The sequence below is a fragment of the Bradyrhizobium zhengyangense genome (genome assembly GCF_022012435.1).
GTDB lineage: Bacteria > Pseudomonadota > Alphaproteobacteria > Rhizobiales > Xanthobacteraceae > Bradyrhizobium > Bradyrhizobium zhengyangense.
Map to the genome: position 1 here is coordinate 1 of NZ_JAKLUA010000003.1, position 57671 is coordinate 57671.

At 64.2% G+C, this 57671-nt stretch carries 46 protein-coding genes and 1 pseudogene (1 of these 47 running past the window's edge); 23 read left to right on the top strand and 24 right to left on the bottom strand.

The window, feature by feature from the left end:
- From L6637_RS11505 to L6637_RS11525, 5 genes and pseudogenes are all read left to right on the top strand, one after another.
- Positions 1-103: pseudogene (locus L6637_RS11505) on the top strand (chemotaxis protein CheW); the annotation flags it as partial.
- Positions 104-138: 35 nt separating this feature from the next.
- Positions 139-528, top strand: a complete 390-nt coding sequence (locus L6637_RS11510) for a response regulator (protein ID WP_237864356.1) — start codon at positions 139-141, stop codon at positions 526-528.
- A gap of 34 nt (positions 529-562) precedes the next feature.
- Positions 563-1444 carry a CheR family methyltransferase gene (locus tag L6637_RS11515; protein WP_237864355.1) on the top strand — a complete coding sequence of 294 codons (882 nt, stop codon included), beginning with the start codon at positions 563-565 and terminating at the stop codon, positions 1442-1444.
- Between the two features lie 2 nt (positions 1445-1446).
- A complete protein-coding gene (locus tag L6637_RS11520) occupies positions 1447-1764 on the top strand; it encodes a hypothetical protein (protein ID WP_057748535.1) in 318 nt (105 codons plus the stop codon).
- 142 nt (positions 1765-1906) lie between these two features.
- Positions 1907-2410, top strand: a complete 504-nt coding sequence (locus L6637_RS11525; protein ID WP_128949238.1) for a response regulator — start codon at positions 1907-1909, stop codon at positions 2408-2410.
- 53 nt (positions 2411-2463) lie between these two features.
- Here the strand turns inward: L6637_RS11525 and L6637_RS11530 are convergent, their stop codons facing one another.
- Positions 2464-2766: a hypothetical protein gene (locus tag L6637_RS11530; protein ID WP_237864354.1), complete on the bottom strand. Its 303-nt coding sequence runs from the start codon at positions 2764-2766 to the stop codon at positions 2464-2466.
- Positions 2767-2930: 164 nt separating this feature from the next.
- On the opposite strand from L6637_RS11530, the gene L6637_RS11535 reads away from it, so the two are divergent.
- A complete protein-coding gene (locus tag L6637_RS11535) occupies positions 2931-3566 on the top strand; it encodes a response regulator transcription factor (RefSeq protein WP_057748544.1) in 636 nt (211 codons plus the stop codon).
- 151 nt (positions 3567-3717) lie between these two features.
- Here the strand turns inward: L6637_RS11535 and L6637_RS11540 are convergent, their stop codons facing one another.
- Positions 3718-7224: a PAS domain S-box protein gene (locus L6637_RS11540; RefSeq protein WP_237870727.1), complete on the bottom strand. Its 3507-nt coding sequence runs from the start codon at positions 7222-7224 to the stop codon at positions 3718-3720.
- 67 nt (positions 7225-7291) lie between these two features.
- On the bottom strand, positions 7292-7711 hold the full coding sequence (locus L6637_RS11545) for a response regulator (RefSeq protein WP_237870728.1): 420 nt from the start codon (positions 7709-7711) through the stop codon (positions 7292-7294).
- Between the two features lie 252 nt (positions 7712-7963).
- On the opposite strand from L6637_RS11545, the gene araD reads away from it, so the two are divergent.
- Positions 7964-9703, top strand: coding sequence for an L-arabinonate dehydratase (araD, locus tag L6637_RS11550; protein WP_237870730.1), 1740 nt, complete (start codon positions 7964-7966; stop codon positions 9701-9703).
- A 10-nt stretch (positions 9704-9713) separates the two neighbouring features.
- On the top strand, positions 9714-10433 hold the full coding sequence (locus L6637_RS11555; RefSeq protein ID WP_237864346.1) for a ribonuclease activity regulator RraA: 720 nt from the start codon (positions 9714-9716) through the stop codon (positions 10431-10433).
- A 111-nt stretch (positions 10434-10544) separates the two neighbouring features.
- On the opposite strand, the gene L6637_RS11560 is transcribed toward L6637_RS11555, so the two are convergent.
- Positions 10545-11105 (bottom strand): flavin reductase family protein, encoded by a 561-nt coding sequence (locus L6637_RS11560; protein WP_237870732.1) that lies wholly within the window; start codon positions 11103-11105, stop codon positions 10545-10547.
- 121 nt (positions 11106-11226) lie between these two features.
- A complete protein-coding gene (locus L6637_RS11565; protein ID WP_237870734.1) occupies positions 11227-13326 on the bottom strand; it encodes a S9 family peptidase in 2100 nt (699 codons plus the stop codon).
- A gap of 140 nt (positions 13327-13466) precedes the next feature.
- Here L6637_RS11565 and L6637_RS11570 point away from each other — a divergent pair, with 140 nt between their 5' ends.
- Positions 13467-14903 (top strand): MBOAT family O-acyltransferase, encoded by a 1437-nt coding sequence (locus L6637_RS11570; RefSeq protein ID WP_237870736.1) that lies wholly within the window; start codon positions 13467-13469, stop codon positions 14901-14903.
- The gene (locus L6637_RS11575) at positions 14903-16003 is read left to right on the top strand and encodes a hypothetical protein (RefSeq protein WP_237870738.1); all 1101 of its coding nucleotides are present in this window, start codon (positions 14903-14905) and stop codon (positions 16001-16003) included. The genes L6637_RS11570 and L6637_RS11575 overlap by 1 nt, the downstream gene beginning before the upstream one ends.
- Before the next feature lie 37 nt (positions 16004-16040).
- On the opposite strand, the gene L6637_RS11580 is transcribed toward L6637_RS11575, so the two are convergent.
- From L6637_RS11580 to L6637_RS11590, 3 genes are all read right to left on the bottom strand, one after another.
- A complete protein-coding gene (locus tag L6637_RS11580) occupies positions 16041-17228 on the bottom strand; it encodes a pyridoxal-phosphate-dependent aminotransferase family protein (RefSeq protein WP_237870740.1) in 1188 nt (395 codons plus the stop codon).
- A 186-nt stretch (positions 17229-17414) separates the two neighbouring features.
- The gene (locus L6637_RS11585) at positions 17415-18140 is read right to left on the bottom strand and encodes a thermonuclease family protein (protein ID WP_237870742.1); all 726 of its coding nucleotides are present in this window, start codon (positions 18138-18140) and stop codon (positions 17415-17417) included.
- Between the two features lie 238 nt (positions 18141-18378).
- Positions 18379-20106, bottom strand: coding sequence for a hypothetical protein (locus L6637_RS11590; RefSeq protein ID WP_237870744.1), 1728 nt, complete (start codon positions 20104-20106; stop codon positions 18379-18381).
- 422 nt (positions 20107-20528) lie between these two features.
- On the opposite strand from L6637_RS11590, the gene L6637_RS11595 reads away from it, so the two are divergent.
- Entirely contained in the window at positions 20529-21374 is an 846-nt protein-coding gene (locus tag L6637_RS11595) for a caspase family protein (protein WP_237864338.1), read from the top strand.
- A gap of 203 nt (positions 21375-21577) precedes the next feature.
- Here L6637_RS11595 and L6637_RS11600 read toward each other — a convergent pair whose 3' ends face one another.
- The 3 genes from L6637_RS11600 to L6637_RS11610 all read right to left on the bottom strand — a co-directional run bounded on the left by L6637_RS11600 (position 21578) and on the right by L6637_RS11610 (position 24070).
- Positions 21578-22468 carry an efflux RND transporter periplasmic adaptor subunit gene (locus L6637_RS11600; RefSeq protein WP_237864337.1) on the bottom strand — a complete coding sequence of 297 codons (891 nt, stop codon included), beginning with the start codon at positions 22466-22468 and terminating at the stop codon, positions 21578-21580.
- A gap of 197 nt (positions 22469-22665) precedes the next feature.
- Positions 22666-23808 carry a lactonase family protein gene (locus tag L6637_RS11605; RefSeq protein WP_333909352.1) on the bottom strand — a complete coding sequence of 381 codons (1143 nt, stop codon included), beginning with the start codon at positions 23806-23808 and terminating at the stop codon, positions 22666-22668.
- 124 nt (positions 23809-23932) lie between these two features.
- Complete coding sequence (locus L6637_RS11610) at positions 23933-24070, bottom strand: hypothetical protein (protein WP_237864335.1); 138 nt, start codon at positions 24068-24070, stop codon at positions 23933-23935.
- A gap of 143 nt (positions 24071-24213) precedes the next feature.
- On the opposite strand from L6637_RS11610, the gene L6637_RS11615 reads away from it, so the two are divergent.
- The 3 genes from L6637_RS11615 (at position 24214) to L6637_RS11625 (ending at position 27818) form a co-directional block, all read left to right on the top strand.
- Entirely contained in the window at positions 24214-24396 is a 183-nt protein-coding gene (locus L6637_RS11615; RefSeq protein ID WP_237864334.1) for a hypothetical protein, read from the top strand.
- A gap of 405 nt (positions 24397-24801) precedes the next feature.
- Positions 24802-26901 carry a methyl-accepting chemotaxis protein gene (locus tag L6637_RS11620; RefSeq protein WP_237864333.1) on the top strand — a complete coding sequence of 700 codons (2100 nt, stop codon included), beginning with the start codon at positions 24802-24804 and terminating at the stop codon, positions 26899-26901.
- A 140-nt stretch (positions 26902-27041) separates the two neighbouring features.
- Positions 27042-27818, top strand: coding sequence for a L,D-transpeptidase (locus L6637_RS11625; RefSeq protein WP_237864332.1), 777 nt, complete (start codon positions 27042-27044; stop codon positions 27816-27818).
- A gap of 11 nt (positions 27819-27829) precedes the next feature.
- Here the strand turns inward: L6637_RS11625 and L6637_RS11630 are convergent, their stop codons facing one another.
- From L6637_RS11630 to L6637_RS11645, 4 genes are all read right to left on the bottom strand, one after another.
- The gene (locus L6637_RS11630; protein ID WP_237864331.1) at positions 27830-29527 is read right to left on the bottom strand and encodes a GMC family oxidoreductase; all 1698 of its coding nucleotides are present in this window, start codon (positions 29525-29527) and stop codon (positions 27830-27832) included.
- A gap of 109 nt (positions 29528-29636) precedes the next feature.
- The gene (locus L6637_RS11635) at positions 29637-29897 is read right to left on the bottom strand and encodes a hypothetical protein (RefSeq protein WP_237864330.1); all 261 of its coding nucleotides are present in this window, start codon (positions 29895-29897) and stop codon (positions 29637-29639) included.
- Positions 29898-29949: 52 nt separating this feature from the next.
- Positions 29950-32613, bottom strand: coding sequence for a bifunctional diguanylate cyclase/phosphodiesterase (locus L6637_RS11640; RefSeq protein ID WP_237864329.1), 2664 nt, complete (start codon positions 32611-32613; stop codon positions 29950-29952).
- A 147-nt stretch (positions 32614-32760) separates the two neighbouring features.
- On the bottom strand, positions 32761-33462 hold the full coding sequence (locus L6637_RS11645) for a hypothetical protein (protein ID WP_237870748.1): 702 nt from the start codon (positions 33460-33462) through the stop codon (positions 32761-32763).
- Positions 33463-33640: 178 nt separating this feature from the next.
- Here L6637_RS11645 and L6637_RS11650 point away from each other — a divergent pair, with 178 nt between their 5' ends.
- Both L6637_RS11650 and L6637_RS11655 read left to right on the top strand, forming a co-directional pair.
- Complete coding sequence (locus L6637_RS11650) at positions 33641-34765, top strand: LysM peptidoglycan-binding domain-containing protein (RefSeq protein WP_237864327.1); 1125 nt, start codon at positions 33641-33643, stop codon at positions 34763-34765.
- 279 nt (positions 34766-35044) lie between these two features.
- On the top strand, positions 35045-36313 hold the full coding sequence (locus L6637_RS11655; protein WP_377802861.1) for a Spy/CpxP family protein refolding chaperone: 1269 nt from the start codon (positions 35045-35047) through the stop codon (positions 36311-36313).
- Between the two features lie 149 nt (positions 36314-36462).
- Here the strand turns inward: L6637_RS11655 and L6637_RS11660 are convergent, their stop codons facing one another.
- The 3 genes from L6637_RS11660 to L6637_RS11670 form a co-directional block, all read right to left on the bottom strand.
- Entirely contained in the window at positions 36463-37329 is an 867-nt protein-coding gene (locus L6637_RS11660; protein ID WP_237864325.1) for a hypothetical protein, read from the bottom strand.
- Positions 37330-37633: 304 nt separating this feature from the next.
- On the bottom strand, positions 37634-40081 hold the full coding sequence (locus tag L6637_RS11665) for an adenylate/guanylate cyclase domain-containing protein (RefSeq protein ID WP_237864324.1): 2448 nt from the start codon (positions 40079-40081) through the stop codon (positions 37634-37636).
- Positions 40082-40338: 257 nt separating this feature from the next.
- The gene (locus tag L6637_RS11670; RefSeq protein WP_237864323.1) at positions 40339-42396 is read right to left on the bottom strand and encodes an AsmA family protein; all 2058 of its coding nucleotides are present in this window, start codon (positions 42394-42396) and stop codon (positions 40339-40341) included.
- Between the two features lie 235 nt (positions 42397-42631).
- Between L6637_RS11670 and L6637_RS11675 the strand changes: the two genes are divergently transcribed.
- Positions 42632-43306 (top strand): Crp/Fnr family transcriptional regulator, encoded by a 675-nt coding sequence (locus L6637_RS11675; RefSeq protein ID WP_237864322.1) that lies wholly within the window; start codon positions 42632-42634, stop codon positions 43304-43306.
- Between the two features lie 36 nt (positions 43307-43342).
- On the opposite strand, the gene L6637_RS42795 is transcribed toward L6637_RS11675, so the two are convergent.
- The 5 genes from L6637_RS42795 to L6637_RS11695 all read right to left on the bottom strand — a co-directional run bounded on the left by L6637_RS42795 (position 43343) and on the right by L6637_RS11695 (position 50281).
- Entirely contained in the window at positions 43343-43795 is a 453-nt protein-coding gene (locus tag L6637_RS42795) for a DUF6883 domain-containing protein (RefSeq protein WP_377802786.1), read from the bottom strand.
- Positions 43710-46859 (bottom strand): efflux RND transporter permease subunit, encoded by a 3150-nt coding sequence (locus L6637_RS11680; protein WP_237864321.1) that lies wholly within the window; start codon positions 46857-46859, stop codon positions 43710-43712. The genes L6637_RS42795 and L6637_RS11680 overlap by 86 nt, the downstream gene beginning before the upstream one ends.
- Entirely contained in the window at positions 46859-47788 is a 930-nt protein-coding gene (locus tag L6637_RS11685; RefSeq protein WP_237870750.1) for an RND family efflux transporter, read from the bottom strand. The genes L6637_RS11680 and L6637_RS11685 overlap by 1 nt, the downstream gene beginning before the upstream one ends.
- Before the next feature lie 144 nt (positions 47789-47932).
- On the bottom strand, positions 47933-48604 hold the full coding sequence (locus L6637_RS11690) for an OmpA family protein (RefSeq protein ID WP_237864319.1): 672 nt from the start codon (positions 48602-48604) through the stop codon (positions 47933-47935).
- A gap of 138 nt (positions 48605-48742) precedes the next feature.
- Complete coding sequence (locus L6637_RS11695; RefSeq protein WP_237870752.1) at positions 48743-50281, bottom strand: caspase family protein; 1539 nt, start codon at positions 50279-50281, stop codon at positions 48743-48745.
- 364 nt (positions 50282-50645) lie between these two features.
- Here L6637_RS11695 and L6637_RS11700 point away from each other — a divergent pair, with 364 nt between their 5' ends.
- On the top strand, positions 50646-51464 hold the full coding sequence (locus L6637_RS11700; protein ID WP_237870754.1) for an N-acyl homoserine lactonase family protein: 819 nt from the start codon (positions 50646-50648) through the stop codon (positions 51462-51464).
- Between the two features lie 470 nt (positions 51465-51934).
- On the top strand, positions 51935-52513 hold the full coding sequence (locus L6637_RS11705; RefSeq protein ID WP_237870756.1) for a LabA-like NYN domain-containing protein: 579 nt from the start codon (positions 51935-51937) through the stop codon (positions 52511-52513).
- Between the two features lie 351 nt (positions 52514-52864).
- Here the strand turns inward: L6637_RS11705 and L6637_RS11710 are convergent, their stop codons facing one another.
- On the bottom strand, positions 52865-53407 hold the full coding sequence (locus L6637_RS11710; protein WP_237870758.1) for a MarR family winged helix-turn-helix transcriptional regulator: 543 nt from the start codon (positions 53405-53407) through the stop codon (positions 52865-52867).
- A 110-nt stretch (positions 53408-53517) separates the two neighbouring features.
- Between L6637_RS11710 and L6637_RS11715 the strand changes: the two genes are divergently transcribed.
- The 4 genes in view from L6637_RS11715 to hmgA are tightly spaced (at most 18 nt apart) and all read left to right on the top strand, a layout consistent with a single transcriptional unit that may run on beyond the window.
- Positions 53518-55146, top strand: coding sequence for an FAD-dependent oxidoreductase (locus L6637_RS11715; protein ID WP_237870760.1), 1629 nt, complete (start codon positions 53518-53520; stop codon positions 55144-55146).
- Positions 55147-55154: 8 nt separating this feature from the next.
- Positions 55155-55379 (top strand): DUF2783 domain-containing protein, encoded by a 225-nt coding sequence (locus tag L6637_RS11720; protein ID WP_057743506.1) that lies wholly within the window; start codon positions 55155-55157, stop codon positions 55377-55379.
- An 18-nt stretch (positions 55380-55397) separates the two neighbouring features.
- Complete coding sequence (locus L6637_RS11725) at positions 55398-56354, top strand: MBL fold metallo-hydrolase (protein WP_237870762.1); 957 nt, start codon at positions 55398-55400, stop codon at positions 56352-56354.
- A 2-nt stretch (positions 56355-56356) separates the two neighbouring features.
- Positions 56357-57671: the 5' portion of a homogentisate 1,2-dioxygenase gene (gene hmgA / locus L6637_RS11730; protein ID WP_237870764.1), read on the top strand. Its footprint extends 32 nt past the window's final position; the window shows 1315 of its 1347 coding nt (coding positions 1-1315); it begins with the start codon at positions 56357-56359; the stop codon falls past the right edge of the window.

Here is a 57671-nt window from a genome sequence, read left to right on the forward strand (position 1 = left end):
CAAGCTCGCCGGCGGCGTCCACCGTCTCGACGGCCAGCTCATGGTCGTCCTCGACGTCGACCGCGTGCTCGAGCTCGAAACCAAAGTGCAAATGGCTGCCTGAACTTTCACGAAAGAGATTTTAGCCGGAGATCCAAGATGAAGACGTGTTTGGTGGTTGACGATTCCAGCATCGTTCGCAAGGTCGCGCGCCGCATCGTCGAAGCGCTGGGCTTCCAAGTCATTGAAGCCGAAGACGGCGTCGAAGCGCTGGTCCATTGCAAGAGGGCCATGCCGGAAGCGATCCTGCTGGACTGGAACATGCCCGTCATGGACGGTTTCCAATTCCTGGGCACGCTGCGCCGCATGCCCGGCGGCGACGAGCCCAAGGTGGTGTTCTGCACCACCGAGAACGGCATCGACCACATCACCAAGGCGATGGGTGGCGGTGCCAACGAGTACATCATGAAGCCGTTCGACAAGGAAATCGTATTGGCGAAGTTCCAGGAGGTCGGACTGGTCGCGCGCGAAGAAGAGACGGCGGCCTGAAAACACACCCGTTAGTAGCGTCAAGAGGTATCCTGTGAACTCGCCCGACTACGAGTATCTGCGTAAGTTGCTGAAAGAGCGCTCCGGCCTCGACCTGTCCGCGGACAAGCAATATCTGATCGAAAGCCGCCTGCTGCCGCTGGCGCGCAAGGCCGGGCTGCCCGGTATCCCCGAGCTCGTGCAGAAATTGCAGGGCGGCTCGAGCGTGCTCATCACCAGCGTGGTCGAAGCCATGACCACGAACGAGACCTTCTTCTTTCGCGACAAGGTTCCGTTCGATCATTTCCGCGACACCATCATGCCTGAGGTTCTCAAGGCTCGCGCCGGTCGCCGCAGCGTGCGGATCTGGTGCGCCGCCGGCTCGACCGGGCAGGAGCCCTATTCGCTCGCCATGACGCTGAAGGAAATGGGCGCGGCACTGACCGGCTGGCGTGTCGAGATCATCGCGACGGACCTCTCGCAGGAGGTGCTCGAGAAGGCCAAAGCCGGCGTCTACAGCCAGTTCGAAGTGCAGCGCGGTCTGCCGATCCAGATGCTGATGAAGCATTTCAAGCAGACCGGCGAGACCTGGCAGATCAATCCCGAACTGCGGGCGATGATCCAGCACCGCCAGCTCAATCTGCTGCAGGATTTTTCGCACCTCGGCACGTTCGACGTCATCTTCTGCCGCAACGTCCTGATCTATTTCGATCAGGAAACCAAGATCAACATCTTCAACCGCCTTGCCCGCCAGATCGAGCCCGACGGCTTCCTGGTGCTCGGCGCGGCGGAAACCGTGGTCGGGCTGACTGATACGTTCAGGCCGCTCGCCGATCGCCGCGGCCTCTACAGACCGAACGATCCGCGTGCGGCAGCGGCCAAGCCGGCGGCTGACGGTGTCGCAGCGCCGCGCGTGGCGGCAATGGCAGGACGATAAGCATGGCCGAGGATGGCAAGGGCGTAGAGCGCGTCACATTCAGTCGTGGCTATGATGTCTGCATCATGGCCATCGACGGCACATGGCGGCGCGACTGTACGCTCAATGCGATTTCGGACACCGACGCCATCCTTACGGTCGAGGGTTCGATCCAGGGATTGAACCTGAAGGAGTTCTTCCTGCTGCTGTCCTCCACCGGCCTTGCCTACCGCCGCTGCGAGCTGGTGCGCGTCAACGGCGCGGAGATGGACATCCAGTTCCTGCGCGGCAAGAACCGCAAGAAGCGCGGCGCGGCCAACGGCCATGACGCAGTGGCGTGATCGCCACGCACTCCTTGCTGCCTTTTCCTGACGTGTTGCTTCACATTTTCTGAAAACATCCGAACGAATTCGCCGACCCCGCTTTACGTGGCTTAAGCGCGCGCCGTGTATCATCAGGCGGTCGCAATTTCAGGGTCCGGCCATGCCAAGAAGCTCTCTCTCCCCCATCACGTCAAACCTGCCCGACGTCGCCGAGCGGCGCGCGCTTCAGCTCCTGGTGGTCGATGACGACGCCACGCAGCGCAGCCTGATCACGGTCGCCGCCAAGCAGGCCGGCCATGAAGTGGCCGTTGCGCCGTCGGTTGCGGAAGCCATCGAAAAGCTGCGTGCCGCGCGCTTCGACTGCGTGACGCTCGACCTCGTGCTGGAGGATGGTGACGGCATCGACGTGCTGCGCGAGATGGCGGCGGCTAAATTCACCGGCTCGGTGATCGTGATCAGCGGCATGGACGGCAAGCGCCGCAGCGCCGCTCGCAGCTTCGCCCGCTCGGTCGGGATCGAGCTTCAGAGCCTGCCGAAGCCGCTTGATCTTGCTGCGCTGCGCATCAGCCTCGCCAATCTCGGCAAGACTGCAATGGGACTACCGACTATCCATACCTGGGGCGGCGTTGCGACCGACGCAATCGTGGAACGGCACCGCGCCTGAGGCGCGGAGGTGCCATGCAGTCGGTGCGGCAAATCGGCCGCGCTGATTGCCGCCTAGGCCGGATTGCCAGATTCCGACAGCTTTTTCAGGGCGTGACCGAGCTCCGCCCTGCAGGCATTGAGGGCGGCGCTCGCCGTGGCAAAGCGGGGCGTGATGTCGTCGAGCACGATGATGTCGCTGGAACCTAGATCGGCAGTCAAGACAGCGCTATCGTCATCCGGCTCCATAGCAGCGTCGATCAGACGCATGCTGATCTCGATGCGCGCGATCAGGGAGCGAAGTTCGGCCGCGATCAACTGACGGCTGTCCGTTTCAGCCATTGCGGCAAGCGGGGGTGTGCCGGCGTAATTTAGCATGGATATTCTCCGTCCCCCGCAATAAGGCACCTCAGCGCTACTTGTGCGTTAAGTTCATGTCCCGTACAAATGCGGGTGGGCCGAATCTGCGCCGAAAGCCATAAACATCAGGCGCGGACGCGAGTCCTTGACTGCCGGCGTGGCTTGGCGAATGGACATGGCACATGGTCGAACAAACCTCCCGTGGTGAGATCTTCGTGGTCGATGACGACCCGGCTGTTCGCGACACCTTGTCGATGGTGTTGAAGGCGGCGGGCTATGAGGTGATTTGTTTTGCGGACGGTGCGGCCCTGCTGTCCGTCGCGCGAAACCGCACACCGGCTGCGATCCTGCTCGATGTGCACATTCCCGGGAAGTCGGGCCTCGACATTCTGAAGGAGCTGCACGGCGAGGACTATCCGGCTCCGATCTTCATGATCTCCGGGCAGGGTGACATTGCGATGGCAGTGGGCGCGATCAAGAGCGGCGCGCTGGATTTCATCGAGAAGCCGTTCCGCGGCAGCGAGATCGTGGGCCGGCTGGACGAGGCGATCGGCGCGTATGCACGCAGGCAGGCAGAGAACGCCTCGCCGAAATTCGGCTCGCTGCACTTCCCCGGCCGCGAGCCGCTGACGCGCAGGGAGCGCGAGGTGCTCGAGCAGTTCGCCGCCGGTGCTTCCAACAAGGAAGCGGGCCGCACGCTCGGTATCAGCCCGCGTACCATCGAGGATCACCGCGCCAACATCATGAAGAAGCTCGGCGCCCGCAATGCCGCCGACCTGATCCGCATCGTGATGACCGCAGCCCAGCGCGCGTCGTAAAATGGTCTCGTGCCCCGGACGCAGCGCGTCACGCAGTGATGCGCTGCAGATCCGGGGCCCATCTCTCCAACTCAACGGCTGACAGTTTTGGGTCCCGGCTCTGCGCAGCAGCGTGAGACGCTGCCGCGCGTCCGGGACACGCGGGGCCACGTCAACCGTTCAGCGCCCTGCGGATGATCCGCGCAAGGTCGGATTTGCGATACGGCTTCGCCAGCAGCAGTACGCCTGAATCCAGCCGGCCGTGATGGATGATCGCGTTCTCGGTATAGCCTGACGTGTAGACCACCTTGAGATCGGGCCGCGTCTTCAGCGCCTCGTCGGCGAGCTGCCGTCCGTTCATCTTGCCGGGCATGATCACGTCGGTGAACAGCAGATCGAAATGCTTGCCGCTGGCGACGATCGCGAGTGCCTCCGCGGCGTTGGCGGCCTGCAGGGTCACGTAGCCCAGCGAATGCAATTGGGCCAGCACATAGTCGCGCACCAGCCGGTCGTCCTCGACCACCAGGATGGTCTCGTGCCCGCCTTCGATCGATGCCGGCGTCACGCCATCGGCGACCACCGCGGGTATCTTGCCCGGCGGCAGGTACATCTTGATCGTCGTGCCATGGCTTTCCTCGCTGTAGATCTTGATGTGACCCGCGGACTGCTTGATGAAGCCGTAGACCATGGAGAGGCCGAGGCCGGTGCCCTTGCCCGGCCCCTTCGAGGTGAAGAAGGGATCAAAGACGCGCGCCAGCATGTGGGACGGAATGCCGGTGCCGGTGTCGCTTACCGCGATCAGCACGTAGTGACCGGGCGGGACATCGTTGGCGCTGGCATAGACCTCGTCGAGATAGGCGGCGCCCGTCTCCAGGATCAGCTTGCCGCCGCCGGGCATCGCGTCGCGCGCGTTGAGCGCGAGGTTGAGGATTGCCGTGGTGAGCTGGTTCGGATCGACGACCGCCACGCAGCTCTCGTCCTCGAACACGGATTCGATCTGAATCTGCTCGCCCAGCGTCGGCCGCAACAGCTTCGCGGTGTCGATGATCAGCGAATTGATGTCGATCTCGCGCGGCTGCAGCGGCTGCTTGCGGGCAAAGGCGAGCAGGTGCTGGGTCAGCTCGGCGCCGCGGCCGGCAGCCTCGTCGATCATCTTCGTGATCGCGGCAAGCCCCGGATCCTTGGCCACCGCGTCGGCCAGGATCTCGATCGTCCCGGTGATGACGGTGAGAATGTTGTTGAAATCATGCGCCACGCCGCCGGTGAGCTGGCCGACCGCCTCCATCTTCTCGGCGTGCCGGACCCGCTCCTCGGAGGCGATCTTGTCGGTGAGGTCGCGGTAGAACACGTTGAACAGGATGCCCTCGCGGCGCTTGAGCGCCGTGACGCTCAGCTCCGCCCTGAATTCCTTGCCGTCGCGGTGGCGGACCATCAGCTCGCGGCGGCGGTTGAGCGTCTGCCCCTCTGCCGAATCGAGAAAGCGCGCGAGGCCGGCATTGACCCTCTCGCGCTCGCTCTCGGCGACAATCAGCTCGACCGCATTCTTGCCCAGCGCCTCGTCCCGCCGCCAACCGAACAGCTCCTCGGCCCGCGAGCTCCAGTTCAGGATGGTGCTGCGTTCGTCGGTCTGGACAAAGGCGTCTAGCGCGGTCTCGACGATGTTGCGCGCAAGCTGCTCGCTGTCGCGCAGGGATTCTGCAGCCAGCCTCGCTTCGGTCATGTCGCGTCCGACGAAGAAGAAGCGCTTGGCCTGATCCGACCAGTTGCCGAGCCAGGACAGCCAGACCTCGCGGCCGTCCTTGTGGAAGCAGCGCGTGTCGGCGAGCTTCGGATGTCCGCCGCGCCGAAGCTCGCGCATCTCCTCGCGGGATAGCTCGAGGTGAGCGGGATGGATGAAATCGGCGCCGCTGCGTCCGATCATCTCGTCGGGCGCGTAACCGAGAATAACCTCGCTGCTCGGGCTGATCTGCACGATGTGGCCGCGCGAGTTCATGATCATGATCAGATCCTGCGAGGTGTCGAACAGCTGCCGTCGCTCCTCCAGCTGCTGCTGTAGCGCCCGCTCCGCGCGCCGCGCTTCGGTCAGGCTGCGCGCGGACCCGGAGGCGCCTGTGATCTCGCCCGACGGTCCCCTGATCGGCGACAGGCTGAGTGCGATTTCGACTGGCGTGCCGTCCTTGCGCAGCCGGACCGTCTCGAAGCGTTCGACCGGCTCGCCCTTCGAGATCCGCGCCAAATAGTCCTTGCCCTGCTCGCGGCGGTCGGGCGGGACAATGATCGAGGTGGACTTCCCGATCGCTTCGTTCGCCTGATATCCATAGAGCCGTTCGGCGGCGGGATTCCAACCGGTGATGATGGCATCGAGGGATTGCATCACGATGGCATCGTCGGATGATTCCACAGCGGCGCTGAACAAGAGCTCGCGCGTCGCATGATGGCTTCGTGCCGCCTCGGTGCGGCGATGCTCCTCGACCTCGCGTTCGAGCGCGGCTGCTTTCGCACGCGTTTCTTCGACCATCTGGGCAAAAGCCCGCGCCAGCGCGCCGGTCTCGCCGCTGGCGTCGAGGGGAATGTCGGCCGGCTGTCCGTTGCCGATAGCCTCCACGGCCGTGGTCAGGCGGGTGATCGGGCGCGTCAATGAGCGTGCGAGCAGCACCGCGAGTAAAGCTGCGGCGAAGACCGCAAGCATGCCGACCAGCAAAGACGTTTTTTGAATCGCGGCCGGCACGCGGCCGAAGACGGCCGGAGGAATCGTCTCGATGATTCCAACCCAATCCGCATCCGCGAGCAGTGCCGGCGCTATTGCCGCGCCACTCGGCCGGCCGGACGCATCGGTGATGAGCTGCGTGGACGCATCCCGCGTGCCGGCCAAGGCTGCAAAATAGGGAAAATCATCGCGCCAGTTGGTCGGGTGGCCGCGCAACGAACCGAATTCTCGTGCGCGATCGGGATGAACCAGATAGTCGCCGCGCGCGTTCACGACGAAAATCTCTCCTCCTGAGCTCGTCGTCGAGCGGATGCGGTCGAGTGCCGGACGCATGTCGATATTGGCGATGATGATGCCGAATGGCTTGCCGTCAGGTGTGAACAGTGGCGTCCCGACCCGTAGAGTCGGCGTGTGCAGGACTGTGGTCCCGCCGCGGTGGGTCGCCAGCTCGATTGGCGAAACATAAATCTGGCCCGCCGCGAGCCGGATCGTTTCCTGAAAGTAGGTTCGCTCGCTCTTGCGCTCCAACTCGCTGTTGGGGACGATCCGCGCTGTTCCGTTCGGGCCGGAGCGATCGACGCGGACCAGCTCGCGCTGGTCGTCGTCAAGACCGATGATTCGAAACTGCGCGTAGCTGGGCTTGGCCTCGATTTCGGCTGCGAGCCGCGCCGCGATGCGATCACGCCAGGTTTGCTCGGTCACGCCGTCAAGCGCGTCAATTCCGCCACCGACGTGAGCACGGATCAGACCGTTGATGGCCGCGGCAGAGCGGTAGCCGACAAGATCGCCGCGAACTCCGGCAACGTAGGATTCAAGATTATTGGCCAGCAGGCGCGACTGAGCTTCGACCCGCTCCAGGACGCGCGGAATGACGGCCTGCGAGATGTTGCGGTAGCCCAGCCAACCGACCGCCGCCACCGTAACCGCCACCAGCAGAATCATCGCGACGGCCAGTCGGGTCGCGAGCGTCATGGGAATTCTTGCAGGACTCCCTGGAAGATCGCGCCTGTTCTGGCCTTGAGCTGTGGAGGTGCTCCCCTCATCGGCGGCTGGCATTGACTTCGGACCCCTCCGACTCGCCCGCCTTCAGGCAATTGTCGACCGCCGCCAGCAGCGCGTCGGCCCGGAACGGCTTCTGCAAGCTCGCAACGGCGCCAAGCTTGGTCGCCATCTTCAGGAAATCCGGCTCGGCATAGGAGTCCGGCGTGATCGAGCGGCCGGAAATGACGACGATCGGAATGGCAGGTCTCAGGGCCCGGACGTGGCGCATCGTCTCCAGTCCGTCCATGCCCGGCATGTAGATGTCGAGGAACAGCAGGTCGAACTCGCTGCCCTCGAACAGAGCTAGCCCTTTGCGGCCGTCGCCGGCAACCGTCACGTGGTGACCGGCCCGCTCCAACAGCAGCCGGATTGTCAGCTGAACCGCCGGGTCGTCATCCACGATCAGGATGTTGGCCACGTCAAAAACCTCCGGGTCGGAAGGGAATGCCCGCGACCCAAATTAAAGCTCCAAATGCGAAATTGTTGCGCGGATTGTGTCCGTCCTGCAAGCACTTCGGGCCCCGTCGAGATCGGCCGCCCCAATATTGCGCTGCACCTTGGATCTAAGCACGTTTGCGTGCATACCAGGCAAAAGCCGGCTGTCCCGTGCCTTGCGGGTGGTGGACATCCCATGAGAAGAGCGGGGTGAATTCCCTGACGGAGAAGGCAAGTGAGCACCAAGAAGAAAACACCCGACCAGCTCCGCAGCGCGCGCTGGTTTGCACCAGACGACCTTCGCTCGTTCGGTCACCGTTCCCGCGCCATGCAGATGGGCTACTCCCCGGAGGAGTGGAAGGACCGGCCGTGCATCGCGATCATCAACACCTGGTCGGAAGCACAGCCCTGCCACATGCACTTCAAGTCGCGTGTCGATGACGTCAAGCGCGGCATCCTGATGGCGGGCGGCCTGCCGGTCGAGTTGCCGGCGCTGTCGTTGTCGGAATCACTGCTCAAGCCGACCACCATGCTCTATCGCAATCTGCTGGCGATGGAGGCCGAAGAGCTGCTGCGCAGCCATCCGGTCGATGGCGTGGTGCTGATGGGTGGCTGTGACAAGACCACGCCAGCACTGCTGCTGGGCGCGACCTCGATGAACATTCCTGCGATTTACCTGCCGGCAGGTCCCATGCTGCGCGGCAATTGGAAGGGCAAGACGCTCGGCTCCGGCTCCGACGGCTGGAAGTACTGGGACGAGCGCCGCGCCGGAAAGATCTCCGACAAGGACTGGCTCGACATCGAAGCCGGCATCGCCCGCAGCTACGGCACCTGCATGACCATGGGCACGGCCTCGACCATGACGGCGATTGCCGAAGCGATCGGCATGACGCTGCCGGGCGCCTCCTCGATTCCGGCGGCCGATGCCAATCACATCCGCCTGGCCTCCGAATGCGGCCGCCGCATCGTCGAGATGGTGTGGGAGGATCTGACGCCGAAGGCGATCCAGACCCGCAAGGCGTTCGAGAACGCCATTGCGGTCGCGATGGCGATGGGTTGCTCGACCAACGCGATCATCCATCTGATCGCGCAGGCCCGCCGCGCCGGCCAGGACATCGGCCTCGACGATTTCGAAATCGCGAGCCGCAAGGTGCCTGTGATCGCCAACGTACGCCCAAGCGGCGAGGCCTATCTGATGGAAGACTTCTTCTATGCCGGCGGCCTGCCGGCGTTGATGGGCCAGATCAAGCAGCATCTGCACCTCGATTGCATCACGGTGACAGGGAAGTCGCTGGGCGAGAACATCGATGGCGCCGAGGTGCATAATGCCGACGTGATCCGGTCAGTCGCCAATCCCATCTACAAGGAGGGCGCGCTCGCCGTGCTCAAGGGCAATCTCGCGCCCGACGGCTGCGTCATCAAGCCGAGCGCGTGTGCACCGCGCTTCCTCAAGCACACTGGGCCTGCGCTGGTGTTCGACGATTATCCCTCGATGAAGAAGGCGGTGGATGATCCCAATCTCGACGTCACCGAAGACCACATCCTGATCCTGCGCAATGCGGGGCCGCAGGGTGGGCCGGGCATGCCGGAATGGGGCATGCTCCCGATTCCGACAAAACTCGTGAAGCAGGGCGTGCGTGACATGGTGCGCATCTCGGATGCGCGCATGAGCGGCACCAGCTACGGCGCCTGCATCCTGCACGTCTCGCCCGAGTCCTATATCGGCGGCCCGCTGGCGCTGGTGCAGAACGGCGATCGCATCACGCTCGACGTCGCAGCACGCACCATCAATCTCGATGTCTCAGAAGTCGAGCTCGACAAGCGCCGCGCCGCCTGGAAGCAGCCCGAGCGCCGCTTCGAGCGCGGCTATGGCTGGATGTTCACCAAGCATATCAAGCAGGCCAATGACGGCTGCGACTTCGACTTCCTCGAGACCGATTTCGGCGCGCCGATCGGCGAGCCGTCGATCTACTAGAGAGCAGATCATGTCAAAACTCAGCGAAGCCACCCGCAACAAGCTCAAATCCGTCTCGACCGCCACCGTCGCCACCGCGCTGTTCAAGCGCGGCCTGCGCATCCAGATGATTCAGGACGTGCATCCCGTCGGCCCTGATCAGCCGACCATGGTCGGTGAGGCCTTCACGCTGCGCTACATGCCGGCGCGCGAGGACCTCAACACCATCGAGGTGTTCAGGGATCGCTCCCATCCGCAGCGCAAGGCCGTCGAGGACTGCCCGCCGGGTGCCGTGCTGGTGATGGACAGCCGCAAGGACGCGCGCGCGGCCTCGGCCGGCGCGATCCTGGTGACGCGGCTGATGAAGCGCGGTGTCGCCGGCGTGGTCACGGATGGCGGCTTTCGCGATTCCGCCGAGATCGCCAAGCTCGGCATCCCCGCCTATCACCATCGCCCGTCAGCGCCGACCAATCTGACGCTGCATCAGGCGATCGAGATCAACGTTCCCATCGGCTGCGGCGATGCGCCGGTGTTTCCCGGCGACGTCATCCTCGGCGATGCCGACGGTGTCATCGTGATCCCCGCGCATCTGGCCGACGAGATCGCCAACGAGACCTTCGAGATGACCGCGTTCGAGGATTTCGTCACCGAGGAAGTAAGCCGAGGCCGCGGCATTTTCGGTCTCTATCCCGCGACCGACCCGCAGACGCTGACCGATTTCGCGGAATGGCGAAAGAAGAACGGAAGGTAATGAGGCCAGGGTAAGCCCGTGGCCCGGATGGAGCGCAGCGAAATCCGGGTCATCTCCGCGCTGGGAATCCCGGATTGCGCCGCGCTCCATTCGGGCTACGAGGTTACGAGGTCACAGCATCTCCGGCCGGAACAGCTTGCGAAACTTGCGCGTCTCGACGCCGGACATCATGAACTCGCCGTCGCCGCGATAGTGAATGGTCTTCGGCAGTTTCGGCGACGTGGCCGCATGCGCCTTCACCACCTCGAACACGAACACGTTGTACGTCTTCACCAGCCTCGAATCGACAAGCCGGCATTCGAAATTGGCGTAGCACTCCTCAACCAGCGGCGCGCGGACATGGGTGCCGGGCCTGGGCGTCAGGCCGAACTCGCTGAACTTGTCGACGTCGCGCCCCGAGCAGTTGCCGATCTTGACGACCGTGGCCGCAAGGTCGGCGGTCGGAATGTTGATCACGCACTGGCGGCTCCTGCGGATCAGCTCGAAGCTGTGGTTCTCGCTTGAGATGATGCAGCCGATCAGGGCGGGGGTGAATTCCATCATCATGTGCCAGCCCATCGTCATGATGTTGGTCTCGTCCTTGTGGGCCGAGCTGACCAGCACGATCGGGCCCGGCTCGAGGAAGCGGCGGACGTTTGCGACTGGAAAATCCCGCTTGGTGTAGCGCGGCATGCTCGATCCCTATGACTCCGTTGGTGCCCTGTGGCCCGGATGGAGCGGAGCGCACTCCGGGAACGATGCTGCGGTCCGCACGAATCCCGGATTACGCTTGCGCTCCATCCCGGCTGCGGGTCTATGCCTCCGCCATTCCCGTCGCCCACAGCGCAAACGCGTAGACGATCGCGACTTCATCGAGCCGGTCAAACCGGCCCGAGGCACCGCCATGGCCGGCGCCCATGTTGGTGCGCAGCAGCACCGGACCGCCGCCGCTCATGGTCGCGCGCAGCCGGGCGATCCATTTGGCGGGCTCCCAATAGGTGACGCGCGGGTCGGTCAATCCGCCCATCGCCAGGATCGCCGGATAGTCCTTCGCCGCGACATTGTCGTAGGGCGAGTAGAACAGGATGGTGCGAAAATCCTTCTCGCTCTCGATCGGGTTGCCCCATTCCGGCCATTCCGGCGGCGTCAGCGGCAGCGTGTCGTCGAGCATGGTGTTGAGCACGTCGACGAACGGCACCTCGGCGACGATGCCGGCGAACAATTCGCCGGCGCGGTTGGCGACCGCGCCCATCAGCATGCCGCCGGCCGAGCCGCCATGGCCGACGATGCGCTTTGCGCTGGTGTACTTCGCATCGATCAGCGCACGGGCGCTGGCGGCAAAGTCGTCGAACGAGTTCGTCTTCTTCTCGCGCTTGCCGTCGAGATACCAGCCCCAGCCCTTGTCGGCGCCGCCGCGGATATGGGCGATGGCGTAGACGAAGCCGCGGTCGACCAGCGACAGCCGGTTGGCGCTGAACGAGGCCGGCATCGCCATGCCGTAGGAGCCGTAGCCGTAGAGCAGCAGCGGTGCCGCGCCGTCGAGCTTGAGCCCGCGGCGATGGAGGATCGACACCGGCACCTCGGCCCCATCTTGCGCCTTTGCCATGATGCGCGTGGTGACGTAGTCGGCGGCGTTGTGGCCAGACGGTATCTCCTGGCGCTTGCGAAGCGTGCGCGTCCGCTTGGCCATGTCGTAGTCGTAGATCTCCGATGGCGTCGTCATCGACGAATAGGCAAAGCGCAAATTCGTGGTGTCGAATTCGTAGGAGCCCATCGTGTCGAGCGAATAGGCGGCCTCGTCGAAGGCGATCGCGTGCTCCTCTCCGCCGGCGAGCTCGCGGATCACGATCGCCGGCAGCGCATTGGCGCGCTCCAGCCGCACCAGATGGCCGGCATAGAGATCGAGGTCGATGATGTAGATGCCGGGACGGTAGGGGATCAGGTCGCGCCAGTTCTTGCGCTCGGGTGCGCCTAGCGGCGCGGTGACGATCTTGAAATCGATGGCATCATCCGCATTGGTGAGGATGAAGAGCTCGTCGCCGCGATCGGCGAGCGAATATTGCACGCCCTCTTCGCGCGCCGCGACCAGCCGCGGCGGTGCCTCGGGCTTGGCGAGGTCGATCAGCCGTTGCTCCGACGTCTCGTGGTCGCCGCCGGCGATCACGCAGAAGCGGCCGCTGGTGCTCTCATGCAGATGGGTGAACCAGCCGGCATCCTGCTCTTCATAAACGAGCGTGTCGTCGGCCTGCCTGGTGCCGAGCTTGTGGCGCCACACCTGCATCGGCCGATGATTTTCGTCGAGCTTCACATAAAAGAAGCTCTTGCAATCCGAGGCCCAGACCACGCCGCCGTCTGTCTCCTCGACGAGGTCAGCGAGATCTTGGCCGCTCGCCCAGTCACGAACGCGGATCGTGAAATATTCCGAGCCCTTGGTGTCGGCGCTCCAGGCCTGCAGCTTGTGGTCGTTGGAGTGCCGGCTGCCGCCGAACTTGAAATATTTGTGGTCTTTTGCCAGCGCATCGCCGTCGAGCACGATATGCTCAACGCCGCCATCGCGCGGCATGCGGCCGAACAGCTCGTGCTGCCCGCCTTCGCGAAACCTGCGGAAATAGGCGAAAGGCCCGTCCGGCGACGGCACACTGGAATCGTCCTCCTTGATGCGGGAGCGCATCTCGCGCACCAGCGTCTTCTGCAAGCCAGCGGTGTGGCCGAGCAGGCTCTCGGTGTAGCCGTTCTCCTCATCCAGATATTTGCGGATATCAGGGTCGAGCACTCCGGGGTCGCGCAGCACCTCCTGCCATTTCGCATCCTTCAGCCAGGCATAGTCGTCGGTCACGGTAATGCCATGCCGGGTAAAGGAATGCGGCCGGCGCGGGGCGACGGGGGGCTGGGAGGTTGTCTTGGCCTGGGTCACTCGATCCTCATTGAGAAGTTTGTTCCGTCTTATATTGTCCCGAATTCGCGAATTGCCAGCGCCGGTGCTTCAAGTCGCCCGGTTGTTGATCGGTCCCTTCTATGCTTTAGGGGCGACAATCCAGCCGCCGGTTCAGCCTGATGCTCTTCAACTCCTACCCGTTCATCCTGCTGTTCCTGCCGGTCGTTCTGGCCGGCTATTTCTGGCTGGGGCGACGCAGCAATCTTGCGCCGGTGATCTGGCTGGCGCTGGCCTCGCTCGCCTTCTACGCCATCGGCAACTGGCAGTTCGTGGCCTTGCTGCTGATGTCGATCGCCTTCAATTATGGTATCGGCCATCTCCTCGTCGTGGCGAAGCTCCGCCCCGCGCAACGAAAGGCCGCGCTTGCCCTCGGCGTCGCCGGCGATCTCATCGTGCTCGGCATCTTCAAATATGCCGGTTTCGCCGCCGAGAATTTCAATGCATTGCTCGGCACGCACTTTGCGATCCACATCCTGCTGCCGGTCGGTATCTCCTTCTACACATTCACCCAGATTGCGTTCCTGGTGGATGCGTATCGTGGCCGGGTCGCAGCCTATGCGCTGTCGCATTACGCGCTGTTCGTGACATATTTTCCGCATCTGATCGCGGGGCCGATCCTCCACCACAAGGACATGATCCCGCAATTCGAGCGGAAGGAGTCCAAGCATCCCGACGCGCATCTGATCCTGTGCGGTGTCATCATCTTCGCGATCGGCCTGTTCAAGAAGACCTGCCTTGCCGACGGCATCCAGCCACTGGTCGCGCTCGCCTTCGAGGCGCGCTCGCCGAGCTTTGACCAGGCCTGGCTTGGCGCGCTCGCTTACACGTTCCAGCTCTATTTCGATTTCTCCGGCTATTCCGACATGGCGATCGGCATCTCGCTGATGTTCGGCATCTTCCTGCCGGTGAATTTCAACTCGCCTTACAAGGCCACCAGCATCGTCGAGTTCTGGCGTCGCTGGCACATGACGCTGTCGCAATTCCTGCGCGACTATCTCTACATCCCGCTCGGAGGTAACAGGCGCGGCCGCCTGCTGCGCTACGTCAACCTGATGATCACGATGCTGCTCGGCGGGCTCTGGCACGGCGCGGCCTGGACGTTCGTGGCGTGGGGTGCGCTGCACGGCGCCTATCTCTGCGTCAATCACGCCTTCAATGCGCTGGTGCCGAACATCCCATCGGCGCTTGCGCGGCCGGCCCGCATGGCCGGCGCCGTACTGACGTTCCTTGCCGTCGTTATTGCCTGGGTGTTCTTCCGTGCCGTGAGCATTGACTGGGCGCTGCGGGTGCTCCGCGCCATGGCAGATCCCTCGAATATCGTCTTCGGCCGCGAGGAGATTGCAGCGATGGCGCTGATCGCAATCTATGCCGCGCTGGTCTGGCTGGCGCCGAACACGCAATCCATCATGGGCTATGATCACGGCAATCGCCGGGTGGGCGAAGCGTTGCGGGCAGGGCGCATGCGGCCGCTGGTGCTCTACGGCGCATCGCTGGTGCTCGCGTTTGGCATTCTGGGCATCCAGAGCCACAGCGAATTCATCTATTTCCGGTTCTGATGCAGGGCACTTTCACACATATCAGGCAGCTTCTGCTCGCGAGCATCGCCTGCGTGCTCGGCGCAGCAGTGCTGACTTATGCCGTCGATCCCCTGCAACTGTTTCGCTCCTCGCGCTCCGCCTTCTATTCCGATGACACCCGCGTGCAGAATGCCGGACTGATCCGCAGCCAGTCATTCGATACCGTCTTCATGGGCACCTCGCTCGCGATTCACTTCCGCCAGAGCGACATCGACCGCGTGCTCGGTGTGCACTCGCTCAAGCTGGCGATGACCGGATCGAATTCGCGCCAGCAGAGTTTTGTGATGGAGCAGGCGATCGATCGCGGTGCCAAGCGCGTGATCTGGGAGATGGACGACTTTATCTTCGTCGATGCTGCCGACATCGAGGCCGATCCTTATCTCTCCGTCGATCTCTACCGCAGGACCACGAAAGGCATCGCGTCCTATCTGTTCAGCGCGGCGATGGCGAAGGAATCCCTGTTCGCGCTGTTGCGGTCGATCCCGCCGTTGAAGCAGCCACTGACACAGGCGGCGCCTTATCTGCCCGTTACGTTCGCACTGGCTGATGTCGATGACATCTATGCCCTGCCGCGAAACGTCGACGTCGCGCGTGACTACAATGCGAACAAGGCGCTGGCTTCGTTCGCCTACATCACCGCGCCATCGCGCAGCCGCTTTCTCGGTGAAGGCTATGGTTATGAGGCCATGGTCCGGCATTTCGAGCAGGATGCCGTGGGCCTGATCACGCGTCATCCCGACGTGACGTTCGACATCTACTTCCCGCCATACTCCATCCTGCAATTCGTCGCGATGCGCGATGCATCACCCGAGACGTTGAAGATCGTCCTGGATCTCACGGCTGTCATTGCGCAGCGCCTGACGCAGCTCCCCAATGTGCGTCTGCATGATTTCCGCGCGATCAAGGCGGTGACGCACGATCTCGCCAATTACGGCGACGTCATCCACCATTCGCCGGTGGTGGACGCGAAGGTGCTGTCATGGCTGGCGAGCGGGGAATACCGGGTCGACGCGAGCAATCCGCTCGCGTCGTTGGATGCGCTGAAGGCGCAGGTGGAGGCGTATCGCCTCGAGCGCTGAACTTCCCCTCTCCAACAAGGGGAGAAGGAAGAAGCACCTACACCGCCACCTGCTCGCCGAGATACGACACCGCCGCCTCGAGCCCGCCCTTGCCGTGCGGGATCTTCAGCGCGTTGAGGCCGACCTCGATGACCCCTAACGTACCGAGCAGCATCGGCGCATTGACATGGCCCATATGGGCGATGCGGAAGGCTTGGCCGGACAGATCGCCGATGCCGGTGCCGAGCACGACGCCGCACTTCTCCTTGCAGTAGCGTTGCAGCACCGCGGGATCGTGACCGGTGGCCATGGTCACCGTGGTCACGGTGTTGGAGCGCTCATGCGGCTCGGCGACATTGAAGCCGAGCACCTGGCCTTCGGTCCATGCGCCGACCGCGCGGCGTGTGGCTTCGCCAAGCAAGGCGTGGCGGCGGAACGCGTTTTCCAGCCCTTCCTCATGCAGCATGTCGATCGCCTTGCGCAAGGCGAACAACAGATGCACCGGTGCGGTGCCGGCATATTTGCGGTAATTCTCGGTGCCCTCGCGCTCGCTCCAGCTCCAGTAGGGCGTCGACATGTTCGCCTTCTTGTGGACCTCCTGCGCGCGGGCGTTGGCAGCAACGAAGCCGAGGCCGGGCGGCGTCATCAGGCCTTTCTGCGAGCCGGACATCGCGACGTCGACGCCCCATTTGTCCATCTCGAACGGCATGCAGCCGAGCGAGGCGACGGTGTCGACCATGTACAGCGCGGGATGGCCGGCGGCCTTGATGGCCTTGCCGATCGCCTCGATGTCGTTCTGCACGCCGGAGGCCGTGTCGATCTGGACGACGACGACGGCCTTGATCTTGTGCTCGGTGTCGCGGCGCAGCCGCTCTTCGACCTCATGCGGCCGCACGGCGCGGCGCCAATCGCCCTTGAGCACCTCGACCTCGGCGCCCATCAAGGCTGCCGCATTGCCCCAACCGATCGCGAAGCGTCCGCTCTCCAGCACCAGCACCTTGTCGCCGCGCGACAGCACGTTGCTCAAAGCGGCTTCCCAGGCGCCGTGGCCGTTGGCGATGTAGATGTAGGATTTGCCTTTCGTGGCAAATAGATTCGAGATGTCCCGGAGCAGGCTTTCAGTCAGCTCGAGCATCTCCCTGGAGTAGATGTCGATCGCCGGACGATGCATCGCCTGGAGCACCGCGTCGGGCATCGTGGTGGGTCCGGGGATGGCCAGAAATTCCCGGCCCGCGCGAACGGTCATTGCTATCTTCCTTGTGTCGTGAAGACTGTCTGGTGGGTCGCTGATTTATTCTTTCTACGCGGCGGGGAGGGCCGAGAAAAGCACCGAAAACGCAGGTCTGGGGCGGCTTTTTGTTTTGAGCATGCTCTTGTCGGAAAACCGCGTCACACTTTGCGCTGACGCGGCCCTTCGGGTCCGGACCATGCTCTATCTCTTGGTCTCCCGGCAGCCGGCGGCCTCAGCCTCCTCGACCGAGCAGAACCAGCGGGTGCCCTTGCTGATCTTCATCTTGATCTGGGCGTACCAGCGGCTGGTTGGCCGGTGGTAGATGCACTCGCCGGACGAGTTGACGTTGCCCTTGATGGTGCAATCCGGCGAGGGCGCGACCGGCCCCGAGGCCGAGGCGAGCAGCACCGCATGAGCGCCCTCGGGCGGCTTGGTGGCACCCAGGATCGTGGTCTTCTTGTTGCGCACGCGCCAGTCCCAGGGCGCGATGAAGGCGCCCTGCCACATCCCGGCCTTTGCTTCGCGCGCTGCCGCTTCGTCCGCCTCGTAGTCCTTCGAGAGGCGGACATAGGCCAGCGCCCAGCCGCTGCGCACCAGCCATTTCTGGATGTCTTCGCCGCCGACCTCGCAGCGCGCCACGGTGCGGCCACGCCGGTCGATCGAGCGGGCATGGCAGACCCAGGTCTTGCCCTCGGAGTATTTGGCGAGCTCGTCGCGTGCGGCGACGCCGCAGGTCCAGCGCTCGCTCTTGGTGTTGAGGCAGAGCTGGTCGGCTGAGGGCGCGTCGATGCCGCCGAGCCGGATCCGCGTCGTGCCGATCAGGATGGAATCGCCATCGCGGATCTTCGCCGTGCCGGTGATATCAGCGGCCAGCGCCAGCGATGGCAAGCTGAGCAAAGACAGCGCAATCAGGAATTTTCGCAACATGCCGGTCCGCATTGTCTCAAGAACACCTTGATAAGCCGGGCAATTGTGGTCGGCTTTAGGCCTTGCGGCCAGCATAGGCCGAACAGATAGGCTTTCAATTTCCCGTCATTGCACGGCACAGGTCTCGTAGGGTGGACAAAGCGTAGCGTGCCCACCATCAGAAGTTGGTGGGCACGGCGCGAAGTGCGCGCCTTTGCCCATCCTACGAGACCTGCGCTCGGGGCACGAGAGCCGTGCCTCACCCCCGCGCCATCGCCCGCTTCGCCACCGCAAGCCCCATCAGCACGAAGGCCGACGTCACCTCGGGTCCCCCGACCAGAATCCGCGTCGGGGTCTTCATCTTGTTCCATTCATAGGCGCGGAACGGGCCGCGGCGGCCGCCCTCGCCGATGGCGTTGACGATCACGGTCAGCGCCGGCGCGAAGGCGCGCGGATCGGCGCCGAGATGGCCGAGCGCAATCAGCGCCAGCGCCGCGTCGAATACGTTCATCTCCGCGGCCATCAGCTCGCCCTTGACGTAGGAGAGCACGCGATGGCGGATGAAGTCGAAATCGCCGGCGGGGTCGATTGCGGCCTGGGCTGCCAGCGGCAGCGCCAGGAAGGCCGCATAGCAGCGGCCGAAATAGGCGCTGTAGAGTTCCGGCAGATAATAGATATGCGAGCGCGGATTGGTGAAGGCCCCGCTGGCCGCCAGCCGCTTCTGGAAACCGATGATCCGGTGCACGGTGGCGAGCCGCGTCGGCGTCTCCAGAATCTTCCAGCGTGCCAGATTGCGAAAGCTCACCTCGAGAATGTCGAGATTGAGCGTCGGGTCGAGATCGTTGCCATAGGGCCGCTCGCCTTTGAGGTTGTCGATCCAGGTCGCGACGCCGCCTTCGTAGTCGAGATGATCGTTGAGCGGAACCGTCACGCGCGGCTCGTTGACGCCGGCCTGCACCTGATAGCCCGCGTAGAAGTCGAGCAGTGGCTGGTCGATGATCTCGTCAAGACAGCCGGCCTGCGTTGCGGCCGAGATCGAGCAGGCGGTGGTGTCGCAGTCCGGCACGTAGACGCCGAAGCCGAGGTCCTGCTTGATCTGGGCGAAATAGCGGGAGAAGCGCGGATGCGGCGCCGGCGCGAGCGCCGTGATGACGTTGAAGCGCGCGCCATCTGCGCCCTGTACTTCCTCGCGGCTGATATTGACGCAGAAATCGACCATGTCGGCGATGGCGCGCTCGGCGGCTGTCTTGTCTGTTGGCGAAGCCAGCCCGGTCTCGACATAACTGAGCAGCGCCTCGATGAAGAACGCGTCGTAATAGGCCGAGCGGTGGCGGATCTGCACCGGCTCCCACATCGGCTCGGCGATGCCGGCCCAGGGCGGATTGACCACGGCGCGCGCAGGCGAGCGCGCGATGAAGACGCGGGCGAGGTTGAACAGCAGCGATGAGTTCTTGTAGCCACGCGCGTTCAGGCCCGCGAGCGCCATGATCAGCTCGCGCCCTTTGAAATCGGGATCGCCGATCAGGTTGAATGCGGCATAGGTCGGCAGGAAACCGTTCTTGCGGTAGGAGCCGAGCAGATGCTGCGCGCAGTCGCGGATGACGCCGTCGATCTGCGCCTGCGGGGGAGCCGAGCCGGTGAGCATCGCCGGCGGCGGCTTGGGATGGTCGAGCGCGATGGTGTCGACGAGCTCGGCCACGGGCTGGCCAACTGCGGCCCAGTCGGGCTCGGCATCGTCGCGGGCGCGGACCAAAGCCTCGCGCAGCCGGGCGAGCTTCGCCTCGTCGCGCAGTTCGGGCAGGCCGCCACGGCGCAGCAGCAGGCGCAGCGCGGGATTGCCGAGCGCGGTCTTGTAGAATTTCGCCAGATGCGGATCGCCGCTGGTCTGGCCTGACAATACGGGATCGCAGACGTCGTAAAGCGAAGGGCCGTCCTTCCGCGCGGTCAACGCCCGGCAGGCGGCGCCGGCAAAATAATGAAAGCTCATGAAATACCTGGTCGCGGGGCCTTGGTCGGGGACGGCCGGTGCGCTCCCATCTGCGCACCACCCCTGCAAGTGTTTGAAAAAGCTACCCGGATTCGCAGGAAATACAAATGTGATGGGAGTCACGGAAAAAGTCGGCACGCGGGCTGCATGATCGGAGCCCGGAAGGCTACGGGGATACCAAAAACGAAGGAGACGAGAGCAAGAAATTTACTTGCTATTTCAGTAGCTTGGCTCAAATTTTGGGCAATCTATTGCAGGGCACACTATATGCCGTTAAAGGTTTGTTTGGTGCGGCGCCGCAAATTGCGCGCAATTCGGGGGCACTCCCCCGGCCGATCCCTCAAACCTAAAGACGCCATCGCGCTACTCAACCAGTGTGCGCGCGCTTGGCAGGTCTTTGGCACTGACAGGAATGAACCGAGATGAATGTAAGGCAGCTCGACATTTCCCGACGTTCGATTGCGCTCGCCGCGGCCCTCATCGGCACCGTGTCGCTGGCGATCGGCGCCCATGCTGCCCTCAACATGCGTGCGCTCGACGCCGCCAAGGCCGTTTCGACCGAGGTCACGGGCTCGGTCGGCCAGACCTCGCGTCTCGCGCTCGTCATCGGCAATGGTCATTATCCCGACGCCAGCGCGCCGCTGACGCAGTCGATCAACGACGCGCGCGCGCTGTCCTCCAGCTTGCGCAAGAACGGTTTTGACGTCGACATGGTGGAAGACGCCAGCAAGGACGACATGATCCGCGCCGTCAACCGCCTGAAGTCCCGGATCAAGCGCGACACCACCGTCATGCTGTTCTTCGGCGGCTATGGCGTGCAGGCTGGCCGCGAGAGCTACATGCTGCCCGTCGATGCCGTGATCTGGAAGGAAAGCGACGTCCGCCGCCAGGGCGTCTCGATCGAGGGCGTGCTCGAGATGATGAAGGAGCAGGGCGCCAAGGCCAAGCTCGTCGTGGTCGATGCCTCGCGCCGCAATCCTTACGAGCGCCGCTTCCGGTCCTATTCGCATGGTCTCGCGCCGATCGGCACGCCCGACAACGCGCTGATCCTGTCGTCCGCTTCGCCCGGCAAGGTCGTCGACGATGGCAAGGGCGAGCACTCGACGCTGGTCACCGAGCTGCTCAACAACCTCAATGCGCAGGGCACCGCCGAAGGCGTCTTCAACAAGACCCGCGTCGCCATCGCCCGCGCCTCCGAAGGCGATCAGGTCCCGACCGTGTCGTCCTCGCTGCTCGAGGACGTGCATTTCGACCAGGCCGGCGGCTAGTTATTTAGCGACGAACGTAGCTACGTAGTAAGCTCTCGTAGGGTGGGCAAAGGCGCAAAGCGCCGTGCCCACCACCCTTCCGATATTCGCGAGAAAGACGTGGGCACGCTTCGCTTTGCCCACCCTACGGCAGCGTGCCTGGGGACGTCTGCCTCTTCATCATCATTGCTTCGCTGCGCTCGCAATGATGGATGACGCGCGAGCTACTTCGCAGCTTCCGCGGCCATCACCGGCCGCACGGGATCGCCTTCGCGCAGAAGCGCGCCGGCGCGGGCGACGACGATGTCGCCTTCGTTCAATCCATCGCGGACTTCGATATTGCCACCCGACATCAGACCGATCTCGACGCGCTTGGTCTCGACGCGGTTGCGGCGGATCACCTGCACCACGGTGCCGGCGGACGAGTATTGCACCGCTGTCAGCGGCACCGCGACATTGCAGCTCTGCCCGGTCTTGATCAGCGCGCGTCCGCTCGCATTCAGCAGCAGCCGCTTCTGCGGGGAGGAGATGCCGATATAGACCATGCCCTGCTGGATGTTCGGCTCGACGGTCGGCCCGATGCGGCGCACCTTGCCGTCGATATCGCCGGCACCGGCAATGCGCACGGTGACAGGCTGGCTGACCGCGAGCTTGCGCACGTCGTTGGTCGCGACCAGGGCGACGAGATCATATTCGCTGCGCGCCACGATCGTGAACAGCGCCTCGCCCTTGGCCGAGGCGAGGTTGCCGATCTGCGCGGTCGAGGTGGCAATGATGCCTGCCACGGGCGCGGTGATCTGAAGCGTGCCGCCTTCGGGGAGCGCCAGCCGCGCCAGCACCTGGCCGGCCGTCGTGGTATCGCCGGCCTCGGCCAGCACCTCCGTCACCTTCAGCCCCGGACGCTCGGGCCGAACCGAGGTCTCCTCGCGCGCGATGATCGAGCCGGTGGCCTCGACGATGTCGGAGAAACAGGATTTGGCCGCCTTCAACACGGTGACCGCCGGCCCCTTGGGCGCGTCGTCATCAGCCGCGCGCACGGGCTGGGCGGAGAGCAGCGCCAGTCCGGCAAGGGCAATGAAAGTCTGGGACAGGGAACGCGCAGGCAATGAACGCATCGGTCATTCCGGTTGGCCGCAAGGCTCTAGGCGATGAGGCCTTCATCGATAGCAGAAGCGATGGCGGCGGGCCATGGGCTGACTGGATGAGAAATGCCGCAGCGCAGGCGGCGCGATGCCGCCTGTTGAATTAGTCGCTGCACGAGCGAAGAGGTTCGCGATTCCCCTGCCCTCCAGGGGAGGGCCAGAAAGCCCGCTCACTTCAACGCCAAAAACTCCACCCAGTTCGGCTTCTTGCCGGTGGTGTAGGACTTCAGCTTGCTGAGCGCGCCGGTGGCCTGATCGATGGCGTAGACCGTCATGCCGTCCGAGAGCTCGCCGACCGCGGCGAGGTAGCGGCCGGTCGGATCGATGTTGAAGCCGCGCGGCTGCTTCTCGGTCGGCACGCTGCCGACCGTGGTCAGCTTCCCGTTCGTTCCATCCACCTTGTAGGCGGTGAGCGTGTTGGTGGTGCGCTCGGAGGCGTAGAGGAAGCGGCCATCAGGGGTGATGTGAATGTCGGCGGCCCAAGGCTTTTGACCAGAGTCCTTTCCGGTGAAACCTTCCGGCAGCGTGGTCGTGCGCTGGATCTCGCTCCAGGCCCCGCTCTTGGCTTCATAGCCGTACGCCGCGACGTCGCCGTTCAGCTCGTGGATGAGATAGACGAACCTACCATCAGGGTGGAACACGAAGTGCCGCGGCCCGGATTTCTCCGGCGTTTTGACAGCAGGCTGATCGCTCGGCGTCAGCGTGCCGGCGCTGGCATCGAACGCAAAGCGCAGAACCTGGTCCGAACCGAGATTGGTCGCGAACACAAAACGGTTGTCGGGCGAGGGCAGGAAGGCATGCGCGTTCAGTCCGGTCGGGATCACCTGCTTCGGCTCGCCGACGACGCCGTTCGCGGCAAGCGGATTCAGCGCGACCTTGTTGCCACCATAGGAAGCGCTGAACAACACCTTGCCGCCGCGGTCGATGGCGATGTTGGCCATGCTGTCGGCAAGCGGCCCGTTGCCGATATGGCTGAGCTGGCCCGTCTTCTGGTCGATCGCAAAGCTCACGGCCTGGAACGGCTGCGAACGGACGCCCGCGATCAGCACGCGATGGTCGGGCGTGATCGCGAGCGGCGTCGAGGCGCCGGGCTTTTCGACGCCCGCGAAGGCGGCGGTCTGCACCGGCGTCATCTCGCCGTTCTCGGCGATCTTGAACACGCTGATGTCGTTGCTGTCGGCATTGCCGACATAGGCGAAAGTTTCGGCCATGCCGGCACGGGCTCCCAAGACGAGGGCAAGAGAGGTGACAAGAGTGGTGGCGATCGCAGCGCGCGGCGATTTCGATGTGATTTGGCGTGTTGGTTTGATCAAGGGCGTCCTCCTGCCGGTGTGGCGTTGTTGTTTTGCGGCAGAGGATAGCGGCTCGTATTGCCCGGCACCAAAATCCAGATGGGATTGATCGATGCCTAAATTGTATCGTTTCCTCTTCCCGCCGCTAGCGCACCGACGCCGTCAGGTCGCGCGAGGGCAGATGCGGGCCGGCCACATGGTCGGGCGGCCCGAGCACGCTCCACACGGCGATCGCCACAATGGCGGAGGTCAGGATGGTCCAGGCGACGAGTTGCTTCCGCATCAGGCCAAATCCGTCGGGTCGAAGGATCGGTGCACGCTGGCCATCGTGCACCGCAAAAAGCGACCCGGCTGTGAACTCGTTCACAGCCACATGGCGCGCGAGCAAAATTACGAACCATTGCCGGCGGTGTGCATTGATCCGGCATGCCCCGCGAAAACGACCTCGAAGGCAAGCCCGACATGGGCGGCAAGCACGGCGGCCAAGCTGGCCAGCCCAAGCCGCCGTCGCGTCCGCGCGAAGGCGGGCACGATGAAGATGTCGTGGCAAAGCGCCACACCGATCAAACCGGCCGCAAGGTCTCGCCGACCAACACACGAAAGCGCTAAGCTTTGCCTGCTATTGCTTAAGTCGCAGGCCCCGGCCACGCGAATCGTCAGGGAACGGCAGTCCCTTCGCGCCGTTACCCCGGTCCCGCAAGCCGAGGACATAACGGAGGCTGGCAAAACGGAGGCTGGAAGTGTTTTGGATCTATTGGGACACCGCCTGGTCGCTGATCATCAGCGGCATCATGTTCACCACGATCGTGACCCACCCGGACGCCGAGTTCGCCGAGATCCGCGCCGGACGACAGTGACAGTCCAGGCGCAATAGCCTGACGACGGTCTGAAACATCCATCTGCGCGGGTGCCATTCGACTCGCCTCGCGCGTGGACGCCCTTGGTGAACCAAATCTTAGGGGCAGCGCGGTACTTTTCTGCATCTTTTTCCGATTCAGAGACCCGGCGCTCCCTATGGCATTGTTCGGCAATCCTTCCATTCGTTCTGTTCTCGGCGCCATCATCGGCGTCCTCGGCCTGTTCCTGGTCGGGCAGCTCGCAACCGGGCTGCTCGGTGCGGTTGAGCGCAACGGCGCGGCGCAGAAGGTCGAGCGCTATGCCGGCACTGACCAGCAGCTCTTCACGGCCCTGCTCGGTTTCCGGATCGAGCGCGGCACTTTCCTGTCGGCGCTGGTCGCGGAAGAGCCGGCCAATGCCGCTGCCGATGACCGGATCGCATCCAACCGGCAATCGTCTGAAACGGCCTACAAGAGCGTGCTCGAACGGCTCAACGGCGTGGCCGATTCCCGCCTTGCCGGGGTCATGGGCAAGTTCGTTGCGCTCCATGATGCGCTGATGCCGCTGCGAACCAAGGCCGAATCTCTGATCCACCAGCCCAAAGCTGCGCGCGACACCAAGGCAGCCGACGAATTCAGGAAGACGGCGCAGGACTATCTCGACGCCATCCTCGCGCTCACCATTGAGCTGGAGAATGCGCTCAAGCTCACCGACCCCGTGGTCGATCATCTCCTCGGCGTCAAGCAGTCGGCCTGGGCCGCGCGCAATTTCGGCGGCCTCATCGCGATCCGTCTCGAGGCAGCGGGTGCCGCTGCAAAGCCCTGGACCGCCGCCGACATCGTCGGGGCGGCTGAGGATGCCGGCCGCGCCAAGCAGGCCTGGAGCCAGGTGCGGGATACCGCCAGCCGCACTGACGCCCCCGCAAGCCTCACTGACGTGATCGCGCGATCGAAGGCGGGCGATGCGGTTGCCATGGTCGAGCGCCAGCAGGGCCTCATCAAGGCGCTGAGCAACAACCAGACCATCGACATCAAGGGCGTCGAGCTTGCCAAGCTCAACACCGCCATTCTCAATTTCTATGTCGAGGCCGGTCAGGCGGCGCTGGCCGAAATGGTCGCCCGTGCCGGACAGCAGAAGACGGCTGCGATATGGAGCCTCGTCTTCAACGGCGCGATGATGCTGGTCGCGCTCGCCATCACGGTGTTCGGCTTCATCCTGGTTCAAAGCCGCGTCAGCACGCCGATCCGGAAGCTGACGCAGGCGATGCGCAAGCTCGCCGAGCGCGACTATGCGATCGAGCTCGCAGGCATCGAGCGCGGCGATGAGATCGGCGAAATGTCGCGCGCCGTGTCGGTGTTCAAGGAGAACATGATCGCGGGCGACCGCCTCGGCGAGGAAAAGGCCGCCGAGCAGGCCAAGAAGGAGCGTCGCCAGTTTACCATCGACGGGCTGATCGAGCAGTTCGAAAAGACTGTCACGGAATCGCTGCACACACTGGCCTCGGCCTCGGGCGAGCTGAATGCCACGGCGCAGTCGATGTCCTCGACCGCCGAGCAGGGCTCGTCCCAGGCGGCCTCGGTCGCGACCCTGTCGGGCGATGCCTCCTCCAACGTGCAGACGGTGGCTGCGGCGACGGAAGAGCTGTCGGCTTCGATCAGCGAGATCAGCCGCCAGGTCGCGGAATCCTCCAGCATAGCCGGCGCCGCTGCCAGCGAAGCCGATCGCACCAACACCGAGGTGCAGGCGCTGGCCGATGCCGCCCAACGCATCGGCGATGTCGTCGCGCTGATCACGGGCATTGCCGAGCAGACCAATTTGCTGGCGCTCAACGCCACCATCGAGGCCGCGCGCGCCGGCGAAGCCGGTCGCGGCTTTGCGGTGGTCGCATCGGAAGTGAAGAACCTCGCCACGCAGACCGCGAAGGCGACGGAGGAAATCACCGGCCAGGTCGCCGCGATCCAGGGCGCCACCAAATTGTCGGTGACGGCGATCCAGTCGATCGGCACCACCATCCAGCGCGTCAACGAGATCGCAGCCGCGATCGCGGCGGCTGTCGAGGAGCAGGGCGCCGCGACGCGCGAGATCGCGCGCAACGTGCAGCAGGCCTCGCAAGGCACCAACGACGTCTCGCGGCATATCTCGGGCGTCTCGCAGGCGGCCGGGCAGACCGGCGCCGCCGCCGGCGAAGTGCTCGATTCCGCCAAGATGCTGGCGCGCCTGTCTGATGATCTCAAGCGCGACGTCGACCGCTTTGTCGGCGATCTCCGGGCGGCGTAGGACGCTTCGTCCACGCTCGCCGTGCCCAAGCTCAGCCGCGGTTAACCACCGTTAACGGTTCCCGCGCTGAGGCCAAATCGCTTTGAAGTTTCTTAAATTTTGCTGGGTACCTCTCCCTGACAACTGATCCGGGGAAAGTAATGGGTAAGCGGGCCAAACGTGGAAAAGCGGAGACGCTCGCACTACCAAAGGCCGCGAGAGTTGCAATTGGCGCCGTAGCCGTCGCCATCGTGGGCTACAGTTTGCTGTCTCGCCCGGCGGGTGTGCAATCGCAACAGAAGCCGTCGCCGCACCAGGCCCAGGCGTCGTCGTCTCCGGTTTACGTGGCAACACCAGCTCATGTCTCGGTGCCAGCTCCGGCGCCGATTCCAGCTCCAGCCCCGGCGCCACTGGTCGAGCCACCAAAAGCCGCTGAGGGTCCCGGAGCCTTTGTTCGGCAGGTGGTTGACTACGCCAGCCACCAGACGCCGGGCACTGTGATCGTCGATACCAAGAACACATTCCTCTATTTCGTCCTGAACGACACGCAGGCGCTGCGCTACGGCATCGGTGTTGGCCGTGAAGGCTTCACATGGTCCGGCGAACAGACGGTGGCCCGCAAGACGGAATGGCCGGATTGGCGTCCACCTACGGAGATGCTTGTGCGCCAGCCTTATCTGCCGCGGTTCATGGCAGGCGGTCCCGGCAACCCGCTTGGCGCTCGGGCGATGTATCTCGGCGAGACCGAATTCAGGATCCACGGCACCAACAAGCCCGATACGATCGGCAAGCGGGTCTCGTCCGGCTGTATCCGGTTGACCAATGATGACGTCGTGGACCTCTACGAGCGGGTGAAAGTCGGAGCGAAAGTGATCGTGCTTCCGGCAACCGCTGCCCAGATGCAATCATCCGGACCGAAGATCGCCGAGGTCCAGTAGTACGCGGCACGTCACTGCATCATCGCAGCCGCGATCTTCTCCGCCGACATCAGCACCGGGAAATTGGTGTTGGCGCACGGCACCACCGGGAAGATCGAGGCGTCGACGACGCGCAGGCCCTGAATGCCCTTGACCCGGCCTTGCGTGTCGACGACGGCCATCGGATCGTCGGCCCGGCCCATCCGGCATGAGCAGGAGGCGTGCCACACGCCGATGGTGGCCTTGCGCACGAAAGCTTCCAGCGCCTCGTCATTGTTGATCACGTCATCGAAGGTAAAGCCCTCGACCACGAAATTGTCGATCAGATAGTGGCGCAGCGCCGCCGGCCCATCCATCATGGTCGCGGCGATCCTGGTCAGGATCTTGTTCTGGGTGTTGACCACGCCGATCTTGCGCACCTTGTCGGTATAGGCGGCCGGGAACGGCTTGTCCGTCACCTTCTTTACGATATCGCTCATCTGAATGGCGGCCATCTTGCGGAAGCCGCTCATCAGGCGGTCGAGGTCACGCCGGTCGGACAAGAGATTGAACTCGACGATCGGCTCAGCCGTGGGCTCGCGCGAGGCGAGCTTCACCTGCCCCGTCTCGGAATAGGTCTTGTTGACGAAGGTGAGCAGCGAGCCGATCTGCGCGCCGACCGCGTGCCAGGCCGATTTGGAGAGCACGACGACGAACATGTCGCCCTTCGGCACGCCTTCAAGTCCTGACGAGTAACGCAGGCCAAGCTGCATATGCCGCCTTGTATGCTCGTTCATGCGCGCGCCGCGGCGGACAAAGGACGACAGAGAGATCGAGGGATGGTCCATCAGGCGCTGGCCGACGCCGGCGAGCCCCATCAGCACCGGAATGCCCATGTCCTTGAGGTGGCCGACCGGACCGATGCCGGCGCGCAAGAGATGCGCCGGCGAATGGATCGCGCCGGAAGAGAGGATGATCTCGCGTCCCCGGAATTCCTGCTCGCGTCCGTCGATCACTGCTTTCACGCCGACGCATTGCGTGCCTTCGAAGATCAGCTCTCTCACCTGCGTGTTGGTGGAGATCGTGAGATTGGTGCGCTTGCGGGTGTCGCGATCGAGATAGCCCATCGCGGCCGAGACGCGCTGCTCGGCCTGGTTGGAATGCGTCACCGCAAAATAGCCGTCGACGAACTCGCCGTTCTGGTCGGCCACGTAGGGATGGCCGGCTTGATCGAAGGCGTCGGCGAACGCCTGCGAATGCTTCGTCCAGTGCTCGCGTGGAATGCGGCGCACCGGAATCCTTCCGTCCTTGCCGTGATAGGGTCCGTCGAAATCGAGATCGCGCTCCACCTTCTTGAAGAAGGGCAGCACGTCGTCCCACGCCCACCCTTCCGCGCCACGCGCCTGCCACTCGTCATAATCGGTCGGCGCGCCGCGATTGGCCATCTGGCCGTTGATGGACGAGCCGCCGCCAAGCACGCGCGCCTGCTCGTATTTGCGCAAAGGCGGACGCGCTTCGTTCGGATTGTTGTGGCTGACGACCTCGGTCGTGACCTTGAGCTCGGTCCAGTGAAAGCGCGGATCGAAATAGGCCGTGCCCGGATAGCTGTCCCTGATTTCGGCGGGCTCGTTGCCGGGTGGTGTGTCCTGCCCGGCTTCGCACAGCAGGACCTTGTTGGCGCTCCTGGCGGAGAGCCGGTGGGCCAGCACGGACCCTGCCGAGCCGCCGCCCACGATAATGTAGTCGTACACGATTGGCGTTTCCTCTTGTTCTTGCCCCAAGAGGGTAACGCGGAAATATCGCGAGGTCACGCCCCGCCCACGCAGGCGGTGGGTTGCGTCAAGACGCTATTGCAAAACCTTACTGCAGGACCTTGGGCATCACGACGACGACATCGACCTGCTTGTTCAGCACCCGCGAGGCGACGGCGGCGATGAGCGGCGAATAGCTGTCCTCGATGTCGGAGGCGACGTCCTCGTTCCTGGCGAAGGCGTAGAGCATCGTGCCCTCGATTTCATCGAAGCGAATACCCGCGAAGACGTGATCGAACGTCTCGGCGCCGACGATACCGGCCATGAGCGCCTGAATGGCGTGGTCCTGAATGCGTGTGAGCTTCATCATGCCGATGAGATATGGGACCTCCGTGCAAATGCAAGGCGCGGAGGAAAAACTCTCAGGCCGCAGCCGCCTGCTTCGACAACAGCTGCTTCAGTTTTGCCGCCGGCACGGCGGGGCTGAACAGCCAGCCCTGCATCTGGCTGCAGCCGAGCTGGCGCAGCACCTCGCGCTGGGCTTCGGTCTCGACGCCTTCGGCGGTCGTTGCCATGTGGCGGGCGGCGGCCATGTGCACCACGGCCTGCACGATCGGCGAGGAATCCTCAGGTTCGCCGATATCGCTGATGAAGCTGCGGTCGATCTTGATCTTGTCGAAGGGGAAGCGGTGCAGATAGCTCAGCGACGAATAGCCGGTGCCGAAATCGTCGAGCGCGATGCGCACGCCGAGCTCGCGCAGCTGCTGCAGGATGGTCAGCGCCTCCTCGTCGTCGCGGATCAGCACGGTCTCGGTGATCTCGAGCTCGAGCCGTCCCGGCGCCAGGCCCGACTCGGCGAGCGCAGCCGCAACCTTCAGCGCCAGCGTCTTGGAGCGGAACTGCACCGGCGAGACGTTGACCGCGATGTGGATGTCGCCGGGCCAGCTTGCCGCCTCAAGACAGGCTTGCCTCAAGACCCATTCGCCGATCTCGCCGATCATGCCGGTGTCCTCGGCGACCGGGATGAAGTCCGCAGGCGAGACCATGCCGCGCTCCGGATGGCGCCAGCGGAGCAGCGCCTCGCAGCCGGTGACGACATTGGCGGAGAGATCGACCAGCGGCTGGTAATGCACCTCGAACTCGCGGCGGGCCAGCGCCTGGCGCAAATCGAGCTCGAGCTGGCGGCGCTGCCGCGCCTTGGCGTCGTATTCGCCCACGAAGATGCGGAAGGTGCCGCGTCCCTCTGACTTCGCCGCATACATTGCGAGATCTGCGCGCTTGAGCAGGTCGTCGATGACGTCGCCGTGGTCGGGCGCGATCGCGATGCCGATGCTGGCGTCGGACGCTATCTCCTGGCCCTTGCAATCGACCGGCATGCGCAGCGATGCCAGGATCTGTTCGGCCAGCATCGCCAGCTCCGCCTGGTCGCAGGTCCCGGCCTTGATGATAGCAAATTCGTCGCCGCCGAGACGTGCCACCAGATCGTTGCCGCTGACGCAGGCGCGCAGGCGGTTCGCGACCTGACGCAGCAATTCGTCGCCGACCTCGTGGCCCAGTGAATCGTTGACGCCCTTGAACTCGTCGACGTCGATATAGAGGATTGCAAACGGCTTGCCTTGGGCAAGCTCCGCCACGCGGCGCTCGAGATGACCGCGCATTAGCACGCGGTTGGGAAGGTCGGTCAGCGCATCGTAATGCGCCATATGCGCGATGCGCTCGTCGGCGCGGATGCGCTCGGTGACGTCGTCATGGGTGGCGAGCCAGCCGCCGGCCGCGCTGGGCTGGTTCTTGATTTCGATCAGGCGGCCATCGGAGGTCTCGACGATGCGGCTCTGCGTCAGTCCGACCTGGCTCAGGATCCTGTCGCAATAGGCGTCGACGTCCCCGTCGAACGAGCCGGTGTCGGCGCGATGCTGGATCACGTCGCGGAAATTGACGCCGGGCTTCACCACCGCGGTCGAGAGCCCGTACATGTCGATGTAGCGGCGGTTGCAGACGATGAGCCGCTCGTCCTGGTCGAACATCAAGAGGCCCTGCGTCATCGTGTTCATGGCGGTGTCGAGCCGCTGCTTCTCCAGCGAGACTCGGTTGGTCACCTGGCGGAAGATCAGGAACAGGGTGAGCACGAGCAAGCCGATCGACAGCACGGCGACGGTGACGAAGAACTTAGTTTGTGTGCGCCAGGTGGCGAGCGCTGCATCCAGCGACCTGGTGGCGATGATCACGAGCGGCTCGCCGGTCAGCAGGCGGGAGGCCACAATGCGGTCCTTGCCGTCGATCGGGCTGGTGAGCTTCGTCGAGACGGAGGTGCGATCGAACACGGCCTTCTGCTCCGCCGAGCCGATGCGATAATTTTGCCCGATCATCGCGTCGACATGCGGAATGCGCGCGAAGAGCTGGCCGCTCTGGTGGTACATCGCGACCGAGGAATCCTCGCCGAGCCCGGTTGAGGCGAAGAAGGATTCGATCTGCTCCGGCGCGATCGCGCGCGTGACGATGCCGAGGAATTCACCGTGCGGACCTGACACGCGTCGCGCCAGCACGATCGCCGGACCCTTGCCCAACCGGCCGGGCACGACCTCGACCTCTTCCTGGGCGATCGCATCGTTCTTGAGCCTGATAAAATAGTTGCGATCGGACACCGAAATATCGGCGACGGGCCAGCGTTTCGACGAGTTGATCAGCCGCCCTTCGGCATCGAACACATTGGCGCCGGCAATGTCGGACCAGCCGCTCGCCTTGGCGCGCAGCACCTCATGCATGGCGAGCGTCGCCATCTCGCTGCGGAACAGTTCGGGGGAAGCGATGCCGTGGCTTTCGAGTTCCGCGATGATGCTCTTCTGGAGGACCGCGAAATCCGCGAACTCGCGATCGAAATGACGGGCCAGCAGGCGGACGGAGCTTTCAAGGCTGTCGCGACCACTCTCGATGGCGTTCTGCCGGAAGCGGTCGACGGTGAGCCCGGTGCCGATGGCGGTCGCGGCCATGAGCACGAAGCCGCCGACGATCAACCACGTCAGCGGCGCGCCGCGCCACTGGCGAAGCAGCACGCGCAATCGCGCGGTCCATCGGATTGATGCGCCCATCCTGCCCTCCCCTGGGATGCAGAATGCGCCAAAAACGCCAAGACCCCGTTACCATTGTGGGTTAGCGAAGTGTGAACTGGAACAAAATCAGGGGGTTGGCACGGCTATTGGGAACTCCAAAACGCGGGGCGGTTCTGGAGCTGCTTATCACTCCCGCTTCACTTCCCATTTCAGCGCTTCCGCATTCTCCTTGGCGAACATCGGCGGCACGTCGAATTTGCCGGTCTTCAGGTCATAGCGGCATTGCCAGCCGCCCAGTCCCTTCATGACGGTGTTTTTCGGATGCTTGTCGTATTGGCCGGCGAGGCTGATCACGAGATAGCGGTTGTTGGGCCAATCCACGCCGAGCCAGTGATAGGCCTCTTCGGTCCCCTTCAACAGATTGGCCGAGATGTGGAAGTCGAGCTTGGCAAACGTCTTCGTCTCCGGCCGGCCGTAGAAATAGGCCCAGGCGAGATCGCTGAGCGATTTTGTCCTGGTCGCACTGACAAAGGTGCCGTTCTCGGCATGATAGAGAAACAGGTCCTGCTCGCCTGAACCGGTCTTCTGCATCCGCACCAGCCATTGCGAATCTGCGGTGAAGCGGAAGCCGGCGCCATAGCCCTGCTCCGGCTTCAGCTCGGTCATCTGATCGCCGCGACGGGCCCAGACCTGCCATTTGACGTCAAAAGTGCCGGGGTCCTTGGTGTACTGCTCGAGCTTGGTGGCGCCGTCGGGCGAGGTGAAGGCGAGGTCGGCATCGTCGGTGAGAACGAACCCCGGCGGCGGGCCGGAGGCGGCAGCCGCGGGAGCTGCGGCGAGTGTAAGGGCAAGCGCCAGCCATGGCGCGGCGCGGCAAAATGCGGTCATGGTGAAATTCCCAGGAAAATGGCCGTTAAAAAATGGGCTTGATGCGGCCTCGCTGGTTTGACGCGGACAGGGCCGGCGCGGTTCATCCCTTCGAACGTCTTGCTGCCGCAGCCAAAACGGCGCAATTTGCCGGGGCTGATTTGCGACCCAGAGATTTTTGATCAAGGTTTGAGGACTGATGATCACCGCATCCAAGGCCTTCATTGCGTTCTGTCTGCTTGCCGTGGGCGGCACCGTGCTGGTGATCGGCCCGACCGAGCTGCGCCACATGCTGCCGGGTGGGACGAAGACCGAAATGGCCGCGGTCGCAAAGCCCGAGAGCAAGCCCGAGAGCAAGCCCGAGGTGAAAATCCGGCCCAAGGTCGAACCCAAGGCCGAGGCCAAGGTCGAACCAAAGGTTGAGGCCAAGACCGAACCCAAGACCGAATCCAAGATCGAACCCAAACCACAACCGAAGGCCGAAGTGCCGAAGCTCGCCACGGTCGCCCCCGCGCCGTCCGCCTCGCCGGCGACGACCGAGGCGCCGAAGGCGGGCGCGCTGGCCGAGACCCAGAAGCAGATCGCCGCGCTGGCGGATGTCGCTCCGGCCAAGCCGCAGCCGCCTGTTGCAGACACCGGCCCCCGCTTCGATGTCGCCCGTGTCGACGATCATGGCGAGGCCGCGGTGATCGCGGGCCAGGCTGCACCGGGCGCCAAGGTCGAGCTGCTGCGCGACGGCCAACCGCTCGACAGCGTGGTGGCCGATGCGTCGGGCCAGTTCGTGATGACGCCGCCAAAGCTTCCCGCCGGCAACTATGAGCTGGCGCTGCGCGCCAAGGCACCCGACGGCAGCGTCACGCAATCCAGCCGCACCATGCCGGTGACGATTGCTGAAGCCGCACCGCCGCCTGCGCGTGTCGCTGTGGCCGCGAAGCCCGAGGCAAAGCCGCAAGAAGCAAAACCTGATGACAAGCCGGAGGTTGTCGCATCGCTTCCGGCGCCGCGTCTGGCCTCGACGCCGGAACGGTCCGCGGCTCGGCCGCGGATGATGGGTCCGTCCAGACCCAAGTCCATGGCGAGGGTGCCTGCGACATCTGCGATTGTCGCGGCGGCCTCGCCCGCAGAGGTGCTCAACACGGCACCGGCGGAGGCCAGCGGCAGCCGGGTGATTTCCAAGGGTGACAGCCTCTGGGCCCTGAGCCGTCTGGCCTATGGCGACGGCGCCCGCTACGCGGTGATCTTCAATGCCAACCGCGAAAAGATCCGCAATCCGAATCTGATCTATCCCGGCCAGACCGTATTGGTGCCGCAAAAGGCGCAGTGAGGCGTCGTCATTCCGGGGCGTCGCGAAGCGACGAACCCGGAATCCATTGTCCTACCGTCACCGTCGCTCGATGGATTCCGGGTTCGCGCCGAGGGGCGCGCCCCGGAATGACGAGCGATTGGGCTCGCCGCCACTGCCGCCCCTCGATCCGCGACGCTTTGGCCCGTCTCGCCCCGGAACATTTGGTTCCCCGGCGCGTCTTCTCCCTGAGACGAGATGCGTGTTTGAGAGGACAACGCAGTGGTCAGCTCAGTGGTCAGGTCGAGATCACACTTGCGACTGGCGCTGGTCGGCGCGGTCCTTGCGATTGTGACAGTGCTGCTGCCTGATACAGCCAATGCGCAATTCGGATTGCGCGGCGGCCCGCTCGGCGTTGCCCGCTTTGCCGTCGGCCATGTCATCGGCCTGTCGCGGCTGCGCCATTCGCGCATGGCGGTGCGCGGTAGCCGCTATCGGTCCGCTGCCATGAGCGCTCAGGATCCGAGGGGCGGTGAACGCGGCCGGCCCGCCAACCCTTACGTCTTGCGCGCCGCGCTCACGGCGCAGGCTGCGCTATCGGGCTGGCACGGCGGCCGCCGCCCGCAAGGCTGGTGGCGTCATCCTGATGGCAGCTATGGCTGGATCGGTCCGGTGTTCTGGCCGTTCGCGCATGACAATCTCACCACCGCAATCGTCTTCGGCGACACGACCAGTCTCTCGCTCTATGGCTATGGCGATATCTATGCCGCGATCTTCGCGCCCTATGCAGCGCCCGAGCTCGCGGCCTACACCGCGCCGCAAGGCCGCCGCGCGCGACGAGTCCCGACCGTCGAGGCCGTCTGCGACAGCAGCGACACCGGTGGCTTGCCTGTCGATCGCATCGCGAGCGCCGTGCAGCCGAACGAGATGCAGCGCACCGCGCTCGATGAACTCGCCGCTGCCTGGACCGCAGCGCGCGACACCATCCGCACCTCGTGCCCGGCGCAGGCGCCGATGACCGCCGCGGAACGCCTCGGTGTGATGCAGGCGCGGCTGGATGCGATGATCAAGGCCACGGATGCGCTGGCAGCGCCGCTGGATAAATTCGTTGGCCTCCTCGATGACGGCCAGAAAGCAAAGCTCGAATCCCTCGCGAACGAACGCCGCGCCGCGCTTGCAGCCGCCCAGCACAAGGATGCACAGGCGGCCCAGGCGCCGCAGGCATCCAAAGCCTGCGATCCGAACTACGATCCCCGCTATGATGTGCAGGCCCAGCACCAGTACGAACAGCTCGTGCAGCAGCAATGGCCCGCCGCCGACATCGTGTCCACGCTGAAGCTCGACGACACCGGCAGCGCCCGGCTCGACGTGCTCCAGGACACCACGCTGCGCACGCTGGAAACGCTAAGCTCTTGCCCGATGAAGGCGGAAGCGACACCGCAAGCTCGCCTCGCCGCCGTGAAGCTGCGGCTGCAGACGATGCAGCAGGCGGTGGGCGGCGTCAGCGATGCGCTCGACGATTTCGAAGCGGATCTCAGTGACGAGCAGAAGGCAGCCTTCGAGGCGATGGGGCCGAAGCGGGGGATGTGATCACCCGCACGCTCCGCTGTCATCGCCCGCGAAGGCGGGCGATCCAGTACTCCGAGACGGCAGTGATGGAATCGAAAGGCCGCGGCGTACTGGATGCCCCGCCTTCGCGGGGCATGACAGTGGAAGATCCGGCTCGGTTGTTGCCAACCTCACCCACACGCCCAGTCGAACTTCATATCCCTGAAATCGAGCTGCGCATTGCCGCCACCAAAATTGTAGCCGCCGAAATATTCCTCGAACTCGATGTAGAACGGGCTCATCTCGGGCACGGCCTGGCAGGGCCGCATGGTGCCGCCGAGATGGTTCGGCGCGTGATCCTTGCCCCAATCGTGCAGGCGGAAATTGTCGCGGCTCGCGACGCCGTCGACATAGTAATAATAGGGCTGATATCCGGTCGGCGGCCCTCGCTTCACATGCGTATCCTGCGGGCCCTTGCCGGCGTTGGGATCCTCAGCGCGGGCCGTCAGCGCGATGGCGCGGTTCTCGGCGAGATCGGCGCGCGGCGTCGTCGGCAGCAGCTTCTTCGCGTAAGGGGCTGCGGATTCGTGGAAGGCGCAGGCAGCGCCGACATCGAGCCAGCGCGGCCGCTCCGCGGTCGCAAGTGCGAGCGGCGCCGGCGGGGTTGCGAATGCGCCGTCATATTCGGCTTTGGTCAGAAGGATCGCGGCATATTCGTAATCGAGAATGTCGGTCATGCGCGACAGGCGCGGATGTGAGGCGCGTGCCGCCACCGCCTCGCGGATTTCAGGATCGTCAGGCGCGCCGCCGTCATTGTGGTCGGGCGCTGTCGCGAAGAACGACACCGCGACGATGTCCTCGCCATGCACGCGATAATCGTCCGGCAGCAGAAGCGTAAAGCCGTGCATCAGCGGATAGCCGGTGACGGGATCGAGTGGCCATTGCTCGCTCTCAATGCCCGGCGGCAGGCCGAAGACCCAGCCATGGTCGCGTGCGCGATCGGCGGAACGGTCCTGCATCTGCAGATCATAGGCGCGCGAAGGCAAGGCAAACACCACAAGCCGTCTCCCATCCGAACTCCGCCTCGTCGTTGAAGCCTGGGTTAGTCGCGGTGAGCCGCGATGTGGTTCGTGAGAGAGGCAGATCGCAACAGCATGGTCATCGCGGGATCGGTTGACCCGACGGACACACATCAGCGCGTGGGGAGATCAGGCGCAAACGCCCGATGATGCCATTATGCCAGTGTTTTGCCCGACGCGTCAAAGGGAAATTCGCGAAATCCGTAGTCGCATCGAAAATTCGCTGTATCGCCCGAGCCCTACCTACTGTGCATGGGGTTGTTTTCGACTTCCGTGGCGATGATTACCCTCGCCGACGTGCCGCTGTCGCGTCGACGACGTTGTCGACCTCATCACGCCACGACAAGATCTCCATCGCCAGCACGGGATGATTGAACCCCTTGAGCTGGAGATCGTCGAGGGCGCGCGCCTCGACCCATTGCTCGACCATGCCGTAGACGCGGCGGCTGACCACGATCTGGTTGGGTTTGGCTTCGGCGCAGAGGCGGGAGGCGAGGTTGGTGACGCTGCCGATCGCGGCATATTCCAGCCGCTGCTCGAAGCCGACCTGGCCGAGCGTGGCATAGCCGAGCGCGATGCCGATGCCGAAGCCGAGGCTGTGCCCGCGGTTGCGCCAGCGCTCGGTCAAGGGACCGATGGTGTCGCGCATCTCCACCGCCATCTTCACGGCGCGCGCGGTGTGGTCCTCGAACTGGATCGGCGCGTTGAACAGGATCATCACGCCGTCGCCGGCATATTTGTCCAGCGTGCCTTCGTACTTGAAGATCAGCTTGCCGAGCGCGGCGTGATATTCGCGCAGCACGTTCATCGCCTCTTCCGGCTCGGTCGCTTCCGTGAAGGCGGTGAAGCCGCGCAAATCGCAGAACACCACCGTGACTTCGCGGCGCTGACTGGTGAGCAATCCCTCCGGGCTGTCGGAGGACGCGATCAGCTGCGCCACCTGCGGCGCCAGGAAGCGCTCGAGCTTGCGGATGCGCTCGATCTCGCCGAGCTGGGTCGCGACACGTTCTTCGAGCGACTTGTTCCAGTTCTTCAGCTGCTCGGTCTGCTCGCGCAGCTGGTCGGCCTGGGCGCGCACGGTCTCGTTTGCCGTCTCCAGCGCGTGGCTCTTGTGGTCGACCTCGGTGAACAGGCGCGCATTGCGCATCGCCAGCACGGCCTGGTTGGCGAAGGTGCGCATCAGGCCGATGAGGCTGCCTTCGAATTCGCCGCTTGAGCGGCGCAGCACCACCAGCGCGCCGAGCGTGCCCTGCTGATCGACCAGCGGCACCACCAGCACCGAATGGAAGCCGGCGGCGACCGCGACGTCGCGCAGCGGCTGCTCGGCGGCATCGTCGAGATCGGCGATCGCGATCGGCTCACCGCTTTTGGCGGCATCGCTCAAATTGTTCGCGCCTTCGTCGATGCTGACATGGTCGCCCCCGGCCGATTTGTCGATGCCGTCAGCCTCGACCAGGTTGAAGCGGCGCAGCTCGGCCTCATAGCCGTAGATCAGCACCGCATCGGCATGGCTGATCTCCAGCGCCCGGGCGGCGATCGTCGGCAGCACGGCGTTGAGGTCGAGCGAGGACGAGACCGCGCGGCCGACCTCTTCCAGCACCTTCAGCTCGTTGATCGACTGCGCGAGGTCGCGGGTGCGCGCCTCGACCTTGGTCTCGAGATCCGTATAGGTCTCCTGGAGCTGGCCGGCCATGCGGTTGAACTGGCCGGCGAGATCTTCCAGCTCGTCCGACGTATGCACGTCGATGCGGTGGCTGAAGTCGCCCTCGCCGAGCTTGTGCGCGCCGTCGCGCAGCGCGGTGATCGGGATGATCATGCGACGCGCCAGCAGCGTGCCGGCGAGGATCGCGACCAGCAGCCCCATGCCGATCAAAAGCGCGATGCGCACGAGCTGGTCGCGGATCGGCATCAAGGCCTGCGTGGTCGGTTGCTCGAACAAAACCGTCCAGCCGAGCTTGGGCACCGTGCTCGCGGCTGTCAGCACAGAATGGCCGTTGAAGTCGGTGCCCGACGTGTCGGGCTCGCGGCCGGGCGCGATGGCTGCTGCGACCTGCGGCAGCTTCGACACGTCCGTGCCGACATCGGGCCCCTTCGACGATGTCGCCAGCACGCGGCCGTGCGGATCGACAACATAGGCGAAGGCGGCCTTGCCGACCTGGTTGTCCGACAGGTAGTCGGAGAGGAAGCTGAGATCGACCTCGGCCACGGTGACACCGGCATTGAAGCCGGAATGGGCCACCGAGATCGACATCACCGGCCTCTCATCGACGAAACTAGCCGGCGAGTAGCTCACCCCGCGCGCCACCGTGTCGGTGAAACGCATGTCGCGGGAGAGGTCGGCATTGCCGCCGGTCGTGGTCGACTGCCGCGAGACGCGCAGCACCTCGCGGCCCTCGCCGTTGAGCTGGTAGAGCTGGGTGACGACCGCGACCTGATGCAGCAGCTGGGCATAGCCTGTGCGGCGCTTTTCGAGCGTGTCCTGGCTGGCCGCCGTGACCCAGCTGATCTGGCGCTCGAGCTCGGAGATCGACTGCTCCATGCGCCGGGCGGTGGCCTGCGCCTTGTCTTCGAGCCCGTCTGTCAGCTGTGTCCTGGTGGCGCGATAGGAGATCCAGGTCTCCATCGCGCCGTTGACCGCGAGCACGAACACGACGAGGCCGACGAGGGAGACGACATATTTGGCGAACAGGCCCTCGCGCAGAACCCAGGTCTTGTCTTTCGCTCCCGCCATCCCGATCCTCTCGCGCCGCGACCGACGCCGGCGCTAAGGGCCCTACGGCCCCCATGGCCCTTCTACCACAATTTGGGTGTTTGGACGGGTAGGGGGCGAGGAACGGGCTGGTGTGGTTACTCGTCGGGGAATGCCTGGAACGGCCGGCCGGGCGGTGAATTGTCGCAGCCGGCAGGCTCCCTCCTCCGTTCGGATGAAGAAGCGGACGGGGCGGCGGTGTATGGCTGCGCGCGGAGTTCGACGCCTTGGTCCGCCAATCACCGATTGAACAGCTGCCGCATCACGTCGTTCATCGGCTGGCTGTCCTGCTGCGCCGGAGGCGGATCCTGGGTCGGAGGGGCGGGCGAAGCCTGCGGCGCCGGTGTGGTCGGGCTGCCCGGCAGGCTGCGGCTTCGGCCGGTGCCGCTTCCGGCGCCACTCGAGAGTCCCTGCTGGATCAGATTGCCGATCGCCTCGCCCAGCTGGCCGCCGAGCAGATTGTTCTGACCCTGCCCTTGCCCCGGCTGCTGGACTTGCGGATTGGCATTGCTGGCCGCGCTGCCGCCGGCGCCCGGCACGGCGCCGCCGAGACCAAAGCTGTTCAGGATGTTGCCGAGCCCGGCGCCGTCGGGGCCGAACAGGCCCTTGCCCATCTCACGCAGCTTGGCATAGGCGGCTTCAGGATTGTCGAGCACGCCGGCCATGTCAGGATAGATCTTCGGCTGCGACCAGGCGCCCGTGATCATCACGGGAATGCCGAAGCCGACAGGTTCGGAGGTGCGGCCCTGGCCTTCCGTCGTCATCACCAGCTTCGGCTCGACGCGAAAGCCCATCATCTTGGTGTCGAGCGCGATGGTGCCGGCGCCGGTGACGCGCACCAGCGGGCCGATCAGGTTGAGATCGGTCGTCACCGCCTGGCCCTTGTCGATGCGGAAGGAGGCGGAGAGCTGCGACAGATCCGTGCTCTGCTCCTGGCCGGAGCTCTGGTTGTCCTGCCAGCCCGTCAGCGTGCCCGAGGTCAGAGAGCGGATCATCTGCGCGACATTGATGCCGCGGATGGCGCCGTCCTGGAAATTGACGAAGGCGGTGCCTTGCATGTTCGCCATCAGCGCGCGCTGGCTGGTGCCTGCGCTGCGCAGCGCGAGCTTGGCCTGCAGCTTGCCGTCGATCCGGTCGAATTCGGCGAGGCCCTGGAGCAGCGGCAGCGCGCGCACGCCGACCAAGTCGGAATGCATGGCAAAGCTCGGCGCGCCGCTAGTGGCATCGAGGATCACCTCGCCCGACACCTGGCCACCATAGGCGCCGAGATTGGCGGTGCCAGCCTTCAGGATGCCGCCAGCGAGCTTTGCATCGAGCGCCAGCGGCGCAAGACGGGCATCACCGATGACGGCTTCGTTGGCCGAGATCCTGACCTGCGCGTCGACATAGTTGAGCCCGGATACGTCGATCGGCGCATCGCTCCAGGGCTGCCCGGCCGCGCCATCAGGCGATTTCGCCAGCGGGATTGCGAGGCGCTGGAAATCGAGATCGAGCTTCACCAGCGGTTTGCTCGCGGTGTCGACCGAAGCCCAACCGTTGAAGGCGCCATCGCCGAGCGTGCCGTTGACGCTGTTGATCATCACGACTGCGCCGCTCAGCCGCAGCTCGGCGTGACCGGCCAGCTGCGACTTCAGCACATCGGGCATGTCGACGGCGAAATCCACCGGGACGGTCTGCCGCTCGATCGGGGGCGCCGGGGTGGTCGCCTTGATGTCGAACTTGGTCGGGTGTTCGCCAACGCGCGCGGTACCTGCGATATTGACCTTGCGGTCCTGACCGGCGACGATGTCCGCGTTGATCGCGCTGATGCGGCCTTCGACGCGATCGCGTGCGCGCGAGAATGCGACTTCGCCATTGACGATCTTTACGCGGTTGATGGTTGCGCCGTCCGTGTCGAGCGCGAGCGGCTTTGGCGATGCATCCGTATTGGGCAGGCGCTCACGCAGCAGCGGCTGGTACAGCACAGGATGGCTGACGATGATCTCGCTGATCTCGGGATGACCCGACCACACGCTTGCGAGCGACATGTCGGCCTGCACGGTGTCGATCGTCACGCGTGCAATGCCGCTGCGGTCTTTGGGATCGGCAAGCGTGAGGTCGTTCAGCGTGACGTTCAGCGTCGGCCACAGGCTGATCTTCGTGGTTCCGTCGATCGACAGCCGATATCCGGTCGCCTGCTCGACCCGCGAGGCGATCGTCGCAGTCAAAAAGCCCGAGGGAACCCCGATCACCAGCAGGAGGACGATCACGATGATGATCGCGGCCACCGCCGCGCCGGCGAATTTCACTGCTCTCATGTCGACTTTCCAACCACGGACGGGCGGCGTCGCAACCGGCGGATGACCCGTCCTTTGCGCCTGAGTTTATCCCGGGACGGGAAGCCGCTCCAAGCGACTAAAAATAATCGGGAGGTGCTGCAAAGTTATGTGACTTATGACACACTTCTCCGGCGCGGTTTTACGCGATTCTGACGTTCATGCTTCCAAGCGATTTGCCCTGGCAATTGACGAGTAAATTCACAAGGACGTTGAAATGAGCAAGCAGGCCGAATTTGCGGTCATTCTGAAAATGAATGCCATGTTCGCCGATCTCGGCGTGGACGAACTCCAGCGTTTGTCCAACCTCTGCCACACCCAGCATCTGGCGAATGGTGAGGTGCTGTTCCAGAAGGGTGACCCGGGCGACGCCCTGTTCGGGGTGCGCCGCGGCCAGGTCCGCATCGAGACAGGCGCCTCCGACGGCAGTCGGCTGACGCTGAATTTCATGGGTCCGGGCGATTTGTTCGGCGAAGTCGCGGTGCTCGACGGCCAGAGCCGCACAGCGGATGCGACCGCGGGCGAGGTGAGCGAATTGTTCGTGCTGCGGCGCGAAGACTTCCTCGCCTTCCTCGAGCGCGAGCCGAAGGTCGCGATCAAGATCATCGCGCTATTGTGCCAGCGCATCCGCTGGCAGAGCGAGCGCATGGAAGAGTCGATGCTGCAGCCGTTGCCGGTGCGGCTGGCGCGGCGGCTCTGCGCGCTTGCCGCCGATTTCGGCTCCGAGGTGCACATCTCGCAGGAGCAACTCGGCGTCTTCGTCGGCGCCGCCCGCGAGAGCGTCAACCGCCAGCTTCAGGCCTGGCGCAAGGAAGCGATCCTGGATCTCCAGCGCGGGCGGATCCTGCTCAGGAACATGACCAAGCTGACGGCGATCGCGCGGAACGAGTAGGGGCAGCTAGGCTACTTCCGCCGCTTGTCGCGCTCATCATAGTACCCAACAGGTGACGAATGTCGGTCGGTCGTCGTCGGCCCTTATGATCCAGGCAGATCTTACCGGCGCCTGCTTCCGATGTCGGCTGAGCAAGACGTCCATTCGCCAGCGGCTGCCCCAGCGATCTGCCGTAGTCTCGGACGCATCGCCAGAAGCTGCAGCGTCAAGCAGCGCATCGCGAAGCCATTGTGCGTCGCCCCGTTGGAGATCGAGTGCGTGCCGGAAAACTCTTGCCTTGTGTCGGCCATGCGGATGCAAGGGATTTAGGCAGTAATCCTCGATCTTCCGAATGTCGACTGTAGCTCTTTCGCCATTCGGGATACGGATCACCACGGCAACCGTGTTCCGCTCTCGCTGAGTTCTACTCCGCCGCCGGATGGACCATGCTCTTCGGCATCGGCGGCGCTTCCGCCGGCGCGGCGCCGTGATGGTCGTCCGTCTCTGCATCCGCACTGTGCACGATCAGCCGCTTGCCGAAGCGCCAGATCAGCGCGCCGACATCGTCCATCACCATGAACATCGCGGGCACGAACACCAGCGACAGGATGGTCGAGAAGATCAGACCGCCGATCACCGCGAGCGCCATCGGCGAACGGAACTCGCCGCCGGCGCCGACCGCGAGCGCGCTCGGCATCATGCCGGCGGCCATCGCGATCGTGGTCATTACGATCGGGCGGGCGCGTTTCATGCCGGCGTCGATCATCGCCTCGTCGCGTGGCTTGCCGTCGCGGATCGCCTCGATCGCGAACTCCACCAGCATGATCGCGTTCTTGGTGACGATGCCCATCAGCATCAGGATGCCGATCCACACCGGCGTCGTGAGCTGCTTGCCGGTGACGAGCAGCGCTGCAATCGCGCCGCCGATCGAGAGCGGCAACGAGAACAGGATGGTGATCGGCTGCAGGAAGGTGCCGAACAGCAGCACCAGCACCGCATAGACCATCATCAGGCCGGCCGTGATCGCCGTGGCGAAGCCGTCGGAGAGCTCGTTGAGGCTTTCGGCGTCGCCCGAGGGGGAGACCTTAACGCCCTTCGGCAGGCTCTTCATGACGGGCAGTTCGTAGATCTTCTTGGTGGCATCGCCGAGCGCCGCGGAGCCGACGAGGTCGGCGGCGACGGTGGCCTGCCGCTCGCGATCGTAACGGTTGATGCTGGTCGGGCCCTGATCGAGCTTGACATCGGCGATGACGGCGAGCGGCACGCCGCCCTTCTCGCCGTGCTCCCCGAGCGGCACGCGTAGCTGCTCGAGCGTCTTGAGATTGCCGCGGGCGGCATCCTCGAGCTGCACGCGGATCGGCACCAGGCGGTCGCCGACGTCGAACTTGGCGAGCGCCGGCCCGACGTCGCCGATGGTCGCGACACGGATGGTCTGCGACAGGCTTTCGGTCGAGACGCCGAGCCGCGCGGCGAGATCGGCGCGCGGCTCGATGCGCAGCTCGGGACGTTCCAGCGAGGTTTCCGAGATGACGTCGGAGATGGTCGGAATCCGCTTCATCTGCGTCGCGAGCTCGCTGGCGACGTTGTTGACGATGTTGGGGTCGACACCGGTCACGACCAGCGAGATCGCGCGCAGGCCGTTCTCGTCCAGGAACCAGAAACGGATATCGGGAACGTTCTCCAGCTCCTGGCTGATCGAAAATTCGAGCTCGCGCTGGGTGATCTTGCGGTCGTTCTTGGGTGTGTAATTGATGATCAGGGAGGCGCGCCGGACCTCCTGCGTGCCCGGTGGAACGCGGCCGCCGTCGACGAAGATGCTCTTCACTTCGGGCCGCTGGCGCAGGCGCGCGACGATGTCCTCGGTGACTTTCTCGGTATAGGCGAGTTGCGTGCCCGGAGGCAGTTCGAGGGCGAGCAGGGAACGGGCGCTGTCCTGCGCCGGCAGGAAGCCCTGCGGCAGCAGCGTGATACTCCAGATCGAGGCCGCGAAGATGCCGAAGCCGATCAGCACGGTGATGAAATAGTGCTTCACCGACCACGAGACGAGGCTGTGATAGGTCCGCAGGATGCGGCCGGGCGGCGGCTCTTCGTGATGGCCGTGCTTGAGGAAATAGGCCGCCAGCATCGGCGTGACGAAGCGTGCGGCGAGCAGCGAGAAGAACACCTGCACCGAGACGGTGATGCCGAACTGTTTGAAGAACTGTCCGGCGATACCAGACATGAAGCTTGCGGGCGCGAAGATCGCGATGATGGTCAGCGAGATCGCGATCACGGCGAGGCCGATCTCGTCGGCGGCTTCCAGTGCGGCACGGTAGGGCGATTTGCCCATGTTCATGTGCCGCACGATGTTCTCGATCTCGACGATGGCGTCGTCGACCAGGATACCCGTCGACAGCGTGATGGCGAGGAAGCTGACGAGGTTGAGCGAGAAGCCGAGGATGTCCATCGCCCAGAAGGCCGGGAAAATCGACAGCGGCAGCGAGACCGCGGCAATGATGGTGGCGCGCAGGTCGCGCAGGAACAGCAGCACGATGACGACGGCGAGGATAGCGCCCTCGAACAAGGTCGAGATCGCCGCTTCGTAATTGCCGTTGGTGTATTCGACCGAGGTGTCGATCAGCTTGAGGTCGACATCGGGATAGGCGGCCTTGAGCGCGTCGATGCGCTTCTGCACGGCCTCGGCGACCTTTACGTCGCTGGCGCCCTTGGAGCGCTTGATGCCGAGCGCAACGACCGGCTCGCCGTTGAAGCGGGCGAAGGTGCGGCGATCGGCGATCGTGTCGGTCACAGTGCCGAGATCGTCGAGCCGGACCTCGCCGCCGCCGAACAGCGGAACCATGGTTCCGGCGAGGTCGCTGAGCGTCTTGGCGCCGGCCAGCGTCCGGATCGCCTGGTCGTTCTTGCCGATCTCGGCGCGGCCGCCGGCAACGTCGACATTGGTGCCGCGCAGGCTCTGGCTGACGTTGACGGCCGTCAGCCCCATCGCCTGCAGGCGATCGGGATCGAGCGAGACCAGGATCTCGCGCTCGACACCGCCGATGCGCTCGACTTGGGCGACGCCGCGCACACCTTGCAGCGCGCGCTTGACCACGTCGTCGACGAAGTAAGAGAGCTGCTCCGGCGTCTTGCCGGGCGAGATCGCCGCATAGGTCACGATCGGCAAGCCGATCACGTCGACGCGCTGGATCAGCGGCTCGGTGACGTTCTGCGGCAGGTTCGAGCGCACCCGCGTCACCGCATCCTTGACGTCGTTGAGCGCGCGATCGGTGTTGGTCTCCAGCGCGAACTGGATGGTGGTGATCGACACGCCGTCGGTGATCGAGGAAGTGATGTGCCTGACGCCCTCGACGCCGGAGACGGCGTCTTCAACCGTCTTGGTCACCTGCGATTCGAGCTCCGCCGGCGCGGCGCCGAATTGCGAGACAGCGACCGAGATCACCGGAATATCCGCCGAAGGCAGCCGGGTGATGGCGAGCTTGGTGAAGGAGGTCCAGCCGAGGATCAAGAGGATGATCGAGAACACCACCGACGGCAGCGGATTGCGGATCGACCATGCCGAGATATTGAGAGCCATTAGCGTACCCGCGTGCGATCGAGTTCATCGGCGAACATGGTCTTGATCTGGTCGCCGTCATGCAGCGAAGAGCCGGCGTCGGCGACGACGATCTCGCCGACCTCGACCCCTTCGAGGATTTCCGTCTGGCTGTCCGATGTCAGCCCGACGCGCACCCTTCGCGTCTCGACGACATTGCCTTTGACCACCTGGACGGTGAGATGGTCGATCGCGGTCTTGGGAACCGCGACGCCGCAGCTTCGCTTGGCGTCGATGGAGGCGCGGGCAAACACGCCGACCTTCAGCGAGGGGTTATTGGTCACGCTGATGCGGACGCGGCCGAGCTGGGTGGCGCGATCGATCTCGGGCGCGACCAGGCGGACCCGGCCGATCAGATCGGCGGCATCGTCCCGGCTGATCCGCACCGTGGCGCCGGTGCTGAGCTTCGGCATGTGCACGGCCGGGACCTGCGCATCCAGCTCGATCTCGTTGTTGACGGCGATGCGGAACATCGGTCCGGCCTGGGGCGAGGCCGGGGCACCCACGACGGTGCGCACTTCCGTGATGAGACCCGGCGCGGGCGCTTTCAGCGAAATCGGACCCTGAGGCCCCGGCCGTTGCGGCTGGCCCGGAATCTGCGGCGGTGCCGTGAGGCGCGCCAGCTCCTGGTTCTCGGTGACGAGGGTGCCCTCGGTGACGAACAGGTCGGTGACCTTCGATCCCTCCTGGTCGGCCATGACCACGGCCTCGCGCCTCGGCACGAAGAAGCCGGTCACTCGCACGAGGTCGGAGAAGCAGGCATTGGTCGACTTCGTCACGATGACGAGCGCCTCGCCCGGCGTTTCCTTCGCTTCAGGGCGATGCCGATGCTCGAACCAGTAATAGCCGACGCCGAGCGCAAGGATGAACGCCACGGTTCCCGCAGGCTTGAGATATTCGGAGATGTTCATCGCCGGATCATCCTGGCCTGGCTCGAGGTTGTCGGGAACGAATCCCTGAAACGAAGCGGCGTCCCGCAGGGCTGCGGGACGCGCGCTGGGACCAATAGTTTACACCACATCAGCACTTGTCACTTCAACGGATTCACGTCGTAGTCACTTCGATGCGGTGGTCTTGTTTTCCATATTTACGACCTGCACGCGGCGGTTCACCTCGGCCATCGGCTGGCTCGGATCCTTCAGCTTGCTCTTGCCATAGCCGACGGTGACGAGGTCGGTCGCGGCGATGCTGTACTTCTCGACGAGATAGCGCTTGATCGAATCCGCCCGGCGTTCCGACAGGTCCTGATTATAGCTCTCGCCGCCGGCGGCGTCGGTGTGGCCTGCGACCACGAAGGTCGAGCCCTTGAGGTCGGGGCTGGTCAGCGCGCGCCCCAGCGCCTGCACCGAAGGCAGCGACTTGGCGCTGATATCGGCCGAGTTGTAGTCGAAGGTGATTTCGAGATCGATATTGGGCTTGTCCTTGGCGGCGGTTGCGATCTCCTCGCGCTCGGTCGAGGAGAGCGAACGGGTGGCGCGGCCGCGGACTGACTGGATCAGCTTGGTTTCCGTCGCATTCGGGACCGGATCCGCCTGCGGGCCGATCGAGAGGCCGCGAGTCAGAGGCTTTTTCGGCGGCGGTGCCAGGGCACGGACAATCTCGTCCTCGGTGACGTTCTTGCTGTTGCCGTCGTCGCCGGCGAAGGCGGGAGGGAGTGTCAGCGACAGGGCGGCACTGACGGTGATGACGGAGAGGAGTGCGGTCAGTCCCTTTGCAGCCAATCTCATTGTCAGTCCCTCCTGTGCGAGCCCGCGCGGTTCCAAATTCCGGCAACAGGCCCCACGGCAGGGCCTCCGGCATCCGTTGATTAGTCTTGGCCGGGCGCCATGGGTTCGAGGCGCCGCCTGCCTGAAATCAAAAAAATATCAACGCACTCCGTAACTTGCGAATTCCTGCACGATGTTCGGATCCATCGCCTTGGCATTGGCGATGTCGAGCGAGCCTTCCTGGGCCGAGCCGTTGCGCTGCTTGGCCACGCCGCGGCCGTAGAGCGAGGAGGTCAGGCGCGGATTGATCCGCAAGGCGGCGTCGAAATCGGCGATGGCGTTCTTCACCGCTCCCGATTTGAGGTTCACCAGCCCGCGGCTATCCAGTGCATCGACGAAATTCGGCCGCAGCCGCAGCGCCTCGTTGCAATCTTTGAGCGCGCCCTGGAGGTCGCCCACCACGGTGCGGGTCCAGCAGCGATTGTTCAGGGCCTCGACGTCCTTCGCATTGATCCGCAGCGTGTCGTCGAAATCCTTGATGGCGAGGGTGTAGGCCCCCTTGCTGGCATAGACCTGGCCTCGCCGGTACAGCGCGTTCACGTCGTCAGGATTGGCGGCGATCTTTGCCGTCAGACCCTTGATGGTGGGATCTTCCTGCAGCGCAGCCGCGCTCGGGCCGCCGTCCGCATTTGTCGGTGGCGCAGGCTCGGCCGGTTTGACCGGCGGGGGCGGTGGAGGCAGCGCGGCATCCACCTGCGGCTTCGGCACCGGCGGCGGTGACGGAGGGGCGGGCGGCGCCGGCGGATTGTTCGAAGCTACCGGCGCCGGTGACGCCGGTGGAACTGGAGGCGGCGCCGGCGGGTTGTTGGCGACCGCTGGCGGCGCTGGCGGAGGCGCCGGTGGCGGCATCGTTGGCGCTATCGTCGCCGTCGGGCGCGAGCCGTTCGGACTCGGAATGAACGAGAAATCCTCCGCAAGCGAGGACGATATCCACGGCACCTGCTCGCCGCGCGAGGCGCGGGTGACGCCCATCTTGGTGCGGTTCAGCGTTTCCTCCGCCATCAGGTCGGGGACGCGGATTTCCTTGAGCAGCTCCTGGACGAACAGGCTGTGGTCGCCGCCGGCATCCGACACGACAGATGCCAGTGCGGCCGAATACATCACGAGCGTGCCGTTCGGTGCGATCACCGGCGTCAGGCCAGCCGAAAAGCTGCGGAATCGGCGCTCGAACGGGTTGCGCCTCGAGGCATCGACCAGCGCGATCTTGACGCCGGCGCCGCGGGTGTTGAGCTCGCCCAGGATGGCCTCGATGCTGAACCCGTCGCGTCGGACATCGGACTCGGTCCAGATCTGTGCATCGACCGGGATCATGTAGCTCTGGCGCGCCGACTGGATGCCGAAGCCGCTGTAGAACACCAGCGCCACGGAGCCGGGCTTGATCTTGCCATAGAGCTTGTCGAAGGCGCGGCGCATGCCGTCGCCGGTCAGGTTCTCGCCGACCTCGACCGTAAAGCCATCGCGCTTGAGCTCGTCGGCGACATCGCGGGCGTCGTTGATCGGCTCCTTCAGCGGGCTGTCGGCATCCGGATATTTGGCATTGCCGATGACCAGCGCGAAGCGGTCGCCGGCCGCATGCGACGCAGCGGTCGGGACGAACAAGGCAAGCAATGGCAGAAGAAAAAGGAAGCGAGTTTTCATAATCAGCGCGGTCCAGCCAAAAAGGCGCCGTTCCAGCTTGCGCCGCGGCGACCTTAACTTACGCAAAGTGCATTATCAAACCGGGGAGCGGGGGCGTCAACCGCTTGGAGATTCTGCACTATCGCGACAATTGACCGCGAGGCGCAGGCCGGGGGCGAGGGGAATAGATCTGATCTCACGGCATCACTCGACGCGGTCTCGTTCAGGGTTCCGGCTGCCATGTTAGGCCGGCACTCGCGACGAAAATGTGATTGGTCTCACATTGCTGCCGGGTTCGCCGCAACCGCGAGGTTTGACCTTTGCGGCGGGCGATGGCTTGGTGCGCCAAGGTCCACTCAGAAAAGCAAAAGCCGGGATCAAAGCCATGAGCAAGCCAGAGGGAAACGCCTACGAAATCTACGCCCTGCGCTATGCGACGATGTCGCCGCGCACGCCCAGCATGAATTTTCTGGCACCCGACCCGCATGACAGCGCGGCGCAGGACCTCGACTACTTCGTTTGGCTGATCCGCGGGCAGGGCCGCGATATCCTGGTCGATACCGGCTTCAATGCCGAGGAAGCGTCCTTGCGTGCGCGCAAGCTGACGCTCAATCCGGTCGATGCGCTGGAGCGCTTTGGCGTCCCGGTTTCGAGTATCCGCGACGTGATCGTCACGCATTTGCACTATGACCACGCCGGAAATCTCGATCGCTTCCCAAACGCGCGCTTCCATCTCCAGGAGCGCGAGATGGCTTACGCGACGGGCCGCTGCATGTGCAACGGACTGCTGCGACATCCGTTCTCGGTCGAGCACGTCACCCAGATGGTGCGCCACGTCTATGGCGAGCGCGTCACCTTCTATTCCGGCGACGGCGAGGTCGCGCCCGGGGTGACCGTTCACCGCGTCGGCGGTCACTCCGACGGCTTGCAGGTGGTCAAGGTCGAGACCGCGCGCGGGCCGGTGGTGCTGGCTTCCGATGCCGCGCATTATTACGCCAACCTGCAGCGCAGGAGCCCATTCCCGATCGTCTACAATGTCGGCGACATGGCACTCGGCTGGGAGACGATCGAACGTCTCGCCGGTCATCCCGACCGCTACATTCCCGGCCACGATCCTGTCGTCACCGAGATCTATCCGCGGGCGAGCGACAAGGTCGATGCCTGGGCGCTGCATCTGCCGCCGACGCGATCGTTTGCGAAGTGACGGAATCCCGGGCGTGTCCTTGTGAGCCTTAAGCTTACAGGCGCCCCGATGTCCGCTGTGCTCATGAAAGCAGCGCGCAAACCAGCATCGCGGAAGGTCAGAGTCGGGCCAGGAGCAGAAGTCCGCACGCGCTGAGTGATAGAGTGGTTTGGCTGACCTGCGATTTCTCCAGCGCCGGCTGGTGCGGCGTAACGTCACGTACTTCTATTCTTTGAAAGTGAACGACTCTCACTTAGTTAGCTTTGTTACCAAATGCCCGCCGCGCTCAATTTCGTGCGGGCTAGACTCGCAAGCGGAAAGACACGTTAGCGTGTTGCTGTTGCTTGCGGTGGCGAACTGCGCGCCTCCCCGGACGCGTGGTGGATGGCGCCGGACTTTTTGATAGGCCGCGAATCGCGGCTCCTGCCTCAACCCAGATCGACCTCGCAAATGCGCATCGACAATCGATCGCAGGGCCGGAGTATCGCTTCATGTCATCCGTTAAGCCAAGCGACATCGCATTGTTCATCGACGGTGCGAATCTCTTCGCGACCGCGAAAGCTCTTGGTTTCGATGTCGACTACAAGCGACTGTTGGAGGAGTTTCAGGTCCAAGGGACGCTTCTTCGCGCGTTCTATTACACTGCCGTCATCGATAATCAGGAGCAGTTCTCTTCGATTCGCCCGTTGATCGATTGGTTGGACTACAACGGCTACACTGTCGTCACCAAGCCGGCCAAGGAGTTTATCGACGCCAACGGACGTCGCAAGACCAAGGGCAGCATGGACATCGAACTTGCCGTGCATGCCATGGAGCTTGCCGAGCATCTCGACCAAATGGTGCTATTTTCCGGCGATCGCGATTTTCGTCCGTTGGTCGAGGCAGTGCAGCGGCGCGGGGTCCATGTTACGGTGGTTTCGACGATAGAGATCCAGTCACCAATGATTGCAGACGAGCTTCGTCGACAAGCTGATGTCTTCTTGGACCTTGCCGAGCTGCGCCCCCGCATTGCCCGCATTTCCGCCGACCGCTCCCCAGATCAAAATCGCCCCCGAAGTCCAAACCGCTGAGTGGGGAGCTACGCTGTGCTTCCGAAATCGAGGCCAGCTACGGCGGGTTGCCCGTCACCGCGCAAATTGCAGTCCCCAGACGAGAGTTGAATTTGCGCTGAATCAAGGCCGTGCAAAAAAGGGACGGCGATAAATAAATGCCGGGGCTGATTTGAGCACGGTATCATTTGACCCGGAAGGGCCGCTGACATTCGTCGGCGGCCCTAATGCGTTTCTACAACCTATGTCAGCGGCGTACGCGCGCGTTGCGGCAAACGCCACAAGTAGCGCCGCGATATAAGCCAGTGCCTTCACGAGCCTACCAAGCCTTCCCAACTGATGAAGGCGCCTGCGCCTCTATGCGTGCGCGCTCTAATACGCCTGCTTGGCGTCGGCCTCTTCGCTGGTCTGGATCAGGTCGAGACTCTCCTCGATCTTGCCAAGCAGCGCCGAGAGCTGCTTGCGCTCCTGTGCGGAGAGGCAGGCGAGGATCTCGTCTTCTCGCCGCAACAATTGCGGGAACAGCTCCTCGTAAAGCGCGCGGCCCTTCTTCGTCAGTTGCAAGCGGAATTCGCGGCGGTCGGCTTCGTTCTCGACCCGCTCGATCAACCCGTTCTGCAACAGCATGGTCACCGCCCGGCTGATCGTCGACTTATGCGTGCGGGTACATTGCGAGATGTATTGCGCGCTACAGGCATCGTTGCGGAAGCCAAGCGTTGCGATCACGCGCCAGGCCGGAATGTCGAGGCCGTGACGTTCCTGATATTCCACCGCGAGCGCCGAGCTGACCTCCGCCGCGAGCCGGTTGAGGCGGAACGGCACGAACTTGAACAGATCGAGCCGCGATCTCGGCCGTGGGGAAGCCTCGCCAGCTTCCCTTGTCTTCAGCGCGATGTCGCTTGATGTCCTTGCCAAGAAGAGCGCTCCGAATTCCAGTTGACGGCCGGCCGGCTCCGGTCCAAAATAGTTGCACATGAGACTATCTAGCAGATCAGTCCTCTCCTGACCAGAGCCGAGGTTAGTGTATGGCGGACGCCAATACGCATCAGGCCAAAATCCAGTTCGGCTATCGCCGCCACCCCGACCAGGATCGTCCCGGCCAAAGTCCGGCCGAGCATCCAGTCGTCATCGTCGGTGCTGGCCCGGTCGGGCTGTCGCTCGCCATTGATCTGGCCCAGCGCGGCCAGCGCGTCGTCCTTCTGGACGATGCCGACCGCATCGGCGAAGGCTCGCGCGCGATCTGCTTCTCGAAGCGCTCGCTGGAATATTGGGACCGGCTCGGCGTCGCCGACCGCATGGTCGACAAGGGCGTGGTGTGGAGCGTCGGCCGCATCTTTCACGGCGAATCCCAGCTCTACCAGTTCAATCTGCTGCCGGAGGACGGCCACAAGCGGCCGGCCTTCATCAATCTCCAGCAATATTACGCCGAGGCCTATCTGGTCGATCGCATCAGCGATCTGCCAGATATCGACCTGCGCTGGCGCAACAAGGTGACCGCGCTCGAGCAACGCAACGATTCCGTAGCGCTGACGATCGAGACTCCGGAAGGTGCCTATCGCCTGCACGCGCAATACATCATCGCCTGCGACGGCGCGCGCTCGTCGCTACGGCAAATGGTCGGCGCGGAATTTGGCGGACAGGTGTTCGAGGATCAGTTTCTGATCGCCGACGTCAAGATGACCGCGGAATTCCCGACCGAGCGCTGGTTCTGGTTCGACCCGCCGTTCCACGCCGGCCGCTCGGCGCTGCTGCATAAGCAGCCCGACGATGTCTGGCGTATCGATCTCCAGCTCAATCGCTACGCCGATCCTGTCGTCGAGAAGAAGCCTGAGAATGTGCGGCCGCGAATCGCGCGCATGCTCGGCCACGACAAGTTCGAGTTCGAGTGGATCTCGCTCTACAAGTTCCAATGCCGTCGGATGGATCGCTTCATCCATGGCCGCGTGATCTTTGCCGGCGATTCCGCGCATCAGGTGTCGCCATTCGGCGCGCGTGGCGCGAACTCAGGGCTCGAGGACGCCGAGAATCTGTCCTGGAAGCTCGACCGCGTATTGCGCGGCACGTCGCCCGCGAGCCTGCTCGAGAGCTACCATGTCGAGCGCAGTCTGGCGGCCGACGAGAACATCCGCGAATCCACCCGCTCGACCGATTTCATGGCGCCGAACTCGCACCAGGAGGCGCGGTTGCGCAAGGCGGTGCTGTCGCTCGCCAAGGAGACCGAGTTTGGCAAGCGCATGGTCAATGGTGGACGCCTTTCGGTGCCGTGCAGCTATGATTCGCCGCTGTCATCGCGCGATGCGGAGGCCTGGGGTGGCGGACCATCGCCGGGCTGTTCCATGCTCGATGCGCCCGTGTCGACGCGCGGGGGCGGGCAGGCCTATCTGACCGATGCGTTCCGCAAGGGTGGAACGGACTTCACCCTGCTCTCGTTTGGCAATGGCGCAGCGATCGATACGCCCGATGGCGTGAAGGATATCAGGATCGGCGGCGAGGGCGGACTGGCCGATCCCCAGGGCCTTGTTGCGAAGCGCTATGATGCCGAGCCGGGCTCTGCCTATTTGCTCAGGCCCGATGGCTATGTCGCCGCTCGTTTCCGTCATCCGACGCGCGCTGGCGTTGCCGCCGCGCTGTCGCGGGCCGCCGGTCTGAATTGAGGTTTCACATGCCATTGTCCACCAGCTCGAACTTCGCGCGGCCCGATGACGCCTTCCGCGCCATCGTCGAGGCGCATCGTGGCCTCACCGAGGAGCAGAGCGCCGATTTCGACGCGGCGCTGGTGCTGATCCTCGCCAACCATATCGGCGACATCGACGTGCTGCGGGAGGCGCTCGTGCTGGCGAAACGCCGCATGATCGACGGCCAGCAGCAACAACAGCAACAACAATAACCTCGTAAGGATGAATTGATGGCGAAGAATTTCGCATCCACCGGCGATCTCTCCGAGAAGAAGATCACCTTCTCCGAGATCGGCACCGATCTCTATGCCTTCACCGCGGAGGGCGATCCGAACACCGCTGTCATCGTCGGCGACGACGGCTGCCTGGTGTTCGACGCGCAGGCAACGCCGGCGATGGCCAATAAGGTGATCGAGCGCGTCAAAAAGGTGACGGACAAACCGATCAAATATGTCGTGCTGTCGCATTATCACGCGGTGCGCGTGCTCGGCGCGTCCGCCTATCACGCGCAAGGCATTGTCGCCTCGCAGGAGACCTATCGTCTGATCGAGGAGCGCGGCAAGCAGGATTGGGATTCCGAATATGGCCGCTTTCCGCGCCTGTTCCAGGATGCGCAGAGCATTCCCGGGCTGACCTGGCCGACGCTGACCTTTGAGGGCGAGATGTCGATCTATCTCGGCAAGCGCGAGGTGCGGCTGATGCAGTTAGGGGCCGGCCACACCTCCGGCGACATCGTCGCCTGGGTGCCCGATGCGGAGGTGATGTTCTCCGGCGACCTCATCGAATACCACTCGGCCTGCTATTGCGGCGATGCGCATTTGCGCGAATGGCCGCTGACGCTGAACGAGATCCGCAACTTCAATCCCAAAGCGATCGCGCCGGGCCGCGGCGACGCGCTGAAGGGCGTCGGCACCGTGCGCGAAGCCATCGCGATGACGCGCGACTTCGTCACCTCGCTCTATGGTGCCGCCGAGATCTCGGTCGCCAAGGGCCGCACGCTGAAGGAATCGATGGCGGCGACGCGCGAGGTGATGGATCCGAAATTCCACAGCTTCGCCATCTACGAGCACTGCCTGCCGTTCAACGTCTCGCGCGCCTTCGACGAAGCGTCGGGGATCGACGATCCCGTGATCTGGACCGACAAGCGCGACCAGGAAATGTGGGCCGCCCTGCAAGGAGGAGGATAGTCATGAACATCAATACCTCGCCTGATCAGATCATCCGCAGCTCGGCGCAGGTCACGCCGGGCTACATGTCCGGCTTCGGCAACAGTTTTGAGACCGAGGCGCTGCCGGGCGCGCTGCCGATCGGGCGCAACTCGCCGCAGCGCTGCGCCTACGGGCTTTACGCCGAGCAGCTCTCGGGCTCGCCCTTCACCGCGCCGCGCGGCACCAACGAGCGTTCGTGGCTCTATCGCATCCGCCCCTCGGTGAAGCATTCCGGTCGCTTCGAGAAGGTCGATGCCGGCCTGTGGCGCTCGGCACCGTGCCACGAAAATGATCTGCCGATCGCGCAACTGCGCTGGGACCCGACACCGCTGCCGAAGGAGGACGTCACCTTCGTCCAGGGCGTGCAGACCATGACCACGGCCGGCGACGTTAATACGCAGGCCGGCATGGCCGCGCATGTCTATCTCATCACCAAATCGATGGTGGACCAGCACTTCTACAATGCCGACGGCGAGCTGATGTTCGTGCTCCAGCAGGGCAATCTTCGCCTCGTCACCGAGTTCGGCCGCATCGGCGCCGAGCCCGGCGAGATCGTGGTGATCCCCCGCGGCGTGAAATTCCGCGTCGAGATCCCGAACGGACCGGCGCGCGGCTATCTCTGCGAAAACTACGGCGGCGCCTTCACGCTGCCGGAGCGCGGACCGATCGGCGCCAACTGCCTTGCGAACGCGCGCGACTTCCTGACGCCGGTCGCGTTTTACGAGGACAAGGACATCCCGACCGAGCTCTACGTGAAATGGGGCGGGTCGCTGTTCAAGACCAATTTGCCGCATTCGCCGATCGACGTCGTCGCCTGGCACGGCAATTATGCGCCCTACAAATACGATCTGCGCAGCTTCTCGCCGGTCGGTGCGATCGGCTTCGATCATCCCGATCCCTCGATCTTCACGGTGTTGACCTCGCCGTCGGAGACGGCGGGCACCGCGAACATCGATTTCGTCATCTTCCCCGAGCGCTGGATGGTGGCCGACAACACCTTCCGTCCGCCCTGGTATCACATGAACATCATGAGCGAGTTCATGGGCCTGATCTACGGCGTCTACGACGCCAAGCCGCAAGGGTTCGTTCCGGGCGGCATGAGCCTGCATAATTGCATGCTGCCGCACGGCCCCGACCGCGACGCCTTCGAGCACGCCAGCAATGGCGAGTTGAAGCCGGTGAAGCTGACGGGCACCATGGCCTTCATGTTCGAGACCCGCTACCCGCAGCGCGTCACGGCGCACGCCGCGAAATCGTCGACGCTGCAGGACGATTATGCGGATTGCTGGAAGGGCC

What these genes read in the sequence shown, in the direction of transcription:
- L6637_RS11670 (WP_237864323.1), bottom strand. Translation starts at nt 42,396, where the DNA reads ATGAGAGCAGTGAAATTCGCCGGCGCGGCGGTGGCCGCGATCATCATC.
- L6637_RS11665 (WP_237864324.1), bottom strand. Translation starts at nt 40,081, where the DNA reads ATGGCGGGAGCGAAAGACAAGACCTGGGTTCTGCGCGAGGGCCTGTTC.
- L6637_RS11595 (WP_237864338.1), top strand. Translation starts at nt 20,529, where the DNA reads ATGAATGTAAGGCAGCTCGACATTTCCCGACGTTCGATTGCGCTCGCC.
- L6637_RS11700 (WP_237870754.1), top strand. Translation starts at nt 50,646, where the DNA reads ATGAGCAAGCCAGAGGGAAACGCCTACGAAATCTACGCCCTGCGCTAT.
- L6637_RS42795 (WP_377802786.1), bottom strand. Translation starts at nt 43,795, where the DNA reads ATGCAGAGACGGACGACCATCACGGCGCCGCGCCGGCGGAAGCGCCGC.
- L6637_RS11720 (WP_057743506.1), top strand. Translation starts at nt 55,155, where the DNA reads ATGCCATTGTCCACCAGCTCGAACTTCGCGCGGCCCGATGACGCCTTC.
- L6637_RS11620 (WP_237864333.1), top strand. Translation starts at nt 24,802, where the DNA reads ATGGCATTGTTCGGCAATCCTTCCATTCGTTCTGTTCTCGGCGCCATC.
- L6637_RS11725 (WP_237870762.1), top strand. Translation starts at nt 55,398, where the DNA reads ATGGCGAAGAATTTCGCATCCACCGGCGATCTCTCCGAGAAGAAGATC.
- L6637_RS11510 (WP_237864356.1), top strand. Translation starts at nt 139, where the DNA reads ATGAAGACGTGTTTGGTGGTTGACGATTCCAGCATCGTTCGCAAGGTC.
- L6637_RS11525 (WP_128949238.1), top strand. Translation starts at nt 1,907, where the DNA reads ATGCCAAGAAGCTCTCTCTCCCCCATCACGTCAAACCTGCCCGACGTC.
- L6637_RS11560 (WP_237870732.1), bottom strand. Translation starts at nt 11,105, where the DNA reads ATGCCGCGCTACACCAAGCGGGATTTTCCAGTCGCAAACGTCCGCCGC.
- L6637_RS11575 (WP_237870738.1), top strand. Translation starts at nt 14,903, where the DNA reads ATGCAGGGCACTTTCACACATATCAGGCAGCTTCTGCTCGCGAGCATC.
- L6637_RS11675 (WP_237864322.1), top strand. Translation starts at nt 42,632, where the DNA reads ATGAGCAAGCAGGCCGAATTTGCGGTCATTCTGAAAATGAATGCCATG.
- L6637_RS11580 (WP_237870740.1), bottom strand. Translation starts at nt 17,228, where the DNA reads ATGACCGTTCGCGCGGGCCGGGAATTTCTGGCCATCCCCGGACCCACC.
- L6637_RS11715 (WP_237870760.1), top strand. Translation starts at nt 53,518, where the DNA reads ATGGCGGACGCCAATACGCATCAGGCCAAAATCCAGTTCGGCTATCGC.
- L6637_RS11685 (WP_237870750.1), bottom strand. Translation starts at nt 47,788, where the DNA reads ATGAACATCTCCGAATATCTCAAGCCTGCGGGAACCGTGGCGTTCATC.
- L6637_RS11695 (WP_237870752.1), bottom strand. Translation starts at nt 50,281, where the DNA reads ATGAAAACTCGCTTCCTTTTTCTTCTGCCATTGCTTGCCTTGTTCGTC.
- L6637_RS11645 (WP_237870748.1), bottom strand. Translation starts at nt 33,462, where the DNA reads ATGACCGCATTTTGCCGCGCCGCGCCATGGCTGGCGCTTGCCCTTACA.
- L6637_RS11680 (WP_237864321.1), bottom strand. Translation starts at nt 46,859, where the DNA reads ATGGCTCTCAATATCTCGGCATGGTCGATCCGCAATCCGCTGCCGTCG.
- L6637_RS11625 (WP_237864332.1), top strand. Translation starts at nt 27,042, where the DNA reads ATGGGTAAGCGGGCCAAACGTGGAAAAGCGGAGACGCTCGCACTACCA.
- L6637_RS11635 (WP_237864330.1), bottom strand. Translation starts at nt 29,897, where the DNA reads ATGATGAAGCTCACACGCATTCAGGACCACGCCATTCAGGCGCTCATG.
- L6637_RS11520 (WP_057748535.1), top strand. Translation starts at nt 1,447, where the DNA reads ATGGCCGAGGATGGCAAGGGCGTAGAGCGCGTCACATTCAGTCGTGGC.
- L6637_RS11610 (WP_237864335.1), bottom strand. Translation starts at nt 24,070, where the DNA reads ATGCGGAAGCAACTCGTCGCCTGGACCATCCTGACCTCCGCCATTGTG.
- L6637_RS11530 (WP_237864354.1), bottom strand. Translation starts at nt 2,766, where the DNA reads ATGCTAAATTACGCCGGCACACCCCCGCTTGCCGCAATGGCTGAAACG.
- L6637_RS11650 (WP_237864327.1), top strand. Translation starts at nt 33,641, where the DNA reads ATGATCACCGCATCCAAGGCCTTCATTGCGTTCTGTCTGCTTGCCGTG.
- L6637_RS11555 (WP_237864346.1), top strand. Translation starts at nt 9,714, where the DNA reads ATGTCAAAACTCAGCGAAGCCACCCGCAACAAGCTCAAATCCGTCTCG.
- L6637_RS11640 (WP_237864329.1), bottom strand. Translation starts at nt 32,613, where the DNA reads ATGGGCGCATCAATCCGATGGACCGCGCGATTGCGCGTGCTGCTTCGC.
- L6637_RS11615 (WP_237864334.1), top strand. Translation starts at nt 24,214, where the DNA reads ATGCCCCGCGAAAACGACCTCGAAGGCAAGCCCGACATGGGCGGCAAG.
- L6637_RS11600 (WP_237864337.1), bottom strand. Translation starts at nt 22,468, where the DNA reads ATGCGTTCATTGCCTGCGCGTTCCCTGTCCCAGACTTTCATTGCCCTT.
- L6637_RS11705 (WP_237870756.1), top strand. Translation starts at nt 51,935, where the DNA reads ATGTCATCCGTTAAGCCAAGCGACATCGCATTGTTCATCGACGGTGCG.
- L6637_RS11690 (WP_237864319.1), bottom strand. Translation starts at nt 48,604, where the DNA reads ATGAGATTGGCTGCAAAGGGACTGACCGCACTCCTCTCCGTCATCACC.
- L6637_RS11570 (WP_237870736.1), top strand. Translation starts at nt 13,467, where the DNA reads ATGCTCTTCAACTCCTACCCGTTCATCCTGCTGTTCCTGCCGGTCGTT.
- L6637_RS11585 (WP_237870742.1), bottom strand. Translation starts at nt 18,140, where the DNA reads ATGTTGCGAAAATTCCTGATTGCGCTGTCTTTGCTCAGCTTGCCATCG.
- L6637_RS11590 (WP_237870744.1), bottom strand. Translation starts at nt 20,106, where the DNA reads ATGAGCTTTCATTATTTTGCCGGCGCCGCCTGCCGGGCGTTGACCGCG.
- L6637_RS11540 (WP_237870727.1), bottom strand. Translation starts at nt 7,224, where the DNA reads ATGACGCTCGCGACCCGACTGGCCGTCGCGATGATTCTGCTGGTGGCG.
- L6637_RS11535 (WP_057748544.1), top strand. Translation starts at nt 2,931, where the DNA reads ATGGTCGAACAAACCTCCCGTGGTGAGATCTTCGTGGTCGATGACGAC.